49 protein-coding genes (2 of these 49 only partly in view) are annotated in these 57,337 nt (G+C 65.2%); 15 read left to right on the forward strand and 34 right to left on the reverse strand.

Annotated elements, in window-relative coordinates:
- On the forward strand, nt 1–1,966 hold the 3' portion of the coding sequence (locus ACWYRN_RS23715; RefSeq protein ID WP_488690265.1) for a phosphocholine-specific phospholipase C. It extends 278 nt beyond the left edge of the window; only the last 1,966 of its 2,244 coding nucleotides appear in the window; the start codon falls outside the window, past its left edge; the stop codon is at nt 1,964–1,966.
- 81 nt (nt 1,967–2,047) lie between these two features.
- On the forward strand, nt 2,048–2,623 hold the full coding sequence (locus ACWYRN_RS23720; protein ID WP_488690266.1) for a PEP-CTERM sorting domain-containing protein: 576 nt from the start codon (nt 2,048–2,050) through the stop codon (nt 2,621–2,623).
- Between the two features lie 126 nt (nt 2,624–2,749).
- On the opposite strand, the gene ACWYRN_RS23725 is transcribed toward ACWYRN_RS23720, so the two are convergent.
- The 3 genes from ACWYRN_RS23725 to ACWYRN_RS23735 are packed head-to-tail and all read right to left on the reverse strand — an operon-like array spanning nt 2,750 to nt 4,232.
- Nucleotides 2,750–3,448: a glutathione S-transferase family protein gene (locus ACWYRN_RS23725; RefSeq protein WP_488690267.1), complete on the reverse strand. Its 699-nt coding sequence runs from the start codon at nt 3,446–3,448 to the stop codon at nt 2,750–2,752.
- Nucleotides 3,445–3,876, reverse strand: a complete 432-nt coding sequence (locus tag ACWYRN_RS23730; protein WP_488690268.1) for an SRPBCC family protein — start codon at nt 3,874–3,876, stop codon at nt 3,445–3,447. Before ACWYRN_RS23730 ends, ACWYRN_RS23725 begins: the two co-directional genes overlap by 4 nt.
- Nucleotides 3,873–4,232, reverse strand: a complete 360-nt coding sequence (locus ACWYRN_RS23735) for an ArsR/SmtB family transcription factor (protein ID WP_488690269.1) — start codon at nt 4,230–4,232, stop codon at nt 3,873–3,875. The genes ACWYRN_RS23730 and ACWYRN_RS23735 overlap by 4 nt, the downstream gene beginning before the upstream one ends.
- A gap of 181 nt (nt 4,233–4,413) precedes the next feature.
- Here ACWYRN_RS23735 and ACWYRN_RS23740 point away from each other — a divergent pair, with 181 nt between their 5' ends.
- The 3 genes from ACWYRN_RS23740 (at nt 4,414) to ftsZ (ending at nt 7,986) form a co-directional block, all read left to right on the forward strand.
- Complete coding sequence (locus ACWYRN_RS23740; protein WP_488690270.1) at nt 4,414–5,805, forward strand: ethanolamine ammonia-lyase subunit EutB; 1,392 nt, start codon at nt 4,414–4,416, stop codon at nt 5,803–5,805.
- 10 nt (nt 5,806–5,815) lie between these two features.
- The gene (gene eutC / locus ACWYRN_RS23745; protein WP_488692877.1) at nt 5,816–6,616 is read left to right on the forward strand and encodes an ethanolamine ammonia-lyase subunit EutC; all 801 of its coding nucleotides are present in this window, start codon (nt 5,816–5,818) and stop codon (nt 6,614–6,616) included.
- A gap of 236 nt (nt 6,617–6,852) precedes the next feature.
- Complete coding sequence (gene ftsZ / locus ACWYRN_RS23750) at nt 6,853–7,986, forward strand: cell division protein FtsZ (RefSeq protein ID WP_488690271.1); 1,134 nt, start codon at nt 6,853–6,855, stop codon at nt 7,984–7,986.
- A gap of 66 nt (nt 7,987–8,052) precedes the next feature.
- Here ftsZ and ACWYRN_RS23755 read toward each other — a convergent pair whose 3' ends face one another.
- Complete coding sequence (locus ACWYRN_RS23755) at nt 8,053–10,020, reverse strand: peptidase U32 family protein (RefSeq protein WP_488690272.1); 1,968 nt, start codon at nt 10,018–10,020, stop codon at nt 8,053–8,055.
- Between the two features lie 373 nt (nt 10,021–10,393).
- Here ACWYRN_RS23755 and ACWYRN_RS23760 point away from each other — a divergent pair, with 373 nt between their 5' ends.
- Nucleotides 10,394–11,818 (forward strand): MFS transporter, encoded by a 1,425-nt coding sequence (locus ACWYRN_RS23760; RefSeq protein WP_488690273.1) that lies wholly within the window; start codon nt 10,394–10,396, stop codon nt 11,816–11,818.
- Between the two features lie 168 nt (nt 11,819–11,986).
- On the opposite strand, the gene ACWYRN_RS23765 is transcribed toward ACWYRN_RS23760, so the two are convergent.
- The 3 genes from ACWYRN_RS23765 to guaB form a co-directional block, all read right to left on the reverse strand.
- Nucleotides 11,987–14,224 (reverse strand): AAA family ATPase, encoded by a 2,238-nt coding sequence (locus ACWYRN_RS23765; protein ID WP_488690274.1) that lies wholly within the window; start codon nt 14,222–14,224, stop codon nt 11,987–11,989.
- 486 nt (nt 14,225–14,710) lie between these two features.
- Nucleotides 14,711–16,321, reverse strand: a complete 1,611-nt coding sequence (guaA, locus tag ACWYRN_RS23770; RefSeq protein WP_488690275.1) for a glutamine-hydrolyzing GMP synthase — start codon at nt 16,319–16,321, stop codon at nt 14,711–14,713.
- 224 nt (nt 16,322–16,545) lie between these two features.
- Nucleotides 16,546–18,006, reverse strand: coding sequence for an IMP dehydrogenase (gene guaB / locus ACWYRN_RS23775; protein ID WP_488690276.1), 1,461 nt, complete (start codon nt 18,004–18,006; stop codon nt 16,546–16,548).
- A 163-nt stretch (nt 18,007–18,169) separates the two neighbouring features.
- On the opposite strand from guaB, the gene ACWYRN_RS23780 reads away from it, so the two are divergent.
- Nucleotides 18,170–18,781: a DUF4124 domain-containing protein gene (locus tag ACWYRN_RS23780; RefSeq protein WP_488690277.1), complete on the forward strand. Its 612-nt coding sequence runs from the start codon at nt 18,170–18,172 to the stop codon at nt 18,779–18,781.
- 22 nt (nt 18,782–18,803) lie between these two features.
- Here ACWYRN_RS23780 and ACWYRN_RS23785 read toward each other — a convergent pair whose 3' ends face one another.
- The 4 genes from ACWYRN_RS23785 to ACWYRN_RS23800 all read right to left on the reverse strand — a co-directional run bounded on the left by ACWYRN_RS23785 (nt 18,804) and on the right by ACWYRN_RS23800 (nt 22,383).
- A complete protein-coding gene (locus ACWYRN_RS23785; RefSeq protein ID WP_488692878.1) occupies nt 18,804–19,415 on the reverse strand; it encodes a GGDEF domain-containing protein in 612 nt (203 codons plus the stop codon).
- 873 nt (nt 19,416–20,288) lie between these two features.
- Nucleotides 20,289–21,431: a GGDEF domain-containing protein gene (locus tag ACWYRN_RS23790; RefSeq protein WP_488690278.1), complete on the reverse strand. Its 1,143-nt coding sequence runs from the start codon at nt 21,429–21,431 to the stop codon at nt 20,289–20,291.
- A 204-nt stretch (nt 21,432–21,635) separates the two neighbouring features.
- Nucleotides 21,636–21,959, reverse strand: coding sequence for an RnfH family protein (locus ACWYRN_RS23795; RefSeq protein WP_488690279.1), 324 nt, complete (start codon nt 21,957–21,959; stop codon nt 21,636–21,638).
- On the reverse strand, nt 21,952–22,383 hold the full coding sequence (locus ACWYRN_RS23800; RefSeq protein WP_229439079.1) for a type II toxin-antitoxin system RatA family toxin: 432 nt from the start codon (nt 22,381–22,383) through the stop codon (nt 21,952–21,954). The genes ACWYRN_RS23795 and ACWYRN_RS23800 overlap by 8 nt, the downstream gene beginning before the upstream one ends.
- A 97-nt stretch (nt 22,384–22,480) precedes the next feature.
- Here ACWYRN_RS23800 and smpB point away from each other — a divergent pair, with 97 nt between their 5' ends.
- Nucleotides 22,481–22,930 carry an SsrA-binding protein SmpB gene (gene smpB / locus ACWYRN_RS23805; protein ID WP_488690280.1) on the forward strand — a complete coding sequence of 150 codons (450 nt, stop codon included), beginning with the start codon at nt 22,481–22,483 and terminating at the stop codon, nt 22,928–22,930.
- Nucleotides 22,931–23,075: 145 nt separating this feature from the next.
- On the opposite strand, the gene ACWYRN_RS23810 is transcribed toward smpB, so the two are convergent.
- Nucleotides 23,076–24,242, reverse strand: a complete 1,167-nt coding sequence (locus tag ACWYRN_RS23810) for a multidrug effflux MFS transporter (protein ID WP_488690281.1) — start codon at nt 24,240–24,242, stop codon at nt 23,076–23,078.
- Between the two features lie 280 nt (nt 24,243–24,522).
- Here ACWYRN_RS23810 and ACWYRN_RS23815 point away from each other — a divergent pair, with 280 nt between their 5' ends.
- Nucleotides 24,523–26,094: a sensor domain-containing diguanylate cyclase gene (locus tag ACWYRN_RS23815; protein ID WP_488690282.1), complete on the forward strand. Its 1,572-nt coding sequence runs from the start codon at nt 24,523–24,525 to the stop codon at nt 26,092–26,094.
- A gap of 16 nt (nt 26,095–26,110) precedes the next feature.
- Here ACWYRN_RS23815 and lepB read toward each other — a convergent pair whose 3' ends face one another.
- A complete protein-coding gene (lepB, locus tag ACWYRN_RS23820) occupies nt 26,111–26,782 on the reverse strand; it encodes a signal peptidase I (protein WP_488690283.1) in 672 nt (223 codons plus the stop codon).
- Between the two features lie 121 nt (nt 26,783–26,903).
- Here lepB and ACWYRN_RS23825 point away from each other — a divergent pair, with 121 nt between their 5' ends.
- On the forward strand, nt 26,904–27,305 hold the full coding sequence (locus tag ACWYRN_RS23825) for a hypothetical protein (protein ID WP_488690284.1): 402 nt from the start codon (nt 26,904–26,906) through the stop codon (nt 27,303–27,305).
- 31 nt (nt 27,306–27,336) lie between these two features.
- Here ACWYRN_RS23825 and ACWYRN_RS23830 read toward each other — a convergent pair whose 3' ends face one another.
- Nucleotides 27,337–27,513 carry a hypothetical protein gene (locus ACWYRN_RS23830; protein ID WP_488690285.1) on the reverse strand — a complete coding sequence of 59 codons (177 nt, stop codon included), beginning with the start codon at nt 27,511–27,513 and terminating at the stop codon, nt 27,337–27,339.
- On the reverse strand, nt 27,510–28,697 hold the full coding sequence (locus ACWYRN_RS23835) for a PepSY-associated TM helix domain-containing protein (protein WP_488690286.1): 1,188 nt from the start codon (nt 28,695–28,697) through the stop codon (nt 27,510–27,512). Before ACWYRN_RS23835 ends, ACWYRN_RS23830 begins: the two co-directional genes overlap by 4 nt.
- A 124-nt stretch (nt 28,698–28,821) precedes the next feature.
- Here ACWYRN_RS23835 and ACWYRN_RS23840 point away from each other — a divergent pair, with 124 nt between their 5' ends.
- Nucleotides 28,822–31,038 (forward strand): TonB-dependent receptor, encoded by a 2,217-nt coding sequence (locus ACWYRN_RS23840; protein WP_488690287.1) that lies wholly within the window; start codon nt 28,822–28,824, stop codon nt 31,036–31,038.
- 53 nt (nt 31,039–31,091) lie between these two features.
- On the opposite strand, the gene ACWYRN_RS23845 is transcribed toward ACWYRN_RS23840, so the two are convergent.
- From ACWYRN_RS23845 to ppsA, 8 genes are all read right to left on the reverse strand, one after another.
- Nucleotides 31,092–32,242 (reverse strand): IS3 family transposase gene (locus ACWYRN_RS23845; RefSeq protein ID WP_488690169.1). Its coding sequence is split into 2 segments (ribosomal slippage): nt 31,092–32,002 and nt 32,002–32,242, totalling 1,152 coding nucleotides; the frame shifts between segments, so codons are not numbered across the junction.
- A gap of 145 nt (nt 32,243–32,387) precedes the next feature.
- Nucleotides 32,388–33,368, reverse strand: a complete 981-nt coding sequence (locus ACWYRN_RS23850; RefSeq protein ID WP_488688451.1) for an IS110 family RNA-guided transposase — start codon at nt 33,366–33,368, stop codon at nt 32,388–32,390.
- Between the two features lie 419 nt (nt 33,369–33,787).
- Complete coding sequence (locus ACWYRN_RS23855; protein ID WP_488690288.1) at nt 33,788–34,213, reverse strand: hypothetical protein; 426 nt, start codon at nt 34,211–34,213, stop codon at nt 33,788–33,790.
- On the reverse strand, nt 34,197–35,018 hold the full coding sequence (locus tag ACWYRN_RS23860) for an SDR family oxidoreductase (protein ID WP_488690289.1): 822 nt from the start codon (nt 35,016–35,018) through the stop codon (nt 34,197–34,199). Before ACWYRN_RS23860 ends, ACWYRN_RS23855 begins: the two co-directional genes overlap by 17 nt.
- Complete coding sequence (locus ACWYRN_RS23865) at nt 35,018–35,944, reverse strand: SPFH domain-containing protein (RefSeq protein WP_229439090.1); 927 nt, start codon at nt 35,942–35,944, stop codon at nt 35,018–35,020. Before ACWYRN_RS23865 ends, ACWYRN_RS23860 begins: the two co-directional genes overlap by 1 nt.
- A 39-nt stretch (nt 35,945–35,983) precedes the next feature.
- Nucleotides 35,984–36,406, reverse strand: a complete 423-nt coding sequence (locus tag ACWYRN_RS23870; protein ID WP_488690290.1) for an NfeD family protein — start codon at nt 36,404–36,406, stop codon at nt 35,984–35,986.
- 31 nt (nt 36,407–36,437) lie between these two features.
- Nucleotides 36,438–36,809, reverse strand: a complete 372-nt coding sequence (locus tag ACWYRN_RS23875; RefSeq protein ID WP_488690291.1) for a hypothetical protein — start codon at nt 36,807–36,809, stop codon at nt 36,438–36,440.
- A gap of 180 nt (nt 36,810–36,989) precedes the next feature.
- A complete protein-coding gene (gene ppsA / locus ACWYRN_RS23880; RefSeq protein WP_488692879.1) occupies nt 36,990–39,344 on the reverse strand; it encodes a phosphoenolpyruvate synthase in 2,355 nt (784 codons plus the stop codon).
- 267 nt (nt 39,345–39,611) lie between these two features.
- Between ppsA and ppsR the strand changes: the two genes are divergently transcribed.
- A complete protein-coding gene (gene ppsR / locus ACWYRN_RS23885) occupies nt 39,612–40,460 on the forward strand; it encodes a posphoenolpyruvate synthetase regulatory kinase/phosphorylase PpsR (RefSeq protein ID WP_488690292.1) in 849 nt (282 codons plus the stop codon).
- Between the two features lie 109 nt (nt 40,461–40,569).
- Nucleotides 40,570–42,294: a S41 family peptidase gene (locus tag ACWYRN_RS23890; protein WP_488690293.1), complete on the forward strand. Its 1,725-nt coding sequence runs from the start codon at nt 40,570–40,572 to the stop codon at nt 42,292–42,294.
- A 232-nt stretch (nt 42,295–42,526) separates the two neighbouring features.
- On the opposite strand, the gene ACWYRN_RS23895 is transcribed toward ACWYRN_RS23890, so the two are convergent.
- On the reverse strand, nt 42,527–44,830 hold the full coding sequence (locus tag ACWYRN_RS23895) for an FdhF/YdeP family oxidoreductase (protein WP_488690294.1): 2,304 nt from the start codon (nt 44,828–44,830) through the stop codon (nt 42,527–42,529).
- 350 nt (nt 44,831–45,180) lie between these two features.
- On the opposite strand from ACWYRN_RS23895, the gene ACWYRN_RS23900 reads away from it, so the two are divergent.
- Entirely contained in the window at nt 45,181–46,014 is an 834-nt protein-coding gene (locus ACWYRN_RS23900) for a metallophosphoesterase (protein ID WP_488692880.1), read from the forward strand.
- 103 nt (nt 46,015–46,117) lie between these two features.
- Nucleotides 46,118–48,466 (forward strand): FdhF/YdeP family oxidoreductase, encoded by a 2,349-nt coding sequence (locus ACWYRN_RS23905; RefSeq protein WP_488690295.1) that lies wholly within the window; start codon nt 46,118–46,120, stop codon nt 48,464–48,466.
- 3 nt (nt 48,467–48,469) lie between these two features.
- Here ACWYRN_RS23905 and ACWYRN_RS23910 read toward each other — a convergent pair whose 3' ends face one another.
- The 10 genes from ACWYRN_RS23910 to bamA form a co-directional block, all read right to left on the reverse strand.
- The gene (locus tag ACWYRN_RS23910) at nt 48,470–49,057 is read right to left on the reverse strand and encodes a DUF6151 family protein (protein WP_488690296.1); all 588 of its coding nucleotides are present in this window, start codon (nt 49,055–49,057) and stop codon (nt 48,470–48,472) included.
- A gap of 263 nt (nt 49,058–49,320) precedes the next feature.
- Nucleotides 49,321–50,517, reverse strand: coding sequence for an EAL domain-containing response regulator (locus ACWYRN_RS23915; RefSeq protein WP_488690297.1), 1,197 nt, complete (start codon nt 50,515–50,517; stop codon nt 49,321–49,323).
- A gap of 52 nt (nt 50,518–50,569) precedes the next feature.
- The gene (locus tag ACWYRN_RS23920) at nt 50,570–51,361 is read right to left on the reverse strand and encodes a TrmH family RNA methyltransferase (protein WP_488690298.1); all 792 of its coding nucleotides are present in this window, start codon (nt 51,359–51,361) and stop codon (nt 50,570–50,572) included.
- On the reverse strand, nt 51,358–52,023 hold the full coding sequence (rnhB, locus tag ACWYRN_RS23925) for a ribonuclease HII (RefSeq protein ID WP_488690299.1): 666 nt from the start codon (nt 52,021–52,023) through the stop codon (nt 51,358–51,360). Before rnhB ends, ACWYRN_RS23920 begins: the two co-directional genes overlap by 4 nt.
- 332 nt (nt 52,024–52,355) lie before the next feature.
- Nucleotides 52,356–53,462, reverse strand: coding sequence for a lipid-A-disaccharide synthase (gene lpxB, locus ACWYRN_RS23930; RefSeq protein ID WP_488692881.1), 1,107 nt, complete (start codon nt 53,460–53,462; stop codon nt 52,356–52,358).
- A gap of 55 nt (nt 53,463–53,517) precedes the next feature.
- Entirely contained in the window at nt 53,518–54,306 is a 789-nt protein-coding gene (gene lpxA / locus ACWYRN_RS23935) for an acyl-ACP--UDP-N-acetylglucosamine O-acyltransferase (protein ID WP_488690300.1), read from the reverse strand.
- Entirely contained in the window at nt 54,307–54,825 is a 519-nt protein-coding gene (fabZ, locus tag ACWYRN_RS23940; RefSeq protein WP_488690301.1) for a 3-hydroxyacyl-ACP dehydratase FabZ, read from the reverse strand. It abuts the gene before it with no gap.
- Entirely contained in the window at nt 54,822–55,910 is a 1,089-nt protein-coding gene (lpxD, locus tag ACWYRN_RS23945) for a UDP-3-O-(3-hydroxymyristoyl)glucosamine N-acyltransferase (protein ID WP_488690302.1), read from the reverse strand. The genes fabZ and lpxD overlap by 4 nt, the downstream gene beginning before the upstream one ends.
- Before the next feature lie 4 nt (nt 55,911–55,914).
- Nucleotides 55,915–56,427, reverse strand: a complete 513-nt coding sequence (locus ACWYRN_RS23950; protein ID WP_229439812.1) for an OmpH/Skp family outer membrane protein — start codon at nt 56,425–56,427, stop codon at nt 55,915–55,917.
- A 52-nt stretch (nt 56,428–56,479) separates the two neighbouring features.
- On the reverse strand, nt 56,480–57,337 hold the final stretch of the coding sequence (bamA, locus tag ACWYRN_RS23955; RefSeq protein WP_229439811.1) for an outer membrane protein assembly factor BamA. It continues 1,491 nt past the right edge of the window; 858 of the gene's 2,349 nt are visible here — the last part of the coding sequence; the start codon falls outside the window, past its right edge — the gene reads right to left on this strand; the stop codon is at nt 56,480–56,482.

Consider the following 57,337-nt stretch of genomic DNA (forward strand, 5'->3'; position numbering starts at 1 on the left):
CGGCAACCTGATGATGCCCTTCCACCTGGACGGCAGCCGCGGCAACGCCCAGCGCGCCAACGGTACCCCGCACGACTGGCTCGACAGCCAGCTGGCCTGGGACAACGGCCGCATGGACCAGTGGCCGCGCTACAAGAACGCGATCTCGATGGGTTACTTCAAGGAGAACGAGATCCCGTTCGCGTTCGCGCTGGCGAATGCCTTTACGCTGTGCGACGCCTACCACTGCGCCATGCATACCGGCACCGACGCCAACCGCTCGTTCTTCCTGACCGGCACCAATGGCGCGGTACCGACCGGCACCGCCTTTGTCACCAACGAATGGGATGCGATCGACGGCACGCAAGCCGGCGTGAACACGGGTTATACCTGGACCACCTACGCCGAACGGCTGGAAGCGGCCGGCGTCAGCTGGATCAGCTACCAGAACATGCCCGACGAATGGGGCGACAACATGCTCGGCGCCTTCCGCCAGTTCAAGCGCGCCAACCTCGCCTCGGGCTACCCGGTGTCCAGCGGCGGCGCGCCGAACCAGCCCTACACCAATACCGGCCAGTCCCTGCCCTACCACGCCTACGACGCGGCCACCGACAACGCCGGCAACCCGCTCTACAAGGGCATCGCCAACACCCTGCCGGGCACCCAGCCCGAGCAATACCTGGACGCCTTCAAGCGCGATATCCGCGAGGGCAAGCTGCCGCAGGTGTCGTGGATGAACGCGCCGTCGATCTACTGCGAACACCCCGGCCCATCGAGCCCGGTGCAGGGTTCGTGGTTCCTGCAGGAGGTCCTGGACGCATTGACGGCCAACCCCGAGGTCTGGAGCAAGACCGTCCTGATCGTGAACTTCGACGAGAACGACGGCTACTTCGACCACGTGCCCTCGCCTTCCGCCCCTTCGCCCGACGGCAAGGGCGGCTACGCCGGCAAGACCACGCTGCCGCCGGGCGCCCTGGGCGCCGAATACTACACTCATCCTCGACCGGAAGGCAGCACGCGGCAGCCGGCGCCGGACGGCCGCGTCTACGGGCCCGGCCCGCGCGTGCCGATGTACGTGATTTCGCCATGGAGCCGCGGCGGCTGGGTCAACTCGCAGGTGTTCGACCATACCTCAGTGCTGCGCTTCCTGGAAGCGCGCTTCGGCGTCAAGGAGCCGAACATCAGCCCCTTCCGCCGCGCGGTGTGCGGCGACCTCACCAGCGCCTTCAACTTCGAGACACCGAACAGCGAAGCCCTGCCGGTGCTGGGTGGCCGCAAGAGCAGGAGCCAGGCCGACGCGCTGCGCGCCGCGCAGGGGCGTCTGGCGCAGATCACGCCGCCGGTCTCGCCCCAGATGCCGCAGCAAGCCAGCGGCACGCGTCCATCGCGCGCGCTGCCCTACGAACTGGCGACCATCTGCGAGGTGCTGCCCGGCGCCACGATGAACGCCGCGCAGGTGGCGCTGACCTTCATCAACACCGGCCGCCAGGGCGCCGTGTTCCACGTGTACGACCGCAAGAACCTGGCGGCGGTCCCGCGCCGCTACACGGTCGAATCGGGCAAGACGCTGTCGGACATGTGGACGCCCGCGGTGGGCGGTCCCTACGATTTGTGGGTGCTGGGGCCGAACGGTTACCACCGCCACTTCACAGGCAGCGCCTTGCGCGCCGTGGCGGCGGGCCAGCCGCGCCCCGAAGTGCAGGTGCGCTGCGATGCGGCCACTGGCGAACTGGTCGTGCGCATGGTGAATGCGGGCGCCGCGCCTTGCACCTTCAACCTGAACGCGAATGCCTATGCGGCGCTGAGACAGATGCATACGCTCGCACCACGCACGGATCTGCTGGTGCGCATCCCGGTGGCGAGCAACGGCTACTGGTATGACATCAGCGCCACGGTGTCGGGCCAGTTTGACTACCTGCGGCGCTTCGCCGGCCGCGTCGAAACCGGCCGCCACACGGTCAGCGACCCGGCGCTGGGCCGCGCCTGACCAGGCGCATTGTTCGGGACCATGCGGCCGGCACGCTGCCGGCTGTTTCCCTTGCATCCCTCATCCATCGAAAGGAACCTCATGCATCCCATCATTCGCAAGCTCGCCGTCGGCGCCGCCCTCGTGCTGTCCGCTCCCTTCGCCGCGGCGACCGTACTGACCTTCGACGACATCATCGGCCCGGACGGCATTGCCGCCATGCCCGTCACCTACGGTGGACTGGACTGGTCGAACGCCGGCATGTCCGTCTACACTTACGAGCAGGCGCCGTTTACCGCCCATTCGGGCCAGGGCCGCGTGACCACCAACTGGACCGACAACTGGCCGGTTGCCAGCACAATCCGCTTCCTGTCGCCCACGATGTTCGATGGCGCCTGGTTCTCGGGCTATGCCGACAGCATCGTGCGCTTCGACTTGTACTTCGGCGGCGAGCTGGTGGCGCGTTCGACGTCGCTGCAGCTGTCGGAGGTCCCGATGTATCTCGACGCGGGCTGGAACCGTGCGATCGATACGATTGTCGTGGCGAGCGATTTCCCGGCGTCGTACGTGATGGATGATTTCAGCTTCAACGGCGCTGCGCAGGTGCCGGAACCAGGCTCGATCGCGCTGATGCTGGCCGGCCTGGGGATTGCCGGCCTCGCACGCCGCCGGCGCTAGGGCCGGAAGCCTGCCGCGCGAGCGCAGGATCGAGCGCCTCGGCAATGGCGATGCTCATCTCATGCTTCTTTCAGCATGCAGCCGACTTGCGACAGATAGTGCTTGCTCGCACAGGCAACCGAGCGCTCATGGCGCATCCTGCCGTGCCAGCGCATCGTAGCGCATGTCTTCAAGCGTGTGACGGGCGATATCGGCCCGCTGGTCCTGCTCGGCCCGCACATGCGCGGGACGCGCGAGTATGGTCCGCTGCCACGCCGCCAGCGCCGGCAGCTCGTCCAACAGCGCAAGCCGGTCGGCAACCTTGAGGATGGAAGCGAGCATCAGGTCGGCCACCGTAAAACCGTCGCCCACGAACCAGTCGCGCCCGGCGCGCGCGCTTTCCAGCATCGTCAGCCGTTCCTTCGCCAGCCGCTCGACCAGCGGACGCCTGGCGTTCCTCGCCTCCTCGTCGTCCATGAAGTACTCGACCTCGGATACGTTGAACAGCACCGGTTCGACCGAGTTCAGGTCGGCGATCACCCATTGCAGCGCGGCGGCCCGCTCGGGCGTGCCCTCGGCGGCGATGCAACGTCCGGCGCGCATGGCAACGTCGAGCACGATGGCGCCGCTCTCGAAGACCGGCGGCCGGCCCTCCTCTTCCAGCACCGGCAGCTGGCCGAAGGGCTGCAAGCCGCGGCTGTACGCGGCCGACTTCATGGTCGGCGCATCGACCAGCCGGACCTCGTAGGGCCAGCCCACTTCGTTGAGGATCCAGCGCACGCGGTGGTCGCGTACCTGGCCGGCGGCAAAGGGCGGCGCCCACTTCATGGCGGTGACCGTGATCATGACAGCCTCTCCGCCTTGCGCTGCAGCTTGTCGAGCGCGCCGTTCCAGCCGTGCTCGTGGCTGTCGCGCGTGGCGGCGTCGCGCAGCTGCGCATGCACGAAGGTGAGCTCGGTGTGTCCTGAATCGGCCAGCGCGAAGCTGGCCTGCACATACGAGGCCGGCGTGTCCTCGCCCTCCCACGACCAGCTCATGGCCAGGCGATGTGGCGGCTCGAACACCTCGAAGTTGCCGAAGCAGCCGTGCTCGCTGCCGTCGAGCATGCGAAAGCGCACATGGAAGCGGCCGCCGGGACGGGCATCGACTTCCGCGAGCGTGACGGGTCCGTCGTCGGGGCCCCACCACAGGGCGATCTTCTCGGGTTCGACGAAGGCAGCGAAGACGGCCGCGGGCGGCGCTTCGATGACACGGACGATGGTGAGGCTGGTCATGGCGATTCCTCCTCGGATGCGGGCGGCTTGGTGGGCCGCGCGGGTTCAACCACGGCGGCAAGCCGGTCGAGGCGGCTCGTCCAGAACGTTTCGGTGCGCTGCAGCCAGGCCAGCGCTTCGGCCAGGGCGGCCGGCTGCAAAGTCACGCTGACCGTGCGGCCGGTCTTGTGCCGGGACACCAGCGCGGCGCGCTCCAGCACGTCCAGGTGCTTGAGCACGGTCGGCATGGCCAGCGGCAGGGGCGCCGCCAGCTCGCTGACCGTGAGCGAGCGCCCATCCGCCAGCCGCTGCAGCATCGCGCGCCGGGATGGATCGCCCAGCGCACGGTAGATGGTGTCGAGGCTCGCCGTGTGCATTACTTCACTATAGGGTGAAGTATTCGACTTGCAAGGAGAATGTATGCGGCCCGGGTACGGGGAGAAAAGCCGGTGCGGCGCACTGTCCGCGCGGCGTGAAAATGTGGCAGGATAAGCCGTCCTGCCGGGTAATGCGGCAGTACCACCGGAGCTTTCTTGTGCAAGCAATACGGAGCGCGCGATGAGTCGGATCACCCACCAAGTCGGTAGCCGGACCTATGCCTTCGCCGACCTGCGCGAGCTGTTGGCCAAGGCCACGCCCGCGCGCTCCGGCGACTACCTGGCCGGCGTGGCGGCCGGCACAGGCGAAGAGCGCGTGGCGGCGCAGATGGCCCTGGCCGAACTGCCGCTCACGACCTTCCTGAACGAGGCGGTGGTGCCTTACGAAACCGACGAGGTGACGCGCCTGATCGTCGACGGCGTCGACGCCGCCGCCTTTGCGCAGATCCGCCACCTCACGGTGGGCGACTTTCGCGACTGGCTGCTCGGCGACGAGGCCGGCGCCGCGCGCCTGGCACAAATCGCCCCGGGCATCACGCCGGAGATGGCGGCCGCGGTGTCGAAGATCATGCGCATCCAGGACCTGGTGCTGGTCGCCCGCAAGTGCCGCGTCGTCACGCGCTTTCGCAACACGATCGGCCTGCCGGGCACCCTGTCGACGCGGCTGCAGCCGAACCACCCGCTGGACGACGCATCCGGCATCGCGGCCAGCCTGTTCGACGGCCTGATGTACGGCAGTGGCGACGCCGTCATCGGCATCAACCCGGCCACCGACAACGTGCACCAGGTGATCAAGCTCCTCAACATGCTCGACGAGATCATCGGCCGCTACGCGATTCCGACCCAGTCCTGCGTGCTGACTCACGTGACCAACACCATCGCCGCCATCGAACGCGGTGCGCCGGTCGACCTCGTATTCCAGTCGATTGCCGGGACCCAGGCGGCCAACGCCGCCTTCGGCATCGACCTGGCGCTGCTGCGCGAAGCCCGCGACGCCGCCCTGCCCCTGCGCCGCGGCACACTCGGTGACAACCTCATGTACTTCGAGACCGGCCAGGGCAGCGCCCTGTCGGCCAATGCCAACCACGGCCTCGACCAGCAGACCGCCGAGGCGCGCGCCTATGCGGTGGCGCGCGCTTTCGACCCGCTGCTGGTGAACTCGGTCGTCGGCTTCATCGGGCCGGAGTACCTGTACGACGGCAAGCAGATCATCCGCGCCGGCCTGGAAGACCACTTCTGCGCCAAGCTGCTCGGTCTGCCGATGGGCGTGGACGTTTGCTACACCAACCATGCCGAAGCCGACCAGGACGACATGGACGTGCTGCTGACGATGCTGGGCACGGCCGGCTGCACCTTCGTGATGGGCGTGCCCGGCGCCGACGACATCATGCTGAACTACCAGACCACCTCGTTCCACGACGCCCTGTATGCGCGCCGCGCGCTCGGCCTGCTGCCGGCGCCCGAATTCCACGCCTGGCTGCGCGAACTGGGCATCTTTACCGGCGATGCGACGCCCACGCTGGGCCGCGCGCTGCCGGCGCCGTTCGCGCAAGCGCTTCTGCAGTTGCCCTGAAGGAGCCGACATGACCGACCTCGATCCCTGGCAGGCACTGCGCCGCTTCACCGCCGCCCGCATTGGGCTTGGCCACCGCGGCGCCAGCCAGCCCACCCGCGCCCAGCTCGACTTCCAGCTCGGCCATGCCCGTGCTCGCGACGCCGTGCACGGCGCCCTCGACATCGCGCAATTGAGCGCGGCCCTGGCGCCCGCCTGGCCTGCCGCGCCCTGCCCCCTGCTGCTGCACAGCGCGGCGGCCGACCGCAACATCTACCTGCAACGGCCCGACCTGGGCCGGCAACTCGACGCGCCGTCGCGCCAGCTGCTGCGTGCCCGGTACGGCGGCGCGGTGCAGGAGGGCCGATATGACCTGTCCGTGGTCGTCGCGGATGGTTTGTCGGCCCTTGCCGTCATGCGCCATGCAGCGCCCCTGCTGCAGGCCTTATACGCGCGGCTGCAGGAGCAGGCGTGGCGGCTGGCGCCTGTCGCGATCGTGCAGCAGGGCCGCGTGGCGGTGGGCGACGAAGTCGGCGAACTGCTCGGCGCGAAGATCGTCCTGGTGCTGATCGGCGAACGGCCGGGCCTGAGTTCACCCGACAGCATGGGCCTGTACCTGACATGGGCGCCGAGCGTCGGCCTGACCGACGAACGCCGCAACTGTATCTCGAACGTGCGGCCGGCCGGGCTGTGCATCGAAGACGCGGCGGACAGGCTGCATTACCTGCTGGCCGAAGCGCACAGGCGGCAGCTCTCCGGCGTTCACCTGAAGGATGACAGCGCGCTCCAGGACCGGCGCCTGGGTGGTGATGTTGGCAACTTCCTGCTTTGACTAACTTTACCGCGATGGCGACGGACAGGCGCAGCCAGCAAGCGGTCGCGTCTTGACAAAGTTTTCTTCCGATTGCACGGCTTCTTACAAATCGTTTCGATTGAAACGTTTATACGCTTTCGCGTGCGCTGAACAGCAAGTAGTCTAATGGCCTCGGCATCCGCCGGCACGCATCCTGGGTGATGCGCGGCCATCGCGCGTGCGGCCGACCGCTAATTCTACAAACGGAGTGTTCCTTGTCCGAATCCACAATTACCCAGCCGGCGACGGTCATCAAGATCATCGGTATCGGCGGCGCCGGCGGCAACGCCGTCAACCACATGGCGCCAACCGGTGCCTCCACCTTCGATTTCATTTGCGCGAACACCGACGCGCAAGCCCTGTCGAACACCCGCACCGAACAGCGCATCCAGCTCGGCGAAAGCGGCCTGGGCGCCGGCAGCGACCCGGCCGTCGGACGCGAATGTGCCACCCGCGAACGCGAGCGCATCGCCGACGCACTCAAGGGCGCCGACATGGTCTTCATCACCGCCGGCATGGGCGGCGGCACCGGCACCGGCGCCGCCCCCGTGGTGGCCGAAGTGGCGCGCGAGCTGGGCATCCTGACCCTGGCCGTGGTGTCGAAGCCCTTCGAGTTCGAGGGTCCGCGGCGCATGCGCGTGGCCGAGGAAGGCATCGCGACGCTGGCGCGCTGCGTCGATTCGCTGATCGTGGTCTTGAACAGCCGCCTCGAGGAAGTGCTGGGCGACGACGTCACGCAAAAACAGGCGTTCGCCGCCGCCGACGAAGTGCTCAGCAAGGCCGTGACCGGGATTGCGGAAATCATCGTCGTGCCGGGGATGGTGAACGTCGACTTCGAGGACGTGCGCACGGTGATGCGCCAGACCGGCATGGCGATGATGGGCTCGGCCGAACATGCCGGCGACGACCGCGCCGCCAAGGCCGCGGCGGAGGCGATCGCCTGCCCGCTGCTCGATGGCGCGAACCTGCGCGCCGCGCGCGGGGTGCTGGTCAACATCGCCGCCTCCGAAGAAACGCTGAAGCTGCGCGAAACCAAGCTCGTGATGAACACGGTCTGCGCACAGACCAACGACGACGCCATTATCAAGTTCGGCGCGGTGTACGACGAGACGCTGGGCGACGCGATGCGCGTGACGGTGGTGGCCACCGGGCTGACCCGGCCGAGCGACCTGCCGCTTGGGACGCGCAGGTTGTCGATGCCGCGCCCAGGGGCGCCATCGCAGCCGGTGCTACGCCAGGGCGCGCTTCACTCGCAGGTGCGGCAGGGAGCGGCGCAGTACGAGTCGCGCGCCGGGGCGTCGTCGCGCCAGTCGGCCGGGCCGGGTGGCGAGGATGGCCAGCCGGGCTGAGGATCGGCCGGCGCAGGATGCCGGATGCACGGCCCCCTGGCGCCGCCGGGGAGATGAGACGGGGCGTTACACGGGCCGCTGGCGATGGAAGGTCAGCGGGCTATAGGACACGGCGGACGGCGGCGGCGAGCGCAGGATGCCGGGCTTCATCGCGCCGACCACGTGCATCTCGCAGGGCTTGCAGTCGAAGCGCAGCGTGTAGCTGTCCTCGCCCGACTTCAAGGTCATCGGCTCGGCCCGCACCTGGCCCTGCACGCCCTGCACACCCTTGGCCTGTTTCGGGCACAGGTTGAACGAGAAGCGCAGGCAGTGCTTGGTGATCATCAGCGACACCTCGCCCGCTTCCTGGTGCGCTTCGTAGGCCGCGTCGATCAGGCCCACGCCATGCTTGCGGTAGAAGGCGCGCGCCTTGTCGTTGTAGACGTTGGCCAGGTAAGACAGCTGGGTTGCCGGGTACACGGCGGGCGGCTCCACCGGCGCCTTGCGCTCCGGGCGCTCCCACGCCTGCAACCTGGCCGCTTCGTGCGCCGCCACTGCATCGCGCCGCAGTGCATTGATGGCGGCGGCAGGCACGAACCACGGCTGCGACAGGTTCAAGACGATGCCATCGGCTTCGAACATCGTGTTCCCCAGCTTGGTCAGGCTGGTGCGCAGCGCCGCGTCGGCCTGATCGGGATTGTGCGCCAGCTGCAGCGGCAGCTGCGCATGCGTCACCGTCTCGATACCATCCTCGTCGCGCAGGCGCAAGGCGAGGCCGCCATCGGATTCGAAAAGCGTCAGGTGCAGCGCCACCTTGCGGTCGGCCGAGCGTTTGGTGAGCGCCGCCTCCCAGCCGTGGTCGCGGTTGCGGTGGACTTCGGTGCCGGGCTTCAAACTAGGCAAGGCGCTGACAGGCTCGTTCGGGAATACGCGCCAGCGCTGGCCCTCTTCGCTTTCGCCCAGCTTTTGCACCGTGTTCACGCCGATGCCGACACTGGTGCGCTTGTTCATGTAGTTCAGGCCGTCGCCGTTGGCCAGCGGCGCGTCGGTCATCAGCTCGACGAAATCCGGGCCGACCTTGCTGACGGCGCCCACGCGCACGCCCAGGTACTTCGGCGAATCGAAGGCACCGATGTCGTCCTGGCGGCCCTGGGCGAAATAGTCGGTGTGGCCGCGGTTGAAATTCTTGTCGACGTCCGGCGTGAAGAAGACCTGCGTGTGCCCGCTGGCGGCGCGCACGAAGCCAGCGCGGCGCTCGAGGATCTCGTCGAGCAGCAGGCGGTAGTGGGCCGTGATGTTCTTCACGTAGCCCATGTCCTTGTAGCGGCCCTCGATCTTGAACGAGCGGATGCCGGCGTCGATCAGCGCCTCCAGGTTGCGGCTCTGGTCATTGTCCTTCATCGACAGCAGGTGCTTGTCGTAGGCCACGACACCGCCCTGGCTATCGGTCAGCGTATAAGGCAGGCGGCAGGCCTGGGAGCAGTCGCCGCGGTTGGCGCTGCGGCCTGTGTCCGCGTGGGAGATGTAGCACTGGCCGGAGAACGCGACGCACAGGGCGCCGTGGATGAAGTATTCGAGCGGCGTGTCGACCTGTGCGCGGATTTTGCGGATCTGGTCTATCGTCAGTTCGCGTGCCAGCACCAGCTGCGAGAAACCGACGTCGCCCAGGAACTTCGCTTTCTCCACGGTGCGGATGTCGCACTGCGTGCTGGCGTGGAGCTGGATCGGCGGGAGGTCGAGTTCGAGCAGGCCCATGTCCTGGACGATCAGCGCATCGACGCCCGCCTCGTACAGCTGCCAGGCCTGCTTGCGTGCCAGATCGAGCTCGGCGTCGTGCATGATCGTGTTCATCGTGACGAAGATGCGGGTACGGTAGCGGTGGGCAAACTGGACCAGGCTGGCGAGATCTTCGAGGGAGTTGCTGGCGTTGTGGCGGGCGCCGAATGCCGGGCCGCCGATGTAGACGGCGTCGGCACCGTGCAGGATGGCCTCGCGGCCGATCTCGGCGGTTTTGGCGGGCGACAGCAATTCGAGCTGGTGGTCAAGTAGAGACATGGCGCGTTCCTCGTCGACGGAGACTTGGAGTATAGCTTTCAAGGCAATACATGTCACCAGCGAGGCCGGCATATATGTCTTCAACGCCAGTTCCGAACCTTGTCATGCGTCGCAGAATGCAGCAGCAATCTACTGGTTGCGCGCCAGCTTTCGAAGAACTAGCAAGGGCGCGTTTTACACATGTTGTTGGGGGGAATTGGTAACGCCAGCATGCGCAGGCGATGAGGGTAGTCAGGCAGGCGCCTGCCTGCACCCTGCTCTCGCCATGCACCGGCACCTGATGTGTGTGCATCCGAACAGACACGGGCATCACCGGGCAGCACGATGCCGTCATGCCGCCATTATTTGAACATCAACCCTTCGGGGCGTGCGCTTGAGCACCCTGCCCATCGATTGCGACCGCACGCTCGCGGCAAGCGCACGCGCCCATGACAAGGCGCCGGCGCATCCGAACCTGGTGCTATGCACCTCGATCCTGGCAAGCAGCCTGGCTTTCATCGACGGCTCGGTCGTCAACGTCGGCCTGTCGGCGATCGGCCGCGACTTCGCCGGCGGAGGCGCCGACCTGTCATGGGTCGTCAACGGCTACCTGCTGCCGCTCAGTTCGCTTCTGCTGCTGGGCGGCGCGCTGGGCGACCGCTACGGGCGCAAGCGCGTGCTCGTGGCCGGCATCGGCGTATTCGCACTGGCCTCCCTGCTCTGCGCGCTCGCGCCAAGCCTGATGCTGCTGGTGGCAGGCAGGCTGCTGCAGGGCGTGGGCGCGGCCATGCTGCTGCCGAACAGCCTTGCCGTCCTGAGCGCGACCTTCCAGGGGAAGAAACGCGGGCGGGCGGTCGGCACCTGGGCTGCGGCCGGCGCCGCTGCCGGAGCGATCGGACCACTGCTGGGCGGTTGGCTGATCGACACCATGGGCTGGCGCGCGGTCTTCTACATCAATTTGCCGATCGCGACGCTGGCGATGTTCCTGGCCTGGCGCTTCGTGCCGGGGAACACGCGCGACAAGCCGGTTGCGCTCGATCTGCTCGGGGCCGTGCTCGCCAGCCTCGGTCTTGCTTGCCTCACCTGGGGGCTAGCCGACGCGTCGGCCGAAAAACACCTGACCCCGTGGGCCGGCATGGCGCTGGTGGCCGGCGTCGTGATCCTGCTGGCCTTCCTGTGGGCCGAGCGGCGCGCCGGCGCGCGCGCGATGCTGCCCCTGAAACTGTTCGGTTCGAGCGCGTTTTCCGGGTTGAACCTGATGACTTTCCTGCTGTATGGCGCGCTCGGGGCGCTGATGCTGCTGGTGCCGTTCGTGCTGATCCAGGCGCTGGGGTACTCGGCCAGGCAGGCCGGTGCGGCGCTGCTGCCCTTCCCGGTCGTGCTGGCGATCGGCTCGCCGCTGATGGGACGCGTCGCAGCCAGCCAAGGCTCGCGCCTGCCCCTGTCGATCGGCTCGCTGATCGTCGCCGGTGGCTTCCTGCTGGCGCTGCGCATTGGCGCCGGCAGCTATGCAGCGACGGTCCTGCCGGCCTTGTTAGTGATCGCGCTGGGCATGGCTTGTGTGGCGGCGCCGCTGACCACGGCGGTGTTGTCATCGGTGGATGGAAGCCATACCGGGATCGCATCCGGCTTCAATAGCGCGGTGGCGCGTGGGGGTGGGCTGATCGCAACGGCGATGCTGGGCGTGGTTCTGACTGCGCAGGGGCGCGCTTTGCTGGCGCCGTTTCATGTGGCGCTGATGGTGTGTGCGAGCAGTGCAGCGGCGGCTGCGATCTGCGCGTTTATCTGGGTCCGGCCCAGCAATACGCCGCCGAAGTGAGCGGATTCGATTGAGCCGGACGCTGGCTAGGCGCTGTTTTATCTCGGTACAAGCAATACGACTTTGTGCTTGACTAGATAAGTCACGGGACGCATCGTTAAAGCTCGTAAAAAAGCCCGTAATTATTGCGTTTCGGTAGATGGCATGTTGGGGTAATGTTTCCTACGCCTACGTTCTCGCCATCATCATCTCGTAATGGGGCAGGTGCTCGGCACGCTCGAAAATCTTCTTGAATATTTCCACTTGATCGTCAACAGCATCTTTGCCAAACGCGAAGTGAGCGTCGTCGTGCGAAAAATGTGACCCATCATTGACCCATGAAAGCAGCGAGCGGCACACTAGCTTTTCTCTGCCCTCAAACTTCTCGCAGAGCTCGTCGAAGTCGATTCCACCAAGAATCTTGAAGTAGTGCTCCAAGATCCTGCGCATGGTGTTTTGGATCGTCAACGGATTCCGCTCATCCTTTCGCACCTCATCCCACAGTAACTCATAAGACGTCTTGATCGGATTGTCGTCGAAACGCTCGAACTGGGGTCCAGTCGGCGACTTACGCACGACCCAAAAGCTGCGGGAAATACTGCGTTCATTCCCTTTGCCACCTTTTCCGCCCTTGCCCTCGCCTTTGCGTTGGAGGCTGGCGAAGCAGACTTCCTTGTGGAAGTAGACGTTATGGGTCAAGACAAAGACTTGTTTGATATAGCCTTGGCCCTTGCGCATGTCCTCGAATAGCGCGCGAATCAAGCTGCTGACGATAAATAGAACGTCGCTGTCCATACTTGAAACAGGGTCGTCGAACACGACAATTCGATCTCGCGCAGCACCGCTGTCGCTGTCGCTTCCCTTGATGAGATGGTAGAAGTAAAGAAACGTAACGAACGATTTCTCGCCTTCGCTCAAAGTATGTTTCGCGTCCTTTCCATCGTGTCGCACAAGCTTGTATTGCGTGTCGTCGCCGGCTCTTGCCAGAGTGAACGTTTTAAAGCCAAATGATCTGAGCACGTCGTTGATAGCGTCCACTGTGGGCTGGACGGTGGAGGCTGATTTTTCCAACTCGCGCAGTTCACGCTGCGCTTTCACTTTGGCCTCCTCGGACCTCGTGATCTGGCTTCGCAGGCTATTGATCGCGGCTTCCACGCTAGCTTTCTTACGGCCATAAATCTCATGCTCGACCTTCATATCTTCGAGAATATGCCGCCATACCTGAGCAGTCAGATTCGTCTTCTCGGCCCCAATGCCGTCGACAATGCGGTTGTGGTCGTCAACCTTCACGTTGGCCGCCGCGATCAGGTCGAAGACTGCCGATAAAGGCTGCGCGAGCGATTCGAGCCGCTGTGGCGCGCTCGGCTCTTTGCGCTTGTTCGCCAAGATAAGAGCATTCGCCCGCAGCTTGGCGTGGATCGCGGCCCGCTCGCCTTCAAAAGCTGACTTGTCCAAAAAGGGTGATGTGGATTCCGAGAGGGAGTGGAGGGCGCCCAGAATGAAACTAGATTCGCCTTCGTAAGCACCCTGCAGTTCCGCTATTGCCTGCGTATCCCGTTCAAAAGTCTCATCAAAGTAGGCCTCCAAGCTAGCCGACAACCCTCCGGGCGCGGTTTGCTGACAGAAGGGGCACTTCGGCTCGCTACTTTCGTAATGCGCTTGACCGGCTTTGACCCAGTCGCTGTGGCCCAGGCGATGAATCATGTCGGCGATGTCCACGTCTTCTTTGCCTACTACCTTCTTTGCGAGGATGGGATCTTCTTCCAAGGCCACGATGGCCCCGAATGCCAACGGCGACAGTTTGCTCTGCCGTTGCGGTGCCTCGCCAAACACTGTGGCCGCTCGCTCGGTTAGATATTCAAGCGTTTGCAACTCCGCCTTGTTCGACTGGGCCTGTTGCAGCAAGCGCTCTTTGAAACGAGCTGCGTCGTTTCTCACGCCAGTAAATGCATCCGCGAATGTCGAATCGTGCTTGCGCTTTCGCTCCCAGCATTGGTCGGCAAAGTCTTTTTCTAGCTGGGCGAGTTCCCCGAGCTTTCCTGTTTTCTTGACCGCATCGCCAAGGGTATTGGCGCGCTGCGCCACGTCGTTGCCATGGCGGTCGACCTCTTCTTTCTTAGCTTTTATCGCCAGCTCGTTGGCGATGTCTTTCTCGCCAAGCGTAAAGATGCCTTTCAGATGGCCTTCGATGTTGAAATTCGCGTCCACGAAGTCTCGGTTGTAGACTAGAGGCTGCATTTCGATCCCATCACGCCATGCGATGGAGCACTTCGCGTATTCGGGCCTAGACTTGTTCGCCACAACTCGTCCAATTGTGGTCTTCCCAGCGCCGTTAGGTCCGAAGATGAAATTGACGTCTTTAAGGCCAGCCATCGTTTGCCGGTTGAGGTAGGTAGCGACCTGGTCAATTTCGAGTGTTTCAATCATGGCGAAGCTCGTGTCGCGAAGGAAAGAGCAAATCCTACAGCGAAACTGTTGGCAAAAGTATACCTTGCTACCTCCATTTTTATTTTGCGGCTTCGACGCAACGACCGTAAAGCATTTATCCGAGCTTGCGGCGTCGCCGAGATACTTCCCGACAAGTCATGCGAGAACTTTCGAGTGGCAGAGTTTTTTATTAGACGATTTCAAGCTCAGAGCCGGAAATTGCTTGAAATTACTAAAGCAAAACGCCGACTAAAGCCGGCGGTTGGTGTATCTCCGATTTGAATCAATGCCCAATCCTAAGCACAACTTCCCATTGCTAAGGCCGGCGCAAAGGTCGTGCCTCAACAGCAGTCGGCTGACGTGGGCCGAGTCGAGCATCAAGCTTGAAATAGCTATAGACGACTCTCGCTAGACCGTTAAGCTCAAAAAAAAGCTCGCCGAAGCGAGCCCTTTCATGCCACAAGAGAAGGGTTACCCCCCAAGACGTCACTCCCACTCAATCGTCGCCGGCGGTTTCCCCGAAATGTCATACACCACACGATTCAACCCACGCACCTCGTTGATGATACGATTCGACACCTTCCCCAGCAGCGAATGCGGCAAATGCGCCCACTGCGCCGTCATGAAGTCCAGCGTCTGCACCGCGCGCAGCGCGACCACGTATTCATAGGTCCGCCCATCACCCATCACGCCCACCGATTTCACCGGCAGGAACACGGCAAACGCCTGCGAAGTCGCCTCGTACCAGTTCACCGGCGCCTTGCCCGGATCGATCCCGGCCACCGCAGGCAGCTCGAACGGCGTATTGCGCAGCTCTTCGATGAAGATGGCATCCGCCTCGCGCAGCAGGTCCGCGTATTCCTTCTTCACTTCACCGAGGATACGCACGCCCAGGCCCGGCCCCGGGAACGGGTGACGGTAGACCATGTCGTGCGGCAGACCCAGCGCCACGCCGAGCTTACGCACTTCATCCTTGAACAGTTCGCGCAGCGGTTCCAGCAATTGCAGGTTCAGCGTCTCAGGCAGACCGCCCACGTTGTGGTGGCTCTTGATGGTCTGGCCCTTCTTGCCCTTGCCGGCCGACTCGATCACGTCCGGATAAATCGTGCCCTGCGCCAGCCATTTCGCATTGGTCAGCTTGCCGGCTTCCACCTGGAACACTTCGACGAATTCGCGGCCGATGATCTTGCGCTTCTGCTCGGGATCGGTCACGCCGGCCAGGTGGCCCATGAACTGGTCTTCGGCATCGATGCGCAGCACCTTCACGCCGAGGTTCTTCGAGAACATGTCCATGACCATCTTGCCCTCGTCCTTGCGCAGCAGGCCGTGGTCCACGAACACGCAGGTCAGCTGATCGCCGATGGCGCGGTGGATCAGGGCCGCGGCCACGCTGGAGTCGACGCCGCCAGAGAGACCCAGGATGACTTCATCGCTGCCGACCTGGGCGCGGATCTTCTCGACCGCTTCGCCGATGTAGTCCGGCATGTTCCAGTCGGATTTGCAGCCGCAGATCTCGTGCACGAAGCGGCCGATGATGGCTTCGCCTTGCGTGGTGTGGGTGACTTCCGGGTGGAATTGCAGCGCGTAGAAGCCGCGCTCTTCGTCGGCCATGGCGGCCACCGGGCAGCTGTCGGTCGAGCCCATCAGCTTGAAGCCTTCCGGCATTTCCAGGACCTTGTCACCATGGCTCATCCAGACGCGCAGCATGCCGTGGCCTTCGCTCGTGACGAAGTCGTTGATGCCGTTCAGCAGTTTGGTGTGGCCGCGGGCGCGCACTTCGGCGTAGCCGAATTCGCGTACTTTGCCGTTCTCGACCTTGCCGCCGAGCTGGGCGGCCATGGTTTGCATGCCGTAGCAGATGCCGAGGACCGGGACGCCGAGCTCGAACACGGCTTGCGGGGCGCGTGGGGAGTCGCCTTCCAGGGTCGAGTTGTGGCTGCCCGAGAGGATGACGCCGGAGGCGCCGTAGTTGCGCACGAAGTCGTCGCCGATGTCGTAGGGGAAGACTTCGGAGAAGACGCCGGCGTCGCGGACGCGGCGGGCGATCAGTTGGGTGACCTGGGAACCGAAGTCGAGGATGAGGATTTTGGAGTGCATTGAGGCCAATTTGTTTAATTAATTCGGGACGGGTGGCCGGGTGTGGCGGCGCGGTTGATCATGTGGTGAGACCGCGTGGGCAGTAGGGCTGGCTAAATGCCAGCACTACACATGCCCACCCTACGAAAACCAGTCGTGGCCGCCGGTGCGTTCAACGCAACACAAGCGGCCCGGCCAGCAGCGAAAGCCAATACCAAAAGCGGCCACTCGGGCCGCTTTCCAGTTTATTCCGAACGGTAGTTCGGCGCTTCCTTGGTGATCTGGACATCGTGGACGTGCGATTCGCGCATGCCGGCCGAGGTGATCTCGACGAATTCCGCCTTTTCGCGCAGTTCGTCGATCGTCGCGCAGCCGCAGTAGCCCATCGACTGGCGCACGCCGCCGACCAGCTGGTAGATGATCGCCAGAACGCTGCCCTTGTAGGCGACGCGGCCTTCGATGCCTTCCGGAACGAATTTCTCGGCCTTGGCCGAGGCGTCCTGGAAGTAGCGGTCGGCCGAGCCTTCGGCCATCGCGCCCAGCGAACCCATGCCGCGATAGGATTTATAGCTGCGGCCCTGGTACAGGATGACTTCGCCCGGCGCTTCTTCGGTACCGGCAAACATCGAACCCATCATGACGGTCGAGGCGCCAGCCGCCAGGGCTTTCGAGACGTCGCCCGAGAAGCGGATGCCGCCGTCGGCGATGCAGGGCACGCCCGTGCCTTCGAGGGCTTCGGCCACGTTCGAGATCGCGGTGATCTGCGGCACGCCGACGCCGGCGACGATACGGGTGGTGCAGATCGAGCCTGGGCCGATGCCGACTTTCACCGCATCCGCGCCGGCTTCGACCAGCGCCTTGGCCGCGGCTGCGGTGGCGATGTTGCCGCCGATGACGTCCACGTGCGGGTAGCGGGTCTTGATGGTCTTGACAGCGTCGAGGATGCCTTGCGAGTGGCCGTGGGCGGTGTCGACCACCAGCACGTCGACACCGGCGGCGACCAGCAGTTCCACGCGTTCGCGGTCCTTCTCGCCCACGCCGACGGCTGCGCCGACCAGGAGTTTACCCTGCGCGTCTTTCGATGCGAACGGGTGCTCGTGCGACTTCAGGATGTCCTTCACGGTGATCAGGCCGCGCAGCTCGAAGGCTTCGTTGACGACCAGCACGCGCTCGAGGCGGTGCTTGTTCATCAGGCGCTTGGCTTCTTCGGTGTCCGCTTCCTCGTTCACGTACACGAGTTTCTCGCGCGGGGTCATCTTGGTGCGGGTTTCCGCGTCCAGGTCTTCCTCGAAACGCAAGTCGCGGTTGGTGATGATGCCGACCACCTGCTTGCCTTCGACGACAGGGAAGCCGGAGAAGCCGTGCTGGTGCTGCAGGGCGATGACGTCGCGGATCTTCATCGTCGGCGGGACGGTGATCGGGTCGCGCAGCACGCCGGCTTCGAAGCGCTTGACGCGGGCGACTTCTCTAGCCTGGTCGGCCGGGCGCAAATTCTTGTGGATAATGCCGATGCCGCCTTCCTGGGCCATCGCAATGGCCAGGCGCGCCTCGGTCACGGTGTCCATCGCCGCCGACAGCAGCGGGATGTTCAGCGTAATGTTCCGGGTCAGCTTGGTACGGAGGGAAGTGTCAGCCGGAAGAACATTGGAGTAGGCCGGGACGAGCAGCACATCATCGAACGTGAGTGCTTTTTGGAGTAGACGCATAGCATTTTCCTATAGGCGCAAAAGCGAATTATACAGAAACCTGTGGTTCGCGGCGCACGAACCCTCGAAATAATGGCAAGAAATGGGAACTGAGCCTTATCCGCGATTGACAGTCCGGGTGAATCATGGCGAAATCTCGAATAGTTACGTAAGGAAATATTCGATGTTACCCGTCATGCCTTCGCCTGCCTCGTCTTCCCCTGCTGCGCTGCTGCGCCGTGCAGCTGCCGCCGCCCTGCTCTTTGCCGCCGGCCTGGCGCAGGCGCAATTCGTGTGGGTGGATCCGAAAGGCGTGCGCCATTATTCGGACCAGCCGCCGCCGCCCGGCACGCCGCCTGCGCGCATCCTGAAGGCGCCGGGCATGCCGGCCATCTCGGTGCAGCCGGCCACGCCCGCTGCTGCTGCACGCACCGCGCCGCCCGTTCCGACGAACCCGGCAGGCGCCGCCACGGCGTCCACGCCGGCCGACCCGGCTGCCGCCGCTGCCGGCGCAAAACCCGGGGCCAAGGCCCCGCAGACCCTGGCCGAGAAGGACGCCGACTTCCGCAAGCGCCTGAAGGAAAGCCAGGAAGCCGAGCTGAAGGCGCAGGAGCAGGCGCGCATCGCCGCGCAAAAAACCGAGCACTGCGGCGAGGTGCACAGGGCCAGGCAGATGCTCGATTCGGGCATCCGCATCGCCGACGTCGGCGCCGATGGCCAGAAGCGCTACCTGAACGACGCCGAGCGCGCCCAGCGCAGCGCCCGCGCCAATGCGATGGCGGCAGAATGCCGCTGAGCGGCAGCAAAGCCAGCCGTCTTTAACCCTCTCCCGCCGCGCCGCGCACGTCCTGCACCGGCGCCGTGGCCACCGCCCGCGCCACCCGGTTGCGTCCGCCCGCCTTGGCGGCATACAGCGCCTTGTCGGCGCGCGCCATCAGCCCCGTGATGTTCTCGCCCTCTTCCAGCATGGCCACGCCGATACTCACCGTGTAGGCGACGGGAATCGTTGCCGGCGCCAGCTGCAGCGAGCGGTCCAGCGCGGCGCGCACGCGCTCGGCCACGGCCAGTGCGGTCTCAAAGCTGGCGTCCGGCAGCAGCACGGCGAATTCTTCGCCGCCCAGGCGCGCGCAATAGTCGATCTTGCGCACCACTTCCTGGGTGTGCAGCACCAGGTCGCGCAGCACCTGGTCGCCGACGGCGTGGCCGTGGGTATCGTTGATGCGCTTGAAATGGTCGACGTCCATCAGCAGCAGGCCCAGGCCGCTCCCGTGGCGTCCGGCACGCGCATGCTCGCGCTCGGCGGCGGCGAAGAAGGCGCGGCGCGACGGGGCGCCGGTCAGGTGGTCGTGATCGGCCGCGTAGGCCGTTTCCGAAATCACCTGGGCATTCGCCATCATCACCGCGCCCAGCGTCAGGGCCGGCAGCGCCATCGTGCCGAAGCCGAAGAACACCAGGTTGTAGGTGGCGGGGTCGAGGAAGACCAGCGGCGACGAGGCAGCCGCGTAGCCGTAGAACAGGGCGCGCGAGACGTGGATGGCGCCCACCACCGAAGCGGCGATGCGAGTAAATGCGAACGGGTAACGCAGGCGGCGGTCGGCCGGAATCGGCAAGGTCGCGGCAATCGCGAAGCAGATGCCGGCGTAGTAACTTGATACGGCCACGCTGCGTAGCGGCAGCGAATCCCAGCCGTAGTGGAAGACCGCCACCGCCAGCAGGGTGGCGGCGCCGCCGGCCAGCAGCCAGGGTTCGGGCACCGGCTGGCCCACGTGGCGCCGGAAGCCTGCGTACATCAGGGCGATGGTGGCGATGTACATGCCGTTGGCCACCTCGATCGACAGCACGTCGGGCATCACGCCGCGCGAGGCGAACAGCAGCAGCGCAATGACGGCCAGCGCGTTCGCCTGGCCCCATTCGCGGATGCCCGCGACCTTGCTGCCGGCAAGCGAAGACAGCACCAGCAGCATGACGACCGAGAAGGCGGTGGTGACCAATAGCAGACTCAGGGCATTCAACATCGTGAAGGAAAGTAGCCGGAAGATGGCGGCAAGGCCGCGGGCAGTGTTCCCTGTGCCGATGGCGAGCGCGTTGCGGCGCCCTGCCGGCTGTCGGACCTGTTCCGGTCAGTCCCGAGGAAAGCAGGACATGATATCAAGAAACGTCGAACCTTTCCCGACAAGTTGCAACAGCGCAACTACTTGCATCGGAATACAGTGATGTTTATATTAATATTTCCATTATCCAGGAACGAACGATCTGCTTCGGCCACGCAAGTAGCAGGCGCGCCCGTCAGGGAAGCCGAAGCCTCAGCCGTAGGCCCCGTGCCCCGCTGCCGCACGTCGCAGGCGCGGCGGCATGCCAGCCCTGACGACACGGTTGCGCCCGCCCGCCTTGGCCGCGTACAGGGCGGCGTCGGCGCGCGCCAGCAGGCTGCCGACGCTCTCCCCTTCGGCCAGCATGGCCACGCCGATGCTCACCGTATAGGCCACCGCGAGGCCGTTCGCTGCCGGCAGCGAACGGTCGAGCGCGGCGCGCAGGCGTTCGGCCACGGCCAGCGCCGTGTCCGCGCTGGCGTCCGGCAGCAGCACCGCGAACTCCTCGCCGCCGATGCGTGCGCAATAGTCGACCGTGCGGAGGGCGTCCCGGGCGTGGCGCACCAGGTCGCGCAGCACCCTGTCGCCGACGGCGTGGCCGTGGGTGTCGTTGATGCGCTTGAAGTAGTCGACGTCGAGCATCAGCATGCCGAGTTCGCCCCCGTCGCGCACGGCGCGCGCATGCTCGCGTTCGGCTGCGGCGAAGAAGGCGCGGCGCGTGGGGGCGCCGGTCAGGTGGTCGTGCTCGGCGGCATAGGTGGCGTCGGACACCATGCGCGCGTTGGCCATCATCACCGCGCCCAGCGTCAGGCCGGGCAAGGCCAGGGTGCCGAGGGCAAAGAAGACCAGGTTCTGGGTGGTGGGTTCGAGGAAGCCGGCCGGCACGTCGGCCTGGAAGGCAAAGGCCAGGCCGCGCACGAAGTGGCCCAGGGCCAGCAGCAGCGCCGCGCCCTTGGTGAACAGGCAGGCGTAGCGCAGGCGCGCCTGGGCCGGCAGGGGAATCCCGAAGCCGATGGCGCAGCAGACGATGCCGTGGAACAGCGACACCGTCATCGTGCGCAGGGGCAGCGAATCGACGCCGTAGTGGAACGCGGCGACCATCGCCACGGTGAGGATGCAGCCGCCGGCCAGCAGGCGCACCGGCACCGGCTGGCCCAGGTGGCGCCGGAAGCCGGCCAGCATCAGGCAGATCGCCACCGCCAGCAGGCCATTCCCCGCTTCGATCGACAGCAAATCGGGCACGATGCCGCGGCTGGCCGCCAGCACCAGGCCCAGGATGGCGATTGCATTTGCCTGCCCCCATTCGCGCACGCCCGCGATCTTGCTGCCGGCCAGCGAGGTCAGGACGAACAGCATCACAACCGCCAGACCAGTGGTTATCAGCAAAAGACTCAGGGCACTTATCATACGGAGCAAGAGGCAGGAGGAGCCGCAAAGGCTCGCCATCTTACCGTAAAACAATACCAATATCGCCATCGGCGGGCGAATTGCGGCACGATCCTGCCTGCGCGGAGCGCGAGGCGCCGCCAGGCCGCGCTCGGGAAGCGGCGTCAGGCCTCGCTAGGTACGAGGTGGCGCATCCTTCTTAGCGGCGCGCTTGCGACGCGAATCCTTGGGGTCGGCGATTAGCGGGCGGTAGATCTCGATGCGGTCGCGCTCGCGCAGGACGGTGTCCAGGGTTTTCTTCTTGGCGTAGATGCCGACCGGCTGGGTTACGAGGTTAATTTCGGGGAACTCGGCCAGCACGCCGCTGGTCTCGACCGCTTGGCCGATCGTGGTTCCCGGTGGGACCCGCAGCGGGCGCAGGAATTCGCGCTGCGCGGTGGCGTAGCTGACGTAGACCTGCAGGGTGTCGGCCAAGGTGTCGGCCACTGCGTCAGCCATACAGGGCCTCGGCGCGCTTGGAGAAGGAATCGACCATGCTGTTGGCGATCATGCCGAACACCGGCCCGACCAGCTGGGCCAGGATGATGCTGGAGAATTCGTAGTGCAGGTCGAAGTCGATCTTGCAGGCGTCGGCGCGCAGGGCCTTGAAGTTCCAGGTTCCTTCCAGCATCTTGAAGGGGCCGTCGACCAGGTGCATCTTCATCTGCGTGGGGCGCTGGTTGTGGTTCGACGTGGTAAAGCTCTGCTTCACGCCGTGGAAGTTGATGCCCAGGCTGGCAACCAGCTTGTCGTCGGTGCGTTCGAGCAGCTTCACGCCGCTGCACCAGGGCAGGAACTTCGGATAATCTTCCACCTTCGCGACCAGATCGAACATCTGTTCGGCGCTATAGCCTAAGAAAACTGATTTGTGCACTACTGCCATTGGTCAACCGTTTGTTATGATGTTGGACAAGTTGCATTTTGCGCCTTTCCGGGCGCGACAGCAGTAGTTTAACCGACCCGCGAGTTTTCGCTATTTCATGAGCATTGTTGATAACAAGAAAGCATTTTTCGATTACTTCATCGAGGACCGCTACGAGGCCGGCATCGTGCTGGAAGGCTGGGAAGTCAAGGCGATCCGCGAGGGCCGCGTGCAGATCAAGGAAGCCTATGTCGTCGTACGCGGCGACGAGCTGTTCCTGTTCGGCGCCCACATCAGTGCGCTGACCACGGCATCCTCGTTCAGCCACCCGGAAGCCCTGCGCACGCGCAAGCTGATGCTCAAGCGCGCCGAGATCGACAAGCTGATCGGCAAAGTGGAGCGCTCGGGCTACACGCTGGTGCCGCTGAACCTGCATTTCAAGGGCGGCCGGGTGAAGTGCGAGATCGGCCTGGCCAAGGGCAAGAAGCAGCACGACAAGCGCGCCACCGAGAAGGACCGCGATGCCAAGCGCGAAGTGGATTCGGCGATGAAGCAGCATCGGCGGTGATGTGACGATTGTGACCGGCAAGATCAGCGGTCACGACACATCGGATTCGACCGATCGACGCGTGGACGGGACACCCGTCCACCCTACCGTGGGGTGGTCGGCTCCGCCGTCCACGCGTTCAACCAACGCCTGACCAGCCGAACCGTCAAGCCAGCTTGCTCCCCCTCCACGCCAGGAAACTGAGCACCAGCCCCACCCCCACCCCGCACGCCAGCAGGAAGGCGCTCTCGAACAGCAGCGGCGCCACCAGCCCCGACACCAGCGCGAACGACATCATCTGGATGAAGCCCAGCATCGACGAAGCCAGCCCGCGGTTGTCCGGGAACAGGCTCAGCGCGTTCATCTGGATCGCCGGCATCGCCACCGCGAGACCAAACGTATAGATCGCCAGCGGCAGCACCGCCCACGGGATCGCCGCCGGGAACAGCGCGTTGTAGCCGATGTTCAGCACGGTCGACGCCGCCATGAAGCCGAAGCCTATCCATTTCAGCTTCACCGGGTCCGTGTTGGCCGCACGCTTGCCGCCCCAGGCCGACCCGAGCACCATGCCGCCGATCAGCGGAATGAACATCCAGGCGAACGCCGTTTCCGGCAGCCCCAGGATCACCATCACGAAATTGGCCGCCGAGCCGATGTACAGCGACAGCCCGCCAAAGGCCAGGCCGACCGACAGCGACAGCAGCAGGAATTGCGGGTGGCGCAGCACCTTGCCGTAGTTGCGCGCGATCGTGCCCGGGTGGAAGGCCTGGCGCTTCTCGACCGGCAGGCTTTCCGGCAGCAGCTTCAGGCAGGCCAGGATGAGCAGCACGCCGAACACCGCCAGGAAGATGAAGGTCGAGCGCCAGCCGAAGTGCACGTGCAGCCAGCCGCCCAGGATCGGGGCGATGGCCGGGGCCAGGCCGAACACCATCATGATGTTCGACATCATCTTCTGCGCCTCGGCGCCTTTCAGGCGGTCCTGCACGATGGCCTGGCCGATCACGGAACCGGCGCCGGCCGACAGGCCCTGCAGCGCGCGGAAGGCCAGCAGCCAGCCGAAGGTCGGGGCAAAGGCGGCGCCGATCGAACCGATCGTGTACAGGGTCATGGCCACCAGGATCACGCGGCGCCGGCCGAAGGAGTCCGACAGCGTGCCGTAGAACAGCATCATGAAGGCAAAGGTGAACAGGAACACGCTCAGCGTCTGCTGCACGGCCACCGGGCCGACGCCGAAGTCGCGCCCGATCGCGGGCATCGAAGGAAGATAGGTGTCGATCGCAAGCGCCCCGGCCATGCCGAGGCAGGCCAGGACGACGGTCAGGATTCGGTACATCAGGAAGCTTTCCAGGTCATCGTGATGCGCCACGACAGGCGGCGCACGGCCCGCGATTGTACAGAGATTTGCGGCAACCGGCCGGGCGTCCCCATGATGCCCATAACCGCGCACGATCCGACCCGCGGTTTTGCCAGGCTGGTAACCTGTTGTATCCGGGCAACCTGATTAACAGCACGCAAGCGCCGAAAGTACGCTTCCCACAGAGAATTAAAGTTGCCCGATGGATTTATTCTACCTGTGCGGCTATCCTCGCTCCATTCCGCTCTTCCGAAAACCCATGCCTACTCCCGCAGACCTGAACCGCCGCCTGCAGCGCCTCGACCAGCTGCGCAAGCCGATGATGCTGCGCTCGGTGCTCCTGATGACAGCCTTCTGCCTGCTGCTGGTGGGCCTGCACGGCTGGAGCCTGTGGGCTTCGCGCCAGGGCGAGCTGGAGCAGACGGCGGTCAGCACCGGGAACATGGCGCGCGCGCTGGCCTCGCATGCCGAGCGCTCGCTGAACAGCGCCGATGCGGTGCTGGCGGAGCTGGTCGAACGCGCCGAGGAAGACGGGCCGGACCGTCTCGACGGCCGCCGCATGCAAGCGCGCATGCGGCGCATTACCGGCGAGAGCGCGGAAATCCAGGAACTCTTCGTGTATGGCGCCGACGGCACGCGCCTGGCGACCTCGCTGCCGACCTTGCTGCCGGGCAGCAACATCGACCGTGAATACTTCCGTTACCACATGACCCATGCCGGCACCGGCACCCGCATCGGCAAACCCATCCACAGCCGTTCGAGCGGCGTCCTGACGATTCCCGTCACGCGCCGCATCAACCGTCCCGACGGCAGCTTCGGCGGCGTGGCCATGGCTTCGCTGCGGCTCGACTTCTTCGGCAAGTTCTACGACAGCTTCGATGTCGGCCAGACCGGCACCATCATCCTCGCCATCGACGACGGCACCCTGCTCTACCGCCGCCCCTTCAACCCAGAGATGGTCGGCACCAGCATTGCCGGCGGGCCCGTGTTCCAGGTGTACCGGAAAACCGGCGCCGCCGGGACCGCGATGCTGGTGGCCAGGATCGACGGCATCGAGCGCCTGTACAGCTACCGCCACGTCGACGGCTTCCCGTTGCTGGTCGCCACCGCCCAGGCCAAGGACGAAATCCTGAAGGACTGGTGGTTCGCCGCGGTCAAGATGAGCTGCGTGGTGCTGTTTGCCGTGTGCATGCTGGCCTGGGGCGTGCGCCGCATGATCCGCCAGCTGCGCGTGCGCGAGGCGCTCGAGGACGAGCTGCGCGCGGCCCGCGCCGCCCTCGAACTGCGCAACGTCACGCTGCGCCAGCTGGCCGACAGCGATGCCCTGACCGGGCTGGCCAACCGCCGCCGCTTCGACGAGACCCTGGCCGCCGAACACGAGCGCGCGCGGCGCAGCGGCCAGCCGCTCTCGCTGATCCTGCTCGACGTCGACTACTTCAAGAAATTCAACGACCGCTACGGCCACGTGGCCGGCGACGATTGCCTGCGCCGCGTGGCCGCCGCCATCGCCACCGGCCCGCGCCGCCCGACCGACCTGGCGGCGCGCTACGGCGGCGAGGAATTCGCGATCATCCTGCCGGACACCGACGGCGACGGCGCACGCGCGGTGGCCGAGAAGATCCGCCAGGCGGTGCAGGCGCTCGGCATCGCGCATGCCGACAGCCCCTGCGCGGCGGTCACCGTCAGCCTCGGCGTGCACACCTGCCGCCCGGCGGTCGATAGCGAAGCCGCGCCCCTGGCCTGCATCGAGGCGGCCGACGGGCTGCTGTACCGGGCCAAGATGGACGGGCGCAATTGCCTGGCCACCTGCGCCGAGCCCGTGGCGGCCTGAGCCGCCCCGGCGCCGCTCAGTCGCGCAGGGATTGGCCGAAACGGTCGAAGCGCGGCATCCAGTTGCCCAGGGTATCGGCCGAGACGAGCAAGCGCTCCGCGCGCCCGATCAGCAGATTGCGCGGCACGAAGCCGATGTAGCGCGAGTCGGCGCTGTTGTCGCGGTTATCTCCCAGCATCAGGTACTGGCCGGCGGGCACCGTCACCGGGCCGAAACTGCGCACCGGCGACTTGATGCGCGGGACGAACTGGACCTGGCGCGTATGGCCGTCGATCCTTTCGTTCACGCGCAGCGCCGGCACGTAGGCGTCGCCGAGCGGCTCGACTACCTGCTCGACCGGGCCCCATTGCGCTTGCTGGCCATTGATCACCAGGCGCTCGTTCCTCAGCTCGACCACGTCGCCCGGCAGCGCCACCAGGCGCTTGATCAGGCGCGTGCCGTCCTGCGGCGAATCGAAGGTGACCACGTCGCCGCGTTGCGGCTCGCCCGTGTGGGCCAGGATGTTGTTGGTGAGCGGGACCTTCACGTCATAGGCCAGGCGGTTCACGAAGACCACGTCGCCTTCCAGCAGGGTCGGCCGCATCGAGGGCGACGGAATCGGATTCCAGTCGGCCACCGCCGTCCGGAACACGCCGAACAGCAGCAGGAATGCGATGAAACCCTTGTTGGCGCGGATGAGGTCTTTCATTGTCGGTCTCCAGGTAAGGTTGAGTTGCTGTCAACGTTATACCCGTGGATTTCCTGGCAATGCTTAAGACCTGCTGAACGCCTACAATGTGGACCTGTTGCTTGAACGAAGGGAGAACGGCATGCTTGACGATGCCAACATGAAGACCCCGGCGAACACCCCGGGCCGGGGCACACCGGAGCGCGTGCCCGAGGGCGTGGCCGGCTGGTCCTGGGGCGGCTTCGTGTTCAGCTGGATCTGGGCGATACCGAACCGGACGTGGTGGGGCCTGCTCGGCCTGGTTCCCGGCATCGGCCTGGTCGTGCGCGTGATGCTCGGGTTGAAGGGGCGGCAATCGGCCTGGCGCAACGGGCGCTGGGACAATCTGGAACACTTCCGGCGGGTGCAGCGGCGCTGGAGCATGGCGGCCGGCGTGGCCGTGGCGCTGGTGGTGATCGCAGTCGCCGCGACCATCACGCTGTCCGCGCACGACAAGCCGGCGCCGCGCTCGGGCGAGCACGCGGGCGAGCAGCTGGAGCTGTGAGCCGCCGCCGGGGGCAGCGCCAGGAAAGCGCTTAGCCCGGCTTGCGGCGCAGGCTGAACCAGGCGCCCACCGCCACCGGCGTGCCCAGCGCCAGCGCCGACACCGCATCCCAGACGCCGTCGCCGAACAGGGCGCTGAGCAGGCCGATGAGGGTCAGGATGCCGAGCAGGATCGGCACGCCCCAGAGTTTCATGAACGGGCTGCTCATCGCTGTTCTCCCGAACGCGCCAGCACCGGCTGCATGCCGGGGGCCGCCTTTGCATGCTGCGCCTGTTTCGCGTCGGCGCGCGCCCTGCGTCCGCGCTTGATCCACAGGTACAGCCCGCTGCCGAGCACGACGATGGTGGCGACGTCGAGCACCGCCCACAGGAACTGCATCCAGCCGCCGCCGTAGTCGCCGAAGTGCAGCGGCTGCGACACCAGCAGCGCGGTCAGGTACCAGGGCAGTTCGCGGCGATCGGTGATGCTGCCGTTGCCGGCGTCGATCAGCACCGGCTTGTACAGGCGCGAGCTGAAGGCCTGGTCGCCGTGCATGTAGACGCCGTAGTGGTGCGGCGTGGCGAACGGCGTACCGGGGAAGGCGATGAAGCCGACCTGCATGCCCGGCTCGGCCGCGACGGCCGTCTTCATGGCGGCGTCCACCGAGGCCATCTCGACCAGCGGCCTGGCGTCCTTGTAGGGCTCGATCATGGCGGCGATCTCGGTGGCCTGCCAGACCTTCAGCAGCACGTCGGCCAGGGTGTTGATGACGCCGGTGGCGCCGACCACCAGCGCCCACACCAGGGTCACGATGCCGAGCAAATTGTGCAAATCGAGCCACTTCAGGCGCGTGCTGCGCTCGTGGCGCACGGTGCCGAATTCCAGCTTGCGCATGAAGGGCGCGTACAGCACCACGCCGCTGATGATGGCAACGATCAGCAGCAGGCCCATGAAGCCGAGGAAGAGCATGCCCGGCAGGCCGGCGAACATGTCCACGTGCAGGCGCAGCATGGTCGACATGAAGGCGCCGCCCTCGAAGGCCGGCTCGGTGATGACCTGCGCCGTGCGCGCGTCCACCGCGATCGGTTTGTAGTGTTCGTCGTTCGGGTGGTCGCCCAGGGTGACGTTCCAGATCGCGGGCTCGTCGAGCTCCTGCGACATGTACATCATGATCTTGTTCGGATACAGGGCCTTGGCCGAGGCGATCACCTCGTCCAGGTTGGCCTTCGGCGGATTGGCCGCCACCTCGGGCGCGAGCGCCGGCGCCTCGACATCGTTGCCGAGCAGGCGGCCGATCTCGTGGTGGTAGATCAGCGGCAGGCCGGTCAGGCACAGCAGGAGCATGAAGACGGTGCAGACCAGGCTGCTCCACTTGTGGATCCAGCTCCACCAGCGCAGGGATTGAGTAGACATTGAAGCTCGGGACAGACGAAGAGCTACAGATAATAATGGTTCTCATTTACAGCCGCAAGCTTTCGGCGCATAATATTGCGAATCATTCTCATCTAACAACAACACGGCTTCACCGCTTCTGCACATGACACACTCGACTTTCCGCCTCACTCCGCTCGCCCTGGGCGCCCTGCTGTTCTCCGCTTCCGTCAGCGCCCAGACCACCGTCCCAGCCGCCGACCAGCCGGCATCCGACCAGCCGATGCAAACCGTGGTCGTCACCGCCTCGGCCGACGCCTCGGCCCAGGGTCTGCCGAGCGACTACGCCGGCGGCCAGGTGGCGCGCGGCGGCCGTCTCGGCCTGCTCGGCAACGTCGACATCATGAGCGCGCCCTTCAACACCACCAACTACACCCACGCGCTGATCCAGGACCAGCAGGCGCGCAGCGTGGCCGACGTGGTGCAGAACGACCCGTCGGTGCGCGTGGCGCGCGGCTTCGGCAACTACCAGGAGCTGTACGTGATCCGCGGTTTTGCCGTCAATTCCGACGACCTCGCGTACAACGGTTTATACGGCCTGCTGCCGCGCCAGTTCGTCGCGGCCGAGCTGCTCGAGCGCGTGGAAGTCTTCCGCGGCGCGAACAGTTTCGTGAATGGCGCGGCGCCGGGCGGCGGCGGCATCGGCGGTATGATCAATTTGCTGCCGAAGCGCGCCCCGAACAAGGACCTGAGCCAGTTCACGGTCGGCGTCGAATCGGGCGGCCAGTTGTACGGCGCGGCCGACCTGGGGCGCCGCTTCGGCCCGGATAACCGCGGCGGCATCCGCATCAACGCCGTGCGCCGCGACGGCGACACCGCCATCGACCGCGAAGAGCGCGAGCTGAGCGTGTTCTCGGTCGGCGCCGACTGGCGCGGCGATGCCTTCCGCGTCTCGGCCGACGTCGGCTACCAGGACCACAAGCTGTACAACGCGCGCCCGAGCGTGACCGTCGGCCCCGGCCTGCCGATCGTCGCTGCCCCGGACTCGGATAGCAACTGGGCCCAGCCATGGACGAATTCGAAGGAGCGCGACGTGTTCGGCACCCTGCGCGCAGAAGTCGACCTCGGCGCCAACTCTGTCGGCTGGGCAGCGCTGGGCATGCGCAAGACCGACGAATCGAACGTGCTGGCCTCGATGAACGTGAATGCCGTCGATGGCAGCGGCTACCAGACCCGCTTCGACAACGTGCGCGAAGACGACGTGAAAACCGGCGAAGTCGGCGCCCGCACCACGCTGCGCACCGGCTCGGTCGGCCACACGCTGTCGGCCACGGTGTCGGGTTTCCATTCGGAGTCGAAGAACGCGTATGCGATGGGCGCGTTCAGCGGCTGGAATACCAACATCTACCGTCCGGTGGACGTGGCGGCGCCGGCAGCCGATGCCTGGCCCTTCGGCGGCGACCTGAACAACCCGCTGGTGACGCGCAAGACCATCCTGTCGAGCGCGGCGATCGCCGATACCTTGTCGTTCATGGATGACAGCGTGCTGCTGACCGTGGGTATCCGCCACCAGCGCCTGAAGGACGAGGGCTACGACTACGTGTCGGGCGCCGGCGGCGCACCGGGCGCCAGCTACCGCCGCAGCGAGAACACCCCGGTCGCGGGCCTGGTGTACAAGCCGAGCAAGAACGTCTCGCTGTATGCGAATTATATCGAGGCGCTGCAGCAGGGCGGCTCGGCGGCCACCAACGCCCAGGGCACGCCGCTCGACAACCCGAACCAGCCGCTCGAACCCTATGTCTCGCGCCAGAAGGAAGTCGGCGTCAAGGTCGACGCCGGCAAGCTGGGCGGCAGCATCGCCCTGTTCACCACCGGCCAGCCGCTGACCGGCATCGTCGGCAACCGCTTCGTCACCGCAGGCGAGCAGCGCAACCGCGGCGTCGAGCTATCGGTGTTCGGCATGCCGGCCAAGGGCCTGCGCCTGCTGGGCGGCGCCACCCTGCTCGACACCGAGCAGCGCCTGCCGCAGGGCGCGGCGACGAATGGCCTGGAAGCGATCGGCGTACCGGAAATCCAGGTCAACCTGAACGCCGACTGGGACGTGCCGAACTTGCCGGGTGTGACGCTGAACGCGCGCACGGTCTACACCGCGACCCAGTACGCAAACAACGCCAACACCCAGAAGCTGCCGTCGTGGGCCCGCCTCGACCTCGGTGCCACCTGGCGCACGCGCGTGATGGACCGCGACGTCACCCTGCGCGCGCGCGTGGACAACGTCACCGACAAGAACTACTGGGCGTCGTCGGGTGGCTACCCGACCTATGGCTACCTGGTGGCCGGTGCACCGCGCACGCTGGCGGTGTCGGCGACGATCGATTTCTGAGGATCGTTGTAGAAGGATTGGAGGGCGGCATTAGCTGAATCGCCACGAGTTTTCTAGACACTCGCGAGCCGTTGGAAATACTGCTTTTCATATTCAACCGGCGACAAGTCATTGCTGAAGCTGTGCCGACGCTTCGGATTGTAAAACATCTCGATGTAATCGAAGACATCCTGCTTTGCTTCTTCCCGAGTGCCGTAGATCTTGCGCCTGATTCGCTCCCGTTTCAGGAGCTGGAAGAAGCTCTCGGCCACGGCGTTGTCATGGCAGTTTCCGCGCCGGCTCATGCTCTGCTGCAGGTTGTGCTCATCCAAGAAGTCGCGCCAGTCGTAGCTGCTAAATTGGCTACCCTGATCCGAGTGCACCATCACCGCATTCTTGGGCTGCCGACGCCAGACGGCCATCAAGAGCGCATTCATCGCCAGTTCGCGATCGATGCGTGAACTCATCGACCAGCCAACAACCTGGCGCGAGAACAGATCAAGCACCACGGCCAAATACAGCCAGCCCTCATAGGTGCGGATGTAGGTGATGTCCGTGACCCAGACGCGATTGGGTTCCTGCACATCGAACTGGCGCTGCAGATGATTGGGCGCTACCAGCGATGGCGCGCCGCCTCGTTTGTACTTGCGCTTGGCGTAACCGGTTTGGGAACGAATCCCAGCGGACCTCATGAGGCGGTGGACACGATTGACACCGCATTGTTCACCGAGTTCGCGCAGATCGTCGCTGACCTTGCGGTAGCCGTACACGCTGCCGCTTTCCAGCCATGACTCCTTGATCGGGACGAGTAGACGCTTGTCTTCCCTGGTGCGCTTGCTTTCAGGATTCAGCCGCCAGGCATAGAAGCCGCTCGGATGCACCTCAAGCACTTTGCACAGCCGGCGCACCGGGAACTGGTCCTGTAACTGAGCAATTAAGGTGTACCTTACCCGGACGTCTTGGCAAAGTACACCGCGGCCTTTTTCAATATGTCACGCTCCTCCGTGACGCGCTTGAGCTCGGCCTTCAGGCGCCGCATCTCGTCAGACTGGGCATCGACAGCCTTGCGCTCCGCCTCGGGCACGCCATAGCGCTTCGTCCAGGCGTACAAGCTATGGATGCTTACCCCAAGCCGCGACGCCACTTCGGTCGCCGGGTAACCACCCTGCGACACCTGCTTGACCGCAGCAATCTTGAATTCCTCTGTGTACCGCTTACCGCTCATATCTTCTCCTTGTGCCCGATATTATGGCTCAGGAGTGTCTACGATAGTCGTGGCGATTCAAGCCGCCCTTTTTTTACTAGTGCATGTAATTATTCAGGAGCGCCGAACATGGCGACGGCGCAGACCGTAGATACCGTCTTACCCGTCAAGCCCTACATGCAAATTTTGGGTCGTAGGGCTTGCCGGAGTGGATGACACCAAAACACAGGTGTGCCAGCTTGCGCATAGCGGCTCCAATTGCGGCCATCGCGGTTTTACCTTTGGCGAGCAGTCGCTCATTCAGCGCCTTAATATGCGGATTACAGCGTGTTGCCACGACGGCAGGCATGTACAGCACTTTGCGTAAGTAAGCAGGGCCGGCTTTCGACATATGCGGCCGGCCACGTACCGAAGATCCTGACTCCCATACAACTGGCACGAGCCCCAGATAGGCTGCCAGCTGCTCGGCGCTCTCAAACGTTCGACCAGCAAATAACGTCGTCATATGGGTCGAAACACGAGGACCGACACCAGGTATCGTTTCGAGTAGTTCTTTCTTGTTGCGCAGGTCCGGGTCGTCATTGATGTGCTTGGCAATCATCTTTTCCAACCGCTTCAGTTCGGCCTGCAGAAAAGCGATTGATTCTGCAATAGAGGCGCTTACAGCTTCTGGTACCGAGCTAAAGTCGTTTGCTTCCTTGCGATTGCGTTCGCGCTGTAGATCGTCGGCGACTGCATCACGGCGCGCCAGCAGGGCTTTGAGGTGACGTGCTGACGGCGATGGTGGCTGCCATGGTGCAGGATTTTGGGCCATGCCGAAGCGAGCCAGCACCGCACTGTCTTGCTTATCGGTCTTGTTCTTCACCCCCAGTCCTTGCGCGAAAGCGCGCAGCTGAGCTGGATTAACCAGCGATACGACCAGTCCAGCATCGGCCAGGGCCAATGCAGCGGCTTCGTGATACATCCCTGTCGGCTCCATCACCACGTGTGGATTGGACGCCTTCTTTTCGTTCAGCCAGTCAAGCAACTCCACAAAGCCAGCAGCTGTATTTGGAATATTACTCTTCGACTTGAGCTTGCCGGTCTCGCTATCGAGCAGCATGCAGTCAAGGTTTTTCTTGGCAACGTCTACACCTAGATAAAACATAAATTCTCCTTGCGTCCTCGATCAACACACCCACTCTCCTTGTGCATACAGGGTCATTGCCCTTGGCTACCGTCCAGTGTTTGGCATGGTGTGGGAACGAGGTGAAGGGCTTGATCTACCTTCCAAGGTCGAGCCTTAAGGGTGGGCCCAAGCTGGTCTTCACCTCTGCTGGCAGTAGCTAACCACCAACTCGGTCAAGATACAAGGGTGGGCACCCCGTGCCCACGCGGAAGCCTGATTCGTGTTGGCAGCATTTCGGGCATGCATTCGACAAAGACACAACATTTGCGAATGATCATTTGTTGGGGCTTCCAATGACCCGCTTCTCCAACCGGGTCATGCGCCAACACGGCGCACGCTTCCGCGTGGGCACGGGGTGCCCACCCTACGATGATCCGCTAACGCAAAGCGGATACAGCTCAGCTCAGCAACTGCGCCAGGATCGCCCCCGCCATCGACGCCACCAGCATCAGCATCACATACCCCACGAACCCCGCCACGCCGCGCAGCTTGCGCCCCCTGGGCCGGCTGCGCGCCAGGTAGTAAGGCACGGCCAGCGGTGCGACCGTCACGATGGCCACGCTGAGCCAGCGCGACCTGGGCCAGCCGCGCAGTTCGCGGTCGAGCCGGAACCAGTAGAATCCCAAAAAGCTCGACAGCAAACCGGTCAGCAGCGACCACAACACCGGCTCACCGCGCCGGCTCAGGCCGGCGCCGACGTCGACCAGGGTACTCACGAACATCAGCACCAGCAGCGCGACCAATGCGCCGCGCGGCGTCATGACGGGGTCATAATCGTCGTCGGGCAGGTCTTGCGCAATCGGTTGTTCAGTGTGGTCGGACATCTTGTTTCAGGGCCGCCAAAGCCATCTTTTCGACCATGCCCGGCGCCAGCAGTTTCAGGAAACGCCCGAACCTGCCCTTTGCGGTCATGACGACTTCGCGCTGGCGCCCGTTCATGCCGGCGATGATCAGCCGCGCGCATTCCTCCACGCTCATCGCCCCCTCTTCGATCAAACCGCTCTCCCCTGCCGTTTCCCCGGCGGCGTTGAAGCCGCGGTAGCGGATCTTCGTGGCCACCACGCCCGGATAGGCCGTGGTCACGCTCACGCCCGCACCGCGCAATTCCGTCCGCAGCGCCTCGAAAAAGCCGGTCATCGCAAACTTGGTGGCGCTGTAGGCGGTGCGTCCGGGCACGCCGATCAGCCCCGCCAGCGAGGACACGGCGACGATGCTGCCGCGCGCGCGTTTCAGGTGCGGCAGCGCGGCCTGGGTGCACCAGACGGCGCCCCACAGGTTCACCCGCATCAGCTCCTCGTACCAGTCCAGGTCCTCGACCTCCTCGAACAGGGCGTGCGCCGAGCGGCCGGCATTGTTGACCAGGACGTCGATCCGTCCGAAGTGTTCGACCGCGCCGATCACCAGCCGGCGGCACTGGATCTGGATCGATACGTCGGTCGGCACCGCGATCGCCTGCGCCCCCATCGCGATGCACGCATCGGCCACCGCCTGCAAGGGTGCGGCCTGGCGCGCGGCCAGCACCAGCGCGACCCCAGCGCCGTGCGTCGCCGCCAGCTGCCGCGCCATCTCCGCGCCGATGCCGTCCGAGGCGCCGGTAATCACCACGACGCGCTGCGACTCGCCCGCCATCACTTCTGCGCCTTCACGATCTGCATGGCGCTGGCGATCAGGCCGCTCATCTCGCCCAGGTTGGCCGGGACGATGATGGAATTATTCGTCTTCGCCAGCTTGCCGAAGGCGTCCACGTATTCCTCGGCCACGCGCAGATTCATCGCGTCCTCGCCGCCCGGCTCGCGGATCGCGGCGCCGACCTGGCGCAGCGCGGTGGCGCTGGCCTCGGCCAGTGCCACGATGGCATTCGCCTCGCCCTGGGCGCGATTGATCGCGGCCTGGCGCTCGCCTTCGGAGCGCGCAATCGCCGCCTCGCGCTCGCCGCTGGCGATGTTGATCTGCTCCTGGCGCCGGCCTTCGGATGCCGCGATCAAGGCCCGCTTTTCGCGCTCGGCCGTGATCTGGCGCTGCATCGCGTGCAGGATCTCGGCCGGCGGCGTCAGGTCCTTGATCTCGTAGCGCAGCACCTTCACGCCCCAGTTGGCGGCCGATTCGTCGATGGCGTTCACGATGGTGGTGTTGATGTGGTCGCGCTCCTCGAAGGTCTTGTCCAGCTCCATCTTGCCGATCACCGAGCGCAGCGTGGTCTGGGCCAGCTGGGTGATCGCCTGCACGTAGTTGGAGGAACCGTAGGAGGCGCGCATGGCGTCGGTCACCTGGTAGTACAGGATGCCGTCCACCTGCAGCTGGGTGTTGTCGCGCGTGATGCAGACCTGCGGCGGCACGTCGAGCGGGATTTCCTTCAGCACGTGCTTGTAGGCGATGCGGTCCACAAAAGGCACGACGATGTTCAGGCCCGGCGCCAACGTCGCGTGGTACTTGCCGAGGCGCTCGACGACCCAGGCGTGCTGCTGCGGCACCACGTTGATGGTCTTGATGACGAAGACCATGGCGATGATGAAGATCACCAGCGCCACCGTGCCGAAGGAGAGTTCGAATTCCATGAGCATCCCTTATAGATGAGTTGTAATTATCAGACTTGCTTATGAATTCGCCACGATCAGGCGATTGCCCTGCACTTCCACGATCCGGAAGTCGCCGGCCTCGGCTATTGCGCCGCTGCCCAGCTCCACATCCCACAGCGCGCCGCGGTACATCACGCGCGCGCGGCCGTTGTTCCAGGCGTGGACGGTGACGCGCCCGCCGATGTCGAGGTTCACGTTCTGGTCGCGCGTGGCACTGGCCTTGGCCGGGCGGCCGAAGCGGCTGCGGTGCAGGATGCTGGTGGCCACCAGGCCGGTGGCCGCCGCGACCAGGGTCTGCATCGGGCCGGACAGGCCCAGCATCGCCGCGATGCCGCCGCAGGCCAGGCCGATGGCGATCATCAAGAGGTAAAACGTGCCCGTGAACAGCTCCGCCACCACCAGGATGCCGGCGCCGATCATCCAGTTCACCCAGTCGTCCATTTGTCTCCTCCTTGTTCTCGCGGCGGCCGGCTCAGCCCGTGTTGCCGCGTTTGCGCACCGGGAAGGCGCCGTCGCCACCGGGCGCTGCGCAACTGCGCGTGCAGCGCTGGTATTTGTCGTCGCAAATGCCCATCTGCTGCGCGCGGCGGTTCTGCTGGCCGCTGCGCTCGAGCGACTGGGCACCGGCGCCGGCCACCGGGTCTTGCGCGGTGCGCGCAAAGGCGTTCGTTTCCTGGGTACTGAGCAGCTTCACGGCGGCGTCGCCCGAGGCCTTGCTGGTATTGGCCACGCACTGCGAGCGCGCGCTGTCGCACTCGGCCTTGCAGAAGGCGGTTTCGTCGGCAAAAGCGGCGCCGGACAGCATGAGTCCTGCCAAACCCAGGACAATCGACAAGCGTTTCATTTCCATTCTCCTCTGATTCCAAAAAAAACCCTCGCCGCCGTGCAGGCTGACGAGGGTTTCTAAAAGTCTAACGGGTTCTGGAACAGAGTCAACTTATTTGTTGCTTTAAAGCCATGCATACAAAAAGCCCCGCCGGCCGGACGGCAAGCGGGGCTTTCGTGAAGCAAGAAGGCGCCGGGCTTACATCGCCGCCAGCTTCTGCCAGGTCTCGACCACCGAGTCAGGATTGAGCGACATCGACTCGATGCCCTGCTCCATCAGCCAGACCGCGAAGTCCGGGTTGTCCGAAGGCCCCTGGCCGCAGATGCCGATGTACTTGCCCTGCGCGCGGCAGGCCTTGATGGCCAGCGACAGCATGGCTTTCACGGCCGGGTCGCGCTCGTCGAAGTCCTTGGCCAGCAGCTCCATGCCGGAGTCGCGGTCCAGGCCCAGGGTCAGCTGGGTCAGGTCGTTCGAGCCGATCGAGAAGCCGTCGAAGTGCTCCAGGAACTGCTCGGCCAGGATGGCGTTCGACGGCACTTCGCACATCATGATGACGCGCAGGCCGTTTTCGCCGCGCTTCAGGCCGTACTTGGCCAGCAGCCCGATGACCTTCTCGGCCTGGCCCAGGGTACGCACGAACGGGATCATCAGCTCGACGTTGGTCAGGCCCATCTCTTCACGCACGCGCTTCATCGCCAGGCATTCCATCTCGAAGGACTCGGCGAAGTCCTCGGCCAGGTAGCGCGCGGCGCCGCGGAAGCCCAGCATCGGGTTTTCCTCGTCCGGCTCGTAGCGCGAACCGCCGATCAGCTTCTTGTACTCGTTCGATTTAAAATCGGACAGGCGCACGATGACCGGCTTCGGCCAGAACGCGGCGGCAATCGTCGCCACGCCTTCGGCCAGCTTGTCGACGTAGAAGGCCTTTGGCGAAGCATGGCCGCGCGCGACCGACTCCACCGCTTTCTTCAAGTCGGCGTCGATGTTCGGGTACTCGAGAATGGCCTTCGGGTGCACGCCGATGTTGTTGTTGATGATGAATTCCAGGCGCGCCAGGCCGACGCCGCCGTTCGGCACCGACTGGAAGTCAAATGCCAGCTGCGGGTTGCCGACATTCAGCATGATCTTGGTCGCCAGCGGCGGCAGTTCACCGCGCGAGACTTCCGTGATTTCCGTTTCCAGCAGGCCGTCGTAGATCTTGCCTTCGTCGCCTTCGGCGCACGACACGGTGACAAAGGTGCCGTCCTTCAGGGTCTCGGTGGCGTCGCCGCAGCCGACGACTGCCGGCACGCCGAGTTCACGCGCGATGATCGCCGCGTGGCAGGTACGGCCGCCGCGGTTGGTGACGATCGCCGAGGCGCGCTTCATGACCGGTTCCCAGTTCGGGTCGGTCATGTCGGCCACCAGCACGTCGCCCGGCTGCACGCGTTCCATTTCCGACGGATCGGTAATCACGCGCACTGGGCCCGCGCCGATCTTCTGGCCGATGGCGCGGCCGCTGGTCAATACCGTGCCGCTGCCCTTCAGCGAGAAGCGCTGTTGGGCGTCGGTGGCCTTCTGCTGCGACTTCACGGTTTCCGGACGCGCCTGCAGGATGTAGAGCTTGCCGTCGCGGCCATCCTTGCCCCACTCGATGTCCATTGCGCGGCCATAGTGGTTCTCGATGATGACGGCGTACTTCGCCAGCTCGACGACTTCGGCATCGGTCAGCGAGTAACGGTTGCGCATCTCGATCGGCACGTCGACGGTCTTCACCGAACGGCCGGCTTTCGCTTCGGCGGTGAACTCCATCTTGATCAGTTTCGAACCGATGTTGCGGCGGATGACAGGCGATTTGCCCTGCTGGAGCATCGGCTTGTGGACGTAGAACTCGTCCGGATTGACCGCGCCCTGCACCACCGTTTCGCCCAGGCCGTAGCTGGAGGTGATGAAGACCACGTCCTTGAAGCCGGACTCGGTATCGATAGTGAACATGACGCCGGCGGCGCCGGTGTCCGAGCGCACCATGCGCTGCACGCCGGCCGACAGCGCGACTTCGGCGTGGGTGAAGCCTTTATGCACGCGGTAGGAGATGGCGCGGTCGTTGTACAGCGAAGCGAAGACGTGCTTCATCGCTTCCAGGATGTTGTCGATGCCGACTACGTTCAGGAAGGTCTCCTGCTGGCCCGCGAACGAAGCGTCCGGCAAGTCTTCGGCAGTGGCCGAGGAGCGCACGGCGAAGGACATCTCGGTTTCGGAATCGGCGACCAGGCGCTCGTAGAACGAACGGATTTCCTCTTCCAGGCGCGGCTGGAACGGGGTGTCAATGATCCACTGGCGGATCTCGGCGCCGGCGGCCGCCAGGGCGCGCACGTCGTCGATGTCCAGGCTTTCCAGGCGGGTGGCGATGCGGTCTGCCAGCGATGGGCCGCCATCAAGCGAGTGGCCGAGGAAGTCGCGGAAGGCCTGCGCCGTGGTGGCGAAGCCGGTCGGCACGCGCACGCCGGCTTCGGCGAGCTGGCTGATCATTTCGCCGAGCGAGGCGTTCTTGCCGCCGACCGATTCAACATCGGTCATGCGCAGGTTTTCGAACGACGCTACGTACACGCCGGAACCTTGTTCGGGTTCCTTCAATGCTGCATTAGACAGGTTAGTCATGGTAAAGCACCTTACTTGATGATAGAAACTTGTCGTGCGTGGTGCCGGGCAGAGGGCGCGTGTATTCTTGTTATTCTGGGCGCCGTGCAGCACAATGCAAATCCGTTGCCGAGCATTCTACCGCGAGCGCCCGGGTTTCACACCGCACGAAATGTGCAAATCTGTCAGCATAGCCAAGAATTCATTATGACCGCCGAGAACCGCCCCGCACTTCCCCCGACCGCGCGCACCGTGTTTTTCGTGTCCGACGGCACCGGCATCACCGCCGAAACCTTCGGCCACGCGGTGCTGAGCCAGTTCGAGATGCGCTTCCGCCAGATCCGCATTCCCTTCATCGATACGCTCGACAAGGCCCGCGATGCCGCGCGCCGCATCAACGAGGTGTATGCGGCCGACAACCAGCGCCCCATCGTGTTTTCCACCCTCGTGAAGCACGATCTGTCGGGCGTGATCCGCGCTTCCAACGGCATGCACATGGACTTGTTCCAGACTTTCGTGGCGCCGCTGGAAATGGAACTCGGCGTGAAATCGACCCACACCATCGGGCGTATTCACAACATCGTCGATTCCGAGGAATACAAGAACCGCATCGAGGCCATCAACTTCTCGCTGGCGCACGACGACGGGCAATCGCACAAGAATCTGGCCGAGGCGGATGTGATCCTGGTCGGCGTGTCGCGTTCCGGTAAAACACCGACCTCGCTCTACCTGGCCATGCAGTACGGGATCAAGGCGGCGAACTACCCGCTGATTCCCGACGATTTCGAGCGCGGCAAGTTGCCGTCCTCGCTGCCGCCTTTCAAGCATAAATTGTTCGGGCTGACGATTACGCCGGAACGCCTGACCGAGATCCGCAACGAACGGCGCGCGGGCAGTAAATACGCATCGATCGAGAATTGCCGCTATGAGGTGAACGAGGCGGAAATGATGATGAAGCGCGAGGGGATACGCTGGCTGTCGTCGACGACCAAGTCGATCGAGGAGATCGCGACGACGATCCTGCAGGAGATCAAGCCGGACCGGCGCGAGTATTAAACCGGACTGCTTAGACCGGACTGCTTTAGCCGGACCTGCAATAAAGTGCGCATTTTCGGGCATGGCGTTTTGTTATGCTCACCCTTTCCTCGTCGCAGAAAAAGACCCGATGCTGCGCACTTCCTCGCTTTGCCTCCTCGTTTCTCTGCTTTTCCCACACTTTTCCCTTGCCGCGCCCGCGGCGACGACCGGCTACGACGAAGCGAGCCGCATCCAGCAAGTGCGACAGCAGGTCGAGGTCCTGGCAAGCAAGGATGTCCGGCCGGCAGACCTGCGCCAGGGTATCGACATGCTCGAAGCCGAACTCGCCTGGCTGGGCCGGCCGCAGTCGCGCGAACTGGGCGTCGGCAACGATTTTCTGTACGGGCGCGGACACGACGTGCGCTACGACCTGGCCCGGCTCTACACCCGGCTCGGCGAAAAGGAGAAGGCGCTCGACAGCCTGGAAGGGATGCAGCGTTTTGCCTGGATTCCGAACGCGGCATTCCAGCTGGAGACGAGCGACGCCTTCGCCAGCCTGCGCGGCGAGCCCCGTTTCGCGGCGATCCTGGCCCGAGGACGCATCGCCGAGCACATCTGGACCGGCCCCGCTGCCGACGTACCCTACGGAGAGCGGCTGAGCGTCGAGCAGCGCATCGCCGGCTTGACCCAGTTCTGGAGCGAAGCGCGCGCCAGCTTCGTGCACTTCGACCATGTTCCCGACCTGGACTGGAACAGGGTCTACCTCGACTTTCTGCCGAAGGTGATGGCGGCCGAGACCACCGAGGACTACTACCGCGTGATGATGGGGCTCGCACCGCTGCTGCAGGACGGCCACACGAATATTTATCCGCCCGAAGAACTGCTTGACCGCTTCTTCGCCCGCCCGCCTATCGTCACGGAACTGGTCGAGGACCGCGTGCTGGTGCGGCGCGTCGACAGCGCCAGCCTGGCCGCGCAGGTGCGCGCCGGCGACGAACTCGTCGCCATCGACGGTGTGCCGGTCCGGCGCCATGCCGAGGAACGCGTCGCGCCTTTCGTCAGCAGTTCCACGCCGCAGGACAAGCTGGTGCGCATGTATGGCTACCAACTGCTCGCCGGCGATGCTCGCACACCGCTGGTCCTGACGCTGCGCGATGCGAAGGGCCGCGTGCGCGATGTGCGGCTTGCCCGCTGCGGCTACCAGGACCTGCGCCAGCCCGAGCGCTTCGGCTTTCGCATGCTGCCGGGCGGCGTTGCCTACTTCGCGCTCGATCACTTCGAGGACGATGCGGGCGTCAAGGCCTTCGTGGCCGCGCTGCCGCGCATCCTTGGCGCCAGGGCGCTGGTCATCGACCTGCGCAACAATGGCGGCGGCTCGACCGGCTTCGGCTGGGACATCCTGGGCTACCTGAGCACGGCGCCGATTCCGCAGCCGCCGCAGTACGTGCGCAGCGACGCGCCGCACCAGCGCGCGCAGGGCGACGCCGTGTTCTGGATGCCCACCAACCGCTTCGGCGCACCAGGCCTCGCGCAGGCGCAACCGCGCGTTTTCGACGGCAAGGTCGCCGTCCTGACCGGAGCGCGCACCTTCTCGGCCGGCGAAGACTTCGTCCTGGCGTTCAACGCCCTCAAGCGCGGCATCACCGTTGGCGCAGCCACCGGCGGCAGCACCGGCCAGCCGCTCTTCATGAAGCTGCCCGGCGGCGGCAGCGCACGCGTCTGCGTCAAGCGCGACCTGACCGCGGATGGCAGGGACTTCGTCGGCAAGGGCATCCTGCCCGATGTCGAGGTGCATGAGAGCGTCGACACAGTGCGTGCGAACCGCGACGTGGTACTGGAACGGGCGCTGGCGTTGCTGAAGCAGAGCAATTAATCGGCCACTCGGCGGGATGGGAGGGCCGGGCCAGACCCTGCGGCAAGCTGTCTCGTTCAGCAAGTGCATCCTGTCTCGTCCTGTCTGGTTTTGTCTCGAAATTCGACGAGACGAAACGAGACAAGACCAGACAGTTCGCGCACCCCGTTCGAGGCAGGATGCCGCAGGGTCCCGGAACAGGATACCCTGGGCACGCTGCAAGAAAGCCTGCCCGGCACCCGATTGCCTGCTCTTAAGCCGCGACGCCGCTGCGCTCCACCAGCACGTCGATCGCCTTGGCCGCCGGCACCTTGCTTTCCTTGGCGTGGTGCCAGAGCGGAATCAGGGGATTGAGCTCAGGGTAGTAGCCGGCGATGCAGCCCTCGGGCACGTCGTAGGGCACGACCGACAAGCCCTCCACGCGGCGCTCGACGCCATCATTGGCTGGCGTGCGCAGGGCCACCGTATCGCCTTGCGACAGGTTCAGGCGCGCCATGTCGCCGCGCGCCATGAACAGCACCATGCGGCTGCCGAACACGCCCCTGAAACGGTCGTCCTCGTGGTAGATCGTGGTGTTGAACTGGCCGTCGCTGCGGATCGTGAACAGGCGCAGCGCCGGCGGGCCGGCGTCCATGTCCGGGTCGCCCGGCAGTTCCTCGGGCACGGTGAATTCGGCGCGCTTGCTTTCGGTCTCGAACACCCGGTGCGCCGCGCCCACCGGCTTGCGGAAACCGCCCGGCGTCCACATGCGCGCATTGAAGTCCGTGAAGATGTCCGGGTAGGTTTCCTCGATGGCGTCGCGCACCCTGGCGTAGTCGCCGACCCAGGCGTCCCAGTCGACCAACGGATTCGGGTCCAGCGTGGCCTTGGCGATGCCGGCCACGATGGCCGGTTCCGACAATAAGGTATCCGCCACCGGCTCGGCCGCGCCGCGCGAACCGTGCATGCACGAAGTGCTATCCTCGATCGTCACGTCTTGCGGCCCGGCGGCCTGGCGGTCGATCTCGATGCGGCCCAGGCAAGGCAAGATATACGACTGCTTGCCGTGGATGACGTGGTTGCGATTGAGCTTGGTCGATACCTGCACCGTGAGCGGCAGTTCGCGCCAGGCCGCTTCCATCAGCACGGTCTCGGGCACGGCGCGCACGAAATTCCCGCCCAGGCCGATGAAGGCCTGGACCTTCCGCGCCAACATCGCTTCGCAGACTTCCACCGTGTTCATGCCCTTCTCGCGCGGCGGCTCGAACCCGTATTGTTCCTTCAGCTTGTCGAGCGGCGCGAGTTCCGGCTTTTCGGTGATGCCGACCGTGCGCTGGCCCTGCACGTTCGAGTGGCCGCGCACCGGGCAGATGCCGGCGCCGGGTTTACCGATATTCCCGCGCATGAGCAGCAGGTTGACGATCATGCCCACGTTCTGCACGCCGTTCTGGTGCTGGGTCAGGCCCATGCCGTACACGCCGAGTACCGCGCTCGATCCGGCGTACACGCGCGCCGCGCTCTCGATGTCCACTTGCAGCAGCCCCGATTCGCGCACGATGTCGGTCCACGAACAGGCGCGCACCGCCGCTTCGAATGCCTCGAAGCCGTGCGTGTATTCCTGGATAAAGGCGACGTCCAGCACGCGCTGCTCGCCGCGTTGAACCGCCGCGTCGTCCAGCGCCAGCAGGGCCTTCGCCAGGCCCATGATGGCGGCCGTGTCCCCGCCGGGCTTGACCTGGTGGTACTGGGTGCTGATCGGCGTTTCCTTCCCGGTCAGCATCTCCACCGGCGACTGCGGATTGGTGAAGCTCACCAGCCCGCGCTCGCGCAGGGGATTGAAGGTGATGATCGGCACGCCGCGCGCGCGCGCTTCCTGCAGCTGGTGCAGCATGCGCGGGCTGTTCACGCCCACGTTCTGGCCGAAGAAGAAGATGCAGTCGGTTTCCTCGAAGTCCTGCAACACCACGGTGCCGACACCCACGCCGATGGTCTTTTGCAGCGCCACCGAGGTGCTTTCGTGGCACATGTTGGAACTGTCGGGCAGGTTGTTGTTGCCGTACATGCGCGCCAGTAGCTGGTACATATAGGAAGTCTCGAGCGAGGCGCGGCCCGAGGCGTAGAACACGACCTTGTCGCGCTCGAAGCCGCGCAGGGCGGCGCCGATCTCGGCAAAGGCGGTATCCCAGGACACTTCGCGGTAGCGGTCGCTGGCGGCGTCGTAGCGTAGCGGCACCGTCAGGCGGCCCTGCTCTTCCAGCCGGTGGTCGGACCAGGATTCGAGCTCGCGCACGCTGTACTGCTCGAAGAAGTCGGCGCCGATGGCCTTGCTGGTGGTTTCCCAGGCGGTGGCCTTGGCGCCGCTTTCGCAGAATTCGAAGGGATGCGGATTGGCCGGCTTGGCCCAGGCGCAGCTGACGCAGGCAAAGCCGTCGGACTTGTTCTGCTTGAGCAGCAGGCGGCTGTCCTTCAGCACGGTGCGCTGGTCCATCAGGATATTCGTCACCTCCGCCACAGAAGCCCAGCCGCCAGCCGGCGTGGTGGGGTCCTCGACCCGCAATCCTTTCGACTCCTCGTTCATGCTATCTCCTTACTATTGAGCATGCACCGTAACCGCGGGTGGCGCATGGCTCTGTGCGCGAGCGTACCGAAAACCCGGATTTGCCGCCGAGGCGCTCCGCGCCGAACCGCCGGCAACAACCGTAGGGTGGGCCGGGCCGCGCAAGGCACTCGTGCCCACGCGGATCGTGCATACCGATAACGGAACAGGCAACAGCCCCACAAACCCCGATGACACGCCGTTTCCGCGCCAGGTGCTCACATCACCTTCGCCGCCCCTCACCCGATGACACAGCGTGGGCTCAAGAGCCCACCCTACGTAAATCGTACCGATGCGTCAGCACACTGTCGTTGCAGCTATACTTCGCCGCTATGCGCATCCAGCTCTTCTCCGACCTGCACCTCGAACGCTACGCCGACTTCCAGCCGCACGTCGCCGCGGACACCGACGTCGTCGTCCTCGCCGGCGACATCGGCTCCTACCAGTCCGGCTCGCGCCTGACCGGCACCGACTTCGGCCTGGCCCGCTTCTCGCCCCTCGGCCCCGGCGCCGGCAAGGCGCGCGTGCTCTTCATCCCCGGCAACCACGAATTCGACGGCCTGGAATACGAGGAAACCTACGCCCGCCTGCGCGCCACCTGCCAGGAACTGGGCATCGAATGGCTGGACCGCGAAACGGTCGTCATCGGCCACGTGCGCTTCATCGGCACCACCCTGTGGAGCGACTTCGACGCCCTGGCCAGCCGCGAGACCGACCTCACCAAGCAGCTGCAATTGCGCGGCAAGGCCTTCCGCGCCGCCAACTATTACCTCAGCAAGAACACGACCCTCCAGAATGGCGTGCCGGTGCTGGCCGAAGGCCTGCGCGAGATGTCGCTCGACTGCCAGGCCTGGCTGCGCGCGGCGCTGGCCACGCCGTTCGACGGCGTCACGGTCGCCGTCACCCACTTCGCCCCCAGCCTGCTGAGCGCCGACCCGCGCTACGGCCTGGCGGCGGGCACGGCCGGCTTCTGCAATGCGATGGACGCCCTGTTCCCCTACGCCGACATCTGGATGCATGGCCACCTGCACTGCATGAACGACTACACGGTTACCGGCGTCGAGGCCGGCCGGCCCTGGTCCTGCCGCGTCGTCGCCAATCCGCTCGGCTACCTGAGCAAGGGCGAGCAGGAAGGCTTCCGGCCGGAGCTGGTGATCGAACTCTGAGCCTGCCCTGGGCAGCGAGCCCGGCTTTTGTTTCCTTGTGTCTCGATGGCGTCCTGGTTTTAACATTTTTCGTACAATTTCGTCCATTGTTTCAGGAGGACATATGTCGAAGAAAGATGTACCAGGGATCGGAGAATACGGCGGCCCCGCCGGCGGCTGGGGTGCGCTGCAGGCGGTGGCCAAGGCCCTGCGCGGCGAAATGTCGGCCACGCGCACGACCATCATGCTGCAGGTGAACCAGCCGCAGGGCTTCGATTGCCCCGGCTGCGCCTGGCCCGACCCGCGCGAAGGTTCCTCCTTTGAATTCTGCGAAAACGGCGCCAAGGCCGTGTCCTGGGAAGCGACCAACAAGCGCGTTACACCCGAGTTCTTCGCCAGGCACACAGTCAGCGAGCTATGGGAGCGCGAAGATTTTTATCTCGAATGGGAAGGCCGCCTGACCCACCCCATGGTCTACGACGCCGCCACCGACCACTACGTGCCGATCTCCTGGGACGACGCGTTCAGGCGCATCGGCGAACAGCTGCGCGCCCTGCCCGACCCGAACATGGCCGAGTTCTACGCCTCGGGCCGTGCCTCGAACGAGGCGGCTTTCCTGTATCAACTCTTCGTGCGCGAATACGGCACCAACAACTTCCCCGACTGCTCGAACATGTGCCACGAGGCCACCAGCGTCGGCCTGCCGCAATCGATCGGCGTCGGCAAGGGCACGGTCACGCTGGAAGACTTCGACCATTGTGACGCCATTTTCTCGTTCGGCCACAACCCCGGCACGAACCACCCGCGCATGCTGGCCACCCTGCGCGCCGCCTCGCTGCGCGGCGCGCCCATCGTGGTCTTCAATCCGCTGAAGGAACGCAGCCTGGAGCGCTTCAAGTCGCCCCAGCACGCGCTCGAGATGACAGTCGGGAAAGCGGTGAACATCGCCTCGCACTACTACCAGCTGAAGATCGGCGGCGACACCGCCGTCGTAAAAGGCATGATGAAGGCGCTGCTGGCGATGGATGGGGAGCAGCGCGCCGCCGGCGGTGCCGGCCTGCTCGACGACAGTTTCATCCGCGAGCACACCCTCGGCTTCGAGGAGCTGGTGGCCGACATCGACGCCACCTCCTGGGAAGAGATCGAGCATGTGTCCGGCCTGCCGCGCGCCGACCTGGAAACGGCGGCCGGCATCTACGCCAGGGCCGAGCGCACGATCATCTGCTACGGCATGGGCATCACCCAGCACCGCCACGGCACCGGCAACGTGCAGCAGCTGGCGAACCTGCTGCTCCTGCGCGGGAACATCGGGCGCGAAGGCGCTGGCATCTGCCCGCTGCGCGGCCACTCCAACGTGCAGGGCGACCGCACGGTCGGCATCACCGAAATCCCGAGCGAGAAATTCCTCGATTCGCTGGAACGCGTCTTCGGCATCAAGGCCCCGCGCGAACACGGCCACGGCGCGGTCGAGGCCTTCAATGCCATGCACGAGGGCCGCGCGAAAGCCCTGGTCTGCCTGGGCGGCAACCTGCCGACCGCCATGCCCGACCCCCAGGTCTGCTTCGAGGCGATGCGCAAACTCGATTTGTCGGTGCATATCGCCACCAAGCTCAATCGCTCGCACCTGATGGTCGGCAAGCACACCTTCCTGCTGCCCTGCCTGGGCCGCACGGAACTCGACATGCAGGCGAATGGCGTGCAGTCGGTAACGGTGGAAGACTCGATGTCGATGGTGCATGCCTCGCGCGGCTCGCTGCCGCCGGCGTCCGATTTGCTGAAATCGGAACCGGCCATCGTCGCCGGCATCGCCAAGGCGACCCTGCTGGATACCAAGATCGACTGGGACGGCTTCATCGCCGACTACAACCGCATCCGCGACGCCATCGAAGCCGTCTTCCCCGACTTCGACGACTACAACGAGCGGGTGCGGGTGCCGCGCGGCTTCCGCCTCGACAGCCCGGCCGGGCGGCGCGAATGGCGCACACCATCGGGCAAGGCCCACTTCATCACCTGCGCCAGGGAAGACGAACGCCCGCTGGCGCGGCCCGGCGCCCAGGACGTGCTGGTGCTGGCCACGGTGCGTAGCCACGACCAGTACAACACCACCATCTACGGCAAGAACGACCGCTACCGCGGCGTCACCGGCCGGCGCGACGTGGTGTTCGTGAACGCGGCCGACCTTGCCGCGCGCGGGCTGGAGCATGGCGACATGGTCGACATCGAAGCGGTGGCGGCCTGCGACAACATCGAGGAGCCGCGCATCGTGCGCAACTTCGTGGCGGTGGCATTCGACATCGCGCCGGGGTCGATCGCGGCCTATTACCCGGAAGCGAACGCGCTGGTGGCGCTGGCGAACTTCGACCGGCGCAGCGGTACGCCGTCCTATAAATCGGTGCCGGTCATCCTGCGCCGCGCGGCCGAAGGCGGCAAGGCCAGCCAAGTCGACCGTGAAGAGGAAGACGTGGCGGCGTAAGGATCAATACAGCCGGGCGCGCGCTTCCTTCGAAATCACCTCGGGCTGGCGCACCGGGGTGGCGCTGCCGGATTCGAAGAAAGGATTGTTCCTGTAACCGCCGCCAAAGCGCGCGCCCAGCACCTTGCTGCCGATCTTCACCAAGGCCAGGGCCGTGCCACCCGGGGTCTTGGGAATCTTGCGGTAGGCCGACTCGGTGTTGGCGTTGATGTGCGAGGCGCCGAGCTGGGCATCGAGTTCGGCCGGCGTGGCATCCAGGCAGGCGCGCACGATGCCGACATACGATACCTTCGGATCGCGCGGCGTGTTCCCGATCGGCGTGCGGCAGCAGGCGGCGTACCAGCGGTACAGGCCTTTCGGGCTGAGCGACATGCAGGCCAACTGGTCCAGGCCTTGCGTGAAGCGCAGGCCCGACGGCAAGGCCGCCGCCACCTCGGTGCCGCCGGCGCCGTCGAGAATCTCGACCTCGTTACCGAGGAAGCGCGCAAAGGCGCGGCAGTCCTTGCAATAGCACTTCGCGCGCGCCGCGACGGCGCCCGTGTCCAGTTCTCCCTGCAGCTTGCCGCAATGGCAGCGCACCCGTATGCTCATTGTCGCTCCTCGATTATTACGCAAACGTATTGGCCGATGACGCGTAGGGTGGCCGGCTCCCCCCTGGATGCCGCATACACGCGCCGCTCGCGCCGTCCACGCGTCCAACCCATGCCTCCCGACCCGCTACGCCACAAGGCACCCGCCGTTGAACGCGTGGACGGCGCCACCTGCACGATCAACCGAGCGGCAGCGCTCAAGCCGTCCACCCTACGGCATGCGCACGAACCGGGCCAGCAACCCGACGTCGCCACGCAAGGCGCTCAGAAGAAATGCCGCCAGTCTTCGAGCCAGCCCGGGAAGGCGCTCGCCTCCATCGGGTTGGCGATGTGGTAACCCTGGGCATAGGTGCAGCCCAGGCCTTGCAGGAAGTCCCAGTCCTGGCGCGTCTCCACGCCCACGGCCACCGACATGCGGTCCAGGCTGTGCGCCAGGCCCAGGCAGGAGCGCAGCACGGTGCCGAGCGGGCGGCGCTTCGAGGCGCCGTCGACGAAGCTGCGGTCGATCTTCAGTTCCGTGAACGGGATGCGCGCCAGCAGCTGCAGATTCGAGCGTCCGGTGCCGTAGTCGTCGATGGCCAGGCCAAAGCCCATCATGCGCAGGCGCACCAGGCGCTCGATGAAGTTCGGGTCTTCGTTCAGCACCGAGGATTCCGGCATCTCGAAGGTGATGTAGTCCGCCAGCACCGCGTGGCGCCCCAGGCAGGCCGTGATCTGGCGCAGGAAGGCCGGATGGGCGAGGGTTTCGGGCGCCAGGTTGATCGAGATCGAAATCGGCGTGCCCTGGTCGTGGAACCAGCGGCAGCGCTCGACCGACAGCTCGATCATACTCCAGTCGAGGAAGTCGATGCGGTTGTTCTGCTCCAGCGCGTCCATGAAGGCCCCGGGGCCGAGGATGCCGTGCTCGGGGTGGCGCCAGCGCGCGAACACTTCCAGGCCCCTCACCTGACCGGTGGCCAGCTCGATCTTCGGCTGGAAGAAGGGTTCGAACTGGCGCTTCTGCAGGCCCACGCCCACTTCGGCAAAGGAAAAGCGCGGCGACGCCTCGCCCGCGGCCGGCAGCGCCGGCGGCTGGTAGTTGTCGAGCAGGGGTTTGAGCTTGGCGGCGGTGACCGGCTTGGCGATGGAACCGAGCAGGTCGATGCCAAACACCTGGGCCAGGGTCTCGACCGAGAACAGCAGGTTGGCCGGCTGGGCGCCGGTGACGACCAGGCTGATGCCGGTGTCGAGGCTGGCCAGGTTGCGGATCAGTTCCAGCCCGTCCATGCCCGGCAGGCCGAGGTCGATGATGGCCACGTGCAGGCGCGGCGTGAAGCTGGCCTGGAAGGTGCGCAGCGCCATGTGCCCGTCGGGCACGTCGGTGACGCGGCTGGCGCCGAGCCGGCCCAGCATCTCGACCAGGGCAGCCCGCTGGCCGTTGTCGGCCTCGGCGACCAGGAAGTGCAGATGCGCGATGTCCATGTCTACTCCAGGGTTGAAACGCCGGGTTTATTCTACAATGCGCGACAGTGCGCTAGCGTGCTGCCTGCTGCTGGCGCAGCTGTTCGAAGAAGCAGACCGCTGCCGCCGCCGCCACGTTCAGCGACTCGACCTGGCCCGCATGCGGGATCACCACCTGGTGAGAGGCCAGCGCCATCAATTCCTCGGCCACGCCCTGCCCTTCGTGCCCGAGCAGCCAGGCGGTCGGCTGGCGCAAGTCGACGTCGTACAGCTGCTCCTCGGCATAGCCGCTCATGGCCAGCACGGCGATCTTCGATGCGCGGACCAATTCGGCCAGGTCGACGTTCTCGAAAATCTCCAGCACGAAGTGAGCGCCCATCGCCGCGCGCAGCACCTTTGGCGACCAGCAGAAGGCGGTGCCGGGGCTGCAAAACACCTGGGTGATGCCGGCCGCTGCCGCGCTACGCAGGATGGAGCCGGCATTGCCCGGGTCCTGCACGCCGTCGAGCAGCACGGCGGAGACCGTCATGGCCGAAGGCGCCTGCGGACGCGGGGTCTCGACCAGGAACATCAGGTTCACGCCATGCTCGACCTGGCTCAGCGCCCCGAACAGCGCGTCGGGCAGCGCCGTCACGTGACCGCGCAGCTGTTCGACGCGGGCGACGATGTTGCCGACTTCCGGGTTGTGCAGGGCGTCTTCCGACACCACGCAGTGCAGCGGGGCGCCGCGCAGGTCGAGCCAGGACTGGCACAGGTGCACGCCGTCGAGCAGGGTGCGGCCGGCCTTGCGGCGCGCCTGCGAGCTCGATGCCAGGGCCTTGAGTTCTTTATAAAACGCGTTGTCGCGCGAGCTGATGGTCTTCATGCGACGGCCACTTCTTCGGGAGCCGCGAACAAATCCACCTGCAGCAAATTGCGCACCGGCGCGAACGAGCGGCGGTGCGCCGGCGACGGCCCGTGCAGGCGCAGGCGTTCCAGGTGCAGGGCCGTGCCATAGCCCTTGTGCTGGTCGAAGCAGTAGTCCGGGTACAGCGCGTGCAGGCGCACCAGTTCGGCGTCGCGCGCGGTCTTGGCCAGGATCGAGGCGGCGGAAATCGCGTGGCACTTGTCGTCGCCTTCGACCACGGCGTGGGCGCGGATGTCCATGGGCGGGCAGCGGTTGCCGTCGATCAGGGCAAAGGTCGGCACGGTTTGCAGCGCTTCCACCGCGCGGCGCATGGCCAGCATGGTCGCGTGCAGGATGTTCAGGGTGTCGATCTCTTCGCAGGATGCCTGGGCAATCGCCCAGGCAAGCGCGTGCTCGCGGATCTGCGGCGCCAGCTCGTCGCGCCGCGCTTCGCTCAGCTTCTTCGAGTCGCGCAGGCCCTCGATCGGGCGCTTCGGGTCGAGGATGACGGCGGCGGCGAATACCGGCCCCGCCAGCGGGCCGCGCCCTGCCTCGTCGACGCCGCAGACGATGTCGAGCTCGGTGAACGGACGCAGCCGGGGCGGCAGGCCGGGATAGAAGTTGACGCGCTTTTTACTCATCTGCTGCTTATGAATCTCTCAGAACTTGTCTTTTATGCGGTTGAATTCGCGCATTTTGAATGCCGCGTATTGTACGCGTACATGGGGGTGCGTGAAAGCAGAGGCGCTGGGTCAGCGTCGATTGCGCATGTGCAGTTCGTAGGGTGGGCACCCCGTGCCCACGCGGTTACGTGTTGATCCGGAGTCTGCACCCCTGATGATTCGCTCCGCGCCGCCAAACATGGATGAGAAGCCAACGAGACGCATCTGGAGGCGCCGACAGAACGCAGCGGTCGCGTCATAAAGTGGCGCCAACTCGGCGCCCAGTTCCGCGTGGGCACGGAGTGCCCACCCTACGTCTGTCGCGACCCGATCACCTGCAACACCGCCTGCGCACTCTCCTGCGCGCTGTTGCGCAGCAGGCTATGGTGCATGTCGGTGAAGCGCTGCGCCAGCTTGTCACGCAGCGCCGTGTCGTTCAGCTGCTGCCACACGGCCTCGCTCAGCGCTTCCGGCGTAGCCGCGTGCTGCAGGTATTCCGGCACCACCCATTCGCGCGCCAGGATGTTCGGCAATCCTATCCACGGCAGGTAGCCCATGTGGCGCATGATTTCCCACGACGCGCGCATGACCTTGTAGGCGATCACCATCGGCTTCTTGAACAGCGCCACTTCCAGGGTCGCCGTGCCGGAGGCCACCAGCACCGCGTCGGCGGCGGCAATCGCGGTATGCGACTGGCCGTCGAGCAGTGTCAAGGGGATATCGGCCAGGCCGGCTTTCGCCACGATCTCGTTGAAATAGGCGCGCTGCTTCTCGCCCGCCATCGGCACCACGAAGCGCAAGGCAGGATCGCGTTTGGCCAGCAGGCCGGCGGTGCGGACAAACGTCTCGGCCAGGTACTTCAGTTCGCCCATGCGCGAGCCCGGCATGATGGCGACCACGCGTGCATCGGCGGGCAGTCCCAGCGCGGCGCGCGCGCCTACGGTATCCGGCACCAGCGGGATGGTCTCGGCCAGCGGATGCCCGATATAGGTCACCGGCACGCCGGCGTCCTTGTAGATCTGTTCCTCGAACGGAAAGATCACCAGCATGTGCGACACCGCGCGCTGGATCTTCTTGATGCGCCCGCCGCGCCAGGCCCATATCTGCGGGCCGACGAAGTGCAGGGTCGGAATCCCGCCCGCGCGCAGCTGCTCTTCCAGCCCGAGGTTGAAGCCGGGGTAGTCGGCGCCGATGAAGGCGGCCGGACGTTCGGCCAGCAGGCGGTCGCGCAGGCGGTTCTGGATGCCCTTGATCTCGCGGTAGCGCGGAATGATCTCGAACAGGCCGCGCACCGTCAGGGTCTCGATCGGCACGTCCGACACCAGACCCTGTTCGATCATGCGCGGGCCGCCGATGCCGTGGAAGCGGGCGTTGGGAAGATGGGGACGCAGCCCTGCGAGCAGGCGTGCGGCGAGCATGTCGCCGGACACCTCGCCGGCGACCAGGGCCAGCGAGATGTCCGAGCCTGCAGGCTTATCGGACGATGCCACGGGTGACGGTGCCGAGGAAGTCGAGCACGGCGCGGATATCGCCGGCGGCTTCAGGCGAGGCGCCCTCTTCCTGCGCCAGCGCCGTCTTGGCTTCTTCCAGCGTCAGGCCGCTGCGATACAGGTGCTTGTAGGCGGCGCGGATGCCGTCGATCTGGGCGCGCGTGAAGCCGCGGCGCTTCAGGCCTTCGGTGTTGACGCCGCGCGCGGCGGCCGGGTTCCCGGACACCATCACGAACGGCGGCACGTCCTGGGTCAGGCTGGTGTACATGCCGATGAAGGCATGCGCGCCGATCTTGCAGAACTGGTGCACGCCGGCGTAGCCGGACAGGATCGCGTGGTCGCCCACGTGCACGTGGCCCGCCAATTGCGCATTGTTCGAGAAGATCGTGTGGCTGCCGACCTGGCAGTCGTGCGCCAGGTGGACGTAGGCCGAGATCCAGTTGTCGTCGCCCAGGCGGGTCACGCCTTCGTCCTGGGCGGTGCCGAGGTTGAAGGTGACGAACTCGCGGATGGTATTGCCGTTGCCGATTTCGAGGCGCGTCGGCTCGCCCTTCCACTTCTTGTCCTGCGGCGCGGCGCCGATGGAACCGAACTGGAAGAACTTGTTGTCTTCGCCGATCGTCGTGTGGCCTTCGATGACCACGTGCGGGCCGACCACGGTGCGTGCGCCGATGCGCACGTGCGGGCCGATGATCGAATACGGGCCGACCTCGACCGAGCTGTCGAGCTCGGCCTGCGGATCGACGATCGCGGTCGGGTGGATCTTGCTCATTTACCCCTCCGTGCTGCCATCTGCAGGTGCGGCGGCGGCACCCTTCATGGTCGCCTCTGCGGCGCCGCGGATGGTGCACATCAGGTCGCCCTCGACGGCCATTTTTCCGTCGACGCTGGCGGTGGCCTTGTACTTCCAGATGCCGCGCGCCTGGCGCAGGATCTCGACTTCCATCACCAGCTGGTCGCCCGGCTCGACCGGACGCTTGAAGCGCGCGTTGTCGATGCCGACGAAATAGACCACCGAGTTCTCGTCGGGCTTGACGTTCATGGTCATGAACGACAGGATGGCGGCGGTCTGCGCCAGCGCCTCGATCATCAGGACGCCCGGCATCACCGGCTTGTGCGGGAAGTGACCGTTGAAGAATTCTTCGTTGACGGTGACGTTCTTGATGGCGGTGATGCGCTTGCCGAGTTCGACGTCGAGCACGCGGTCGACCAGCAGCAGCGGATAGCGGTGCGGCAGGTATTCCTTGATGCCGTTGATGTCGAGGGTGATCTTCTTGGTATCAGTCGTCATTTTTCTGTTCTTGGGTTCTGCTCAATGAGCGTCTTGATGGTTTTTTCCAGCGTGCGGATCTTCTCGCGCATGGAATTCAGGTTGCGCACGATGGCCGCCGATTTTTCCCACTCGGCGTTCTTCGCCAGCGGATAGAAGCCGGTGTACTGGCCCGGCTCGAGTACCGAACGCGAGACCATCGAGCCCGAGGAAATGTGCACGTTGTCGGCGATTTCCAGGTGGCCCAGTACCATGGCCGCGCCGCCGAAGGTGCAGCGGCTGCCGATCTTGGCGCTGCCGGCCACGCCGACGCAGCCGGCCATGGCCGTGTGCGCGCCGATGTGGCAGTTGTGGCCGATCTGGATCTGGTTGTCGAGCTTGACGCCGTCTTCGATGACGGTGTCGGCCAGCGCGCCGCGGTCGATCGAGGTGTTCGAGCCGATGTCGACGTCGTCGCCGATCACCACGCGCCCGGTCTGCGGAATCTTGATGTACACGCCCGCCTCGACCGCGAAGCCGAAGCCGTCGCCACCGATCACGGCGCCCGAATGCACGATGCCGCGCGCGCCGATGATGCAGCCGCGGTGGAAGGTCACGTTCGGATAAAAGCGCGTGCCCTCGCCCACCACCGCCTTGCGGCCGACGAAGCAGCCGTGCTCGATGATGGCATTGGCCTTGACCACGGCGCCGGCTTCGATCGTCACGTGCGGGCCGATGTGGGCCGTGGCGTCGATCTCGGCGCCGGCGCCGACCGTCGCGCTCGGGTGGATGCCGGGTACGACGGCTTCTTCTTCCAGCGACACGAAGTACTGGGCCGCGCGCGCGAAATAGGCGTAGGGGTTGGTGGTGACGATGCGGCTGCCGGCGTAGGTGGCGGCGACCGACGGGTCGTCCAGCGGCGACAGGATCAGCGCGGCGGCCGAGCTTTGCGCGGCCAGCGCGCGCAGCTTGCTGTTGCTGAGGAAGCTGATCTGGGTGGCGTCGGCGCTGTCGAGGGGGGCGATGGCGCTGACGACGAGGTCGGCGTTGCCGACGAGCTGGCCGCCGAAGCGCTCGACCAGGTCGCCCAGGCGCACGCCGCGGGGGGGTTGTTCGCGTTGTTCCAAAACTTTACTTGTCCAGCTGTTTCAGGATCTTGTCGGTGATATCGATGCGCGGGCTCGACCACGCGGCTTCCTGCAGCACGGCGTCGAGTTTTTCCTGCTCGGCGATCTGTTCGATCAGCTTGAAGGCCTTGGTGGCAATGGCGGCGCGCTCTTCGCTCTTGCGCTGCATCAGGTCTTCCTGGAACTCGCGGTTCATGCGCTGCACGTCTTTTTCCATGTCGAACAGTTCGCGCGCGCGGCGGGTGCGCTCGATGTCGGTCAGGCGCGGCGCGTCGGCGTCGAACTTCTCGCTCATCTGCTTGAACTTGGTCACCATCTCTTCGTTCGTCTTTTGACGCTTCGAGAATTCGGCCTGGATCTTGGCGTCGGCCGCCTTGGCCATCTTCGATTCCGTCATCAGGCGTTCGGTGAACACGAAGCCGATGCGGCTCGGCGCGTTCTGCGCCTGGGCCAGCGGAGCGGCGCACAGGGCTGCCAGCAGCAGGGTCCCGGGCAAGGCTTTCAGATTTTTCAACATGGTTCTCCGCGGTTAAAAGGAAAGACGAAAGATTGGGTGCGCAAACGCAGCGTCAGAAGCCCGTCCCCATCTGGAACTGGAAGCCTTCGATCTGGTCGCCCTCTTTCTTGTTCAGCGGCTTGGCGAACGACAGGCGCAGCGGGCCGACCGGCGAGATCCACGACAGGCCGATACCGGCCGAGTAGCGCATTTCCTGCAGGCGGATCGGCGATTTTTCCTGGAACACCTGGCCGCCGTCGGTGAAGACGAACCAGCGCAGGCTGCGGTCCTTGCTGCTGCCCGGGAACGGGAACTGCAGCTCGGCGTTGCCGATCAGGCGCTTCGAGCCGCCGATGGCGTCGCCGTAGATCGGATCGACCACGCCCAGGGTCGAGCTTTCGTAGCCGCGCACCGAACCGATGCCGCCGGCGTAGAAGTTCTTGAAGACCGGGTATTCCTTGCCGCCGATGCCCTTGCCGTAGTCGAACTCGCCGCGCACGGCCAGCGTCATCCACGAGGTCAGCGGACGGTACCACTGGTGCTCGTAGACGGCGCGGAAGTACTTCGAGTCGCCGATCACGTCGACCTCGAGGTTGGCGCGCTGGTAGCGGCCGAAGCTCGGGGTCAGCGCGCTGTCGCGGCTGTCGCGGCCCCAGGCCACGGTCAGCGGGATGGCGATGCTCTCGCCGGTACCCACGCCCGAGTACGGTCCCGAGTTCGGGCCGCCGTTCTGGCGCACGAACTGCTTGTAGATTTCCGGGCTGGTGGTGTCGGTGGTCAGCGTGGTGCGCTCGAGGCCGGCGCCGAAGTAGACGGTGTCGGTTTCCGAGAACGGCACGCCGAAGGTCATGTTGCCGCCGGTCTGGCGCACCGTGTACGAGCCGATGTTCGACAGCGGCGGACGCGTCGTGCGGTGGTAGACCTGGAACGA

This window comes from Massilia sp. BAP21 (genome assembly GCF_057801335.1).

Bases quoted from the DNA above. Each gene is read 5' to 3' on its own strand.
- ACWYRN_RS23725 (WP_488690267.1), bottom strand. From the start codon at position 3,448: ATGATCACGGTCACCGCCATGAAGTGGGCGCCGCCCTTTGCCGCCGGC.
- ppsR (WP_488690292.1), top strand. From the start codon at position 39,612: ATGACCGCCGAGAACCGCCCCGCACTTCCCCCGACCGCGCGCACCGTG.
- ACWYRN_RS23920 (WP_488690298.1), bottom strand. From the start codon at position 51,361: ATGAAGACCATCAGCTCGCGCGACAACGCGTTTTATAAAGAACTCAAG.
- fabZ (WP_488690301.1), bottom strand. From the start codon at position 54,825: ATGACGACTGATACCAAGAAGATCACCCTCGACATCAACGGCATCAAG.
- ACWYRN_RS23755 (WP_488690272.1), bottom strand. From the start codon at position 10,020: ATGTCTCTACTTGACCACCAGCTCGAATTGCTGTCGCCCGCCAAAACC.
- ACWYRN_RS23835 (WP_488690286.1), bottom strand. From the start codon at position 28,697: ATGTCTACTCAATCCCTGCGCTGGTGGAGCTGGATCCACAAGTGGAGC.
- ACWYRN_RS23890 (WP_488690293.1), top strand. From the start codon at position 40,570: ATGCTGCGCACTTCCTCGCTTTGCCTCCTCGTTTCTCTGCTTTTCCCA.
- ACWYRN_RS23780 (WP_488690277.1), top strand. From the start codon at position 18,170: ATGTTACCCGTCATGCCTTCGCCTGCCTCGTCTTCCCCTGCTGCGCTG.
- lepB (WP_488690283.1), bottom strand. From the start codon at position 26,782: ATGAAAGACCTCATCCGCGCCAACAAGGGTTTCATCGCATTCCTGCTG.
- ACWYRN_RS23765 (WP_488690274.1), bottom strand. From the start codon at position 14,224: ATGATTGAAACACTCGAAATTGACCAGGTCGCTACCTACCTCAACCGG.
- guaB (WP_488690276.1), bottom strand. From the start codon at position 18,006: ATGCGTCTACTCCAAAAAGCACTCACGTTCGATGATGTGCTGCTCGTC.
- lpxA (WP_488690300.1), bottom strand. From the start codon at position 54,306: ATGAGCAAGATCCACCCGACCGCGATCGTCGATCCGCAGGCCGAGCTC.
- ACWYRN_RS23850 (WP_488688451.1), bottom strand. From the start codon at position 33,368: ATGTTTTATCTAGGTGTAGACGTTGCCAAGAAAAACCTTGACTGCATG.
- ACWYRN_RS23865 (WP_229439090.1), bottom strand. From the start codon at position 35,944: ATGGAATTCGAACTCTCCTTCGGCACGGTGGCGCTGGTGATCTTCATC.
- ACWYRN_RS23810 (WP_488690281.1), bottom strand. From the start codon at position 24,242: ATGTACCGAATCCTGACCGTCGTCCTGGCCTGCCTCGGCATGGCCGGG.
- ACWYRN_RS23915 (WP_488690297.1), bottom strand. From the start codon at position 50,517: ATGGACATCGCGCATCTGCACTTCCTGGTCGCCGAGGCCGACAACGGC.
- ACWYRN_RS23790 (WP_488690278.1), bottom strand. From the start codon at position 21,431: ATGCTGTTCGTCCTGACCTCGCTGGCCGGCAGCAAGATCGCGGGCGTG.
- ACWYRN_RS23730 (WP_488690268.1), bottom strand. From the start codon at position 3,876: ATGACCAGCCTCACCATCGTCCGTGTCATCGAAGCGCCGCCCGCGGCC.
- ACWYRN_RS23800 (WP_229439079.1), bottom strand. From the start codon at position 22,383: ATGGCAGTAGTGCACAAATCAGTTTTCTTAGGCTATAGCGCCGAACAG.
- smpB (WP_488690280.1), top strand. From the start codon at position 22,481: ATGAGCATTGTTGATAACAAGAAAGCATTTTTCGATTACTTCATCGAG.
- ACWYRN_RS23815 (WP_488690282.1), top strand. From the start codon at position 24,523: ATGCCTACTCCCGCAGACCTGAACCGCCGCCTGCAGCGCCTCGACCAG.
- guaA (WP_488690275.1), bottom strand. From the start codon at position 16,321: ATGCACTCCAAAATCCTCATCCTCGACTTCGGTTCCCAGGTCACCCAA.
- ACWYRN_RS23740 (WP_488690270.1), top strand. From the start codon at position 4,414: ATGAGTCGGATCACCCACCAAGTCGGTAGCCGGACCTATGCCTTCGCC.
- ACWYRN_RS23905 (WP_488690295.1), top strand. From the start codon at position 46,118: ATGTCGAAGAAAGATGTACCAGGGATCGGAGAATACGGCGGCCCCGCC.
- ACWYRN_RS23910 (WP_488690296.1), bottom strand. From the start codon at position 49,057: ATGAGCATACGGGTGCGCTGCCATTGCGGCAAGCTGCAGGGAGAACTG.
- ACWYRN_RS23870 (WP_488690290.1), bottom strand. From the start codon at position 36,406: ATGGACGACTGGGTGAACTGGATGATCGGCGCCGGCATCCTGGTGGTG.
- ACWYRN_RS23825 (WP_488690284.1), top strand. From the start codon at position 26,904: ATGCTTGACGATGCCAACATGAAGACCCCGGCGAACACCCCGGGCCGG.
- ACWYRN_RS23900 (WP_488692880.1), top strand. From the start codon at position 45,181: ATGCGCATCCAGCTCTTCTCCGACCTGCACCTCGAACGCTACGCCGAC.
- rnhB (WP_488690299.1), bottom strand. From the start codon at position 52,023: ATGAGTAAAAAGCGCGTCAACTTCTATCCCGGCCTGCCGCCCCGGCTG.
- ACWYRN_RS23795 (WP_488690279.1), bottom strand. From the start codon at position 21,959: ATGGCTGACGCAGTGGCCGACACCTTGGCCGACACCCTGCAGGTCTAC.
- ACWYRN_RS23840 (WP_488690287.1), top strand. From the start codon at position 28,822: ATGACACACTCGACTTTCCGCCTCACTCCGCTCGCCCTGGGCGCCCTG.
- ACWYRN_RS23830 (WP_488690285.1), bottom strand. From the start codon at position 27,513: ATGAGCAGCCCGTTCATGAAACTCTGGGGCGTGCCGATCCTGCTCGGC.
- ACWYRN_RS23950 (WP_229439812.1), bottom strand. From the start codon at position 56,427: ATGTTGAAAAATCTGAAAGCCTTGCCCGGGACCCTGCTGCTGGCAGCC.
- ACWYRN_RS23785 (WP_488692878.1), bottom strand. From the start codon at position 19,415: ATGGCGCTGCCGGCCCTGACGCTGGGCGCGGTGATGATGGCGAATGCC.
- ACWYRN_RS23735 (WP_488690269.1), bottom strand. From the start codon at position 4,232: ATGCACACGGCGAGCCTCGACACCATCTACCGTGCGCTGGGCGATCCA.
- ACWYRN_RS23855 (WP_488690288.1), bottom strand. From the start codon at position 34,213: ATGTCCGACCACACTGAACAACCGATTGCGCAAGACCTGCCCGACGAC.
- ACWYRN_RS23895 (WP_488690294.1), bottom strand. From the start codon at position 44,830: ATGAACGAGGAGTCGAAAGGATTGCGGGTCGAGGACCCCACCACGCCG.
- ACWYRN_RS23860 (WP_488690289.1), bottom strand. From the start codon at position 35,018: ATGGCGGGCGAGTCGCAGCGCGTCGTGGTGATTACCGGCGCCTCGGAC.
- ppsA (WP_488692879.1), bottom strand. From the start codon at position 39,344: ATGACCGATGTTGAATCGGTCGGCGGCAAGAACGCCTCGCTCGGCGAA.
- lpxB (WP_488692881.1), bottom strand. From the start codon at position 53,462: ATGCTCGCCGCACGCCTGCTCGCAGGGCTGCGTCCCCATCTTCCCAAC.
- ACWYRN_RS23875 (WP_488690291.1), bottom strand. From the start codon at position 36,809: ATGAAACGCTTGTCGATTGTCCTGGGTTTGGCAGGACTCATGCTGTCC.
- eutC (WP_488692877.1), top strand. From the start codon at position 5,816: ATGACCGACCTCGATCCCTGGCAGGCACTGCGCCGCTTCACCGCCGCC.
- ACWYRN_RS23720 (WP_488690266.1), top strand. From the start codon at position 2,048: ATGCATCCCATCATTCGCAAGCTCGCCGTCGGCGCCGCCCTCGTGCTG.